The 55,585-nt window shown below is 58.2% G+C and carries 59 protein-coding genes (2 of these 59 running past the window's edge); 34 read left to right on the forward strand and 25 right to left on the reverse strand.

The window, feature by feature from the left end:
* Both EY643_RS19100 and EY643_RS19105 read right to left on the reverse strand, forming a co-directional pair.
* Positions 1-796 carry the 5' portion of a PilT/PilU family type 4a pilus ATPase gene (locus tag EY643_RS19100; RefSeq protein WP_153240751.1) on the reverse strand. Its footprint begins 350 nt before the window's first position, so the window shows 796 of its 1,146 coding nt (coding positions 1-796); the start codon lies at positions 794-796; the stop codon falls past the left edge of the window.
* A 44-nt stretch (positions 797-840) separates the two neighbouring features.
* Entirely contained in the window at positions 841-1,875 is a 1,035-nt protein-coding gene (locus EY643_RS19105; protein ID WP_153240752.1) for a type IV pilus twitching motility protein PilT, read from the reverse strand.
* A gap of 52 nt (positions 1,876-1,927) precedes the next feature.
* Between EY643_RS19105 and EY643_RS19110 the strand changes: the two genes are divergently transcribed.
* From EY643_RS19110 to hemW, 8 genes are read left to right on the forward strand one after another with little or no spacing between them, the layout of a single operon-like run.
* Positions 1,928-2,620 carry a YggS family pyridoxal phosphate-dependent enzyme gene (locus EY643_RS19110; RefSeq protein ID WP_153240753.1) on the forward strand — a complete coding sequence of 231 codons (693 nt, stop codon included), beginning with the start codon at positions 1,928-1,930 and terminating at the stop codon, positions 2,618-2,620.
* Between the two features lie 59 nt (positions 2,621-2,679).
* Positions 2,680-3,501, forward strand: a complete 822-nt coding sequence (gene proC / locus EY643_RS19115) for a pyrroline-5-carboxylate reductase (RefSeq protein ID WP_153240754.1) — start codon at positions 2,680-2,682, stop codon at positions 3,499-3,501.
* 2 nt (positions 3,502-3,503) lie between these two features.
* Positions 3,504-4,091 (forward strand): YggT family protein, encoded by a 588-nt coding sequence (locus EY643_RS19120; protein ID WP_153240755.1) that lies wholly within the window; start codon positions 3,504-3,506, stop codon positions 4,089-4,091.
* A gap of 12 nt (positions 4,092-4,103) precedes the next feature.
* The gene (gene metX, locus EY643_RS19125; RefSeq protein WP_153240756.1) at positions 4,104-5,252 is read left to right on the forward strand and encodes a homoserine O-succinyltransferase MetX; all 1,149 of its coding nucleotides are present in this window, start codon (positions 4,104-4,106) and stop codon (positions 5,250-5,252) included.
* Complete coding sequence (metW, locus tag EY643_RS19130) at positions 5,252-5,842, forward strand: methionine biosynthesis protein MetW (RefSeq protein ID WP_153240757.1); 591 nt, start codon at positions 5,252-5,254, stop codon at positions 5,840-5,842. Before metX ends, metW begins: the two co-directional genes overlap by 1 nt.
* 7 nt (positions 5,843-5,849) lie before the next feature.
* On the forward strand, positions 5,850-6,284 hold the full coding sequence (locus tag EY643_RS19135; RefSeq protein WP_153240758.1) for a DUF4426 domain-containing protein: 435 nt from the start codon (positions 5,850-5,852) through the stop codon (positions 6,282-6,284).
* Positions 6,285-6,292: 8 nt separating this feature from the next.
* Positions 6,293-6,880, forward strand: coding sequence for an RdgB/HAM1 family non-canonical purine NTP pyrophosphatase (gene rdgB / locus EY643_RS19140; RefSeq protein WP_153240759.1), 588 nt, complete (start codon positions 6,293-6,295; stop codon positions 6,878-6,880).
* Positions 6,881-6,894: 14 nt separating this feature from the next.
* On the forward strand, positions 6,895-8,019 hold the full coding sequence (gene hemW, locus EY643_RS19145) for a radical SAM family heme chaperone HemW (protein ID WP_153240760.1): 1,125 nt from the start codon (positions 6,895-6,897) through the stop codon (positions 8,017-8,019).
* A 19-nt stretch (positions 8,020-8,038) separates the two neighbouring features.
* Here hemW and trmB read toward each other — a convergent pair whose 3' ends face one another.
* The 6 genes from trmB to ftsY form a co-directional block, all read right to left on the reverse strand.
* Positions 8,039-8,797, reverse strand: a complete 759-nt coding sequence (gene trmB / locus EY643_RS19150; protein WP_153240761.1) for a tRNA (guanosine(46)-N7)-methyltransferase TrmB — start codon at positions 8,795-8,797, stop codon at positions 8,039-8,041.
* Positions 8,794-9,168, reverse strand: coding sequence for a DUF423 domain-containing protein (locus EY643_RS19155; RefSeq protein WP_153240762.1), 375 nt, complete (start codon positions 9,166-9,168; stop codon positions 8,794-8,796). Before EY643_RS19155 ends, trmB begins: the two co-directional genes overlap by 4 nt.
* A 73-nt stretch (positions 9,169-9,241) precedes the next feature.
* Positions 9,242-10,099, reverse strand: coding sequence for an RNA polymerase sigma factor RpoH (gene rpoH, locus EY643_RS19160; protein ID WP_153240763.1), 858 nt, complete (start codon positions 10,097-10,099; stop codon positions 9,242-9,244).
* A gap of 133 nt (positions 10,100-10,232) precedes the next feature.
* The gene (ftsX, locus tag EY643_RS19165) at positions 10,233-11,189 is read right to left on the reverse strand and encodes a permease-like cell division protein FtsX (RefSeq protein ID WP_153240764.1); all 957 of its coding nucleotides are present in this window, start codon (positions 11,187-11,189) and stop codon (positions 10,233-10,235) included.
* Entirely contained in the window at positions 11,186-11,851 is a 666-nt protein-coding gene (gene ftsE / locus EY643_RS19170) for a cell division ATP-binding protein FtsE (protein WP_153240765.1), read from the reverse strand. Before ftsE ends, ftsX begins: the two co-directional genes overlap by 4 nt.
* A complete protein-coding gene (gene ftsY / locus EY643_RS19175; RefSeq protein ID WP_153240766.1) occupies positions 11,848-13,116 on the reverse strand; it encodes a signal recognition particle-docking protein FtsY in 1,269 nt (422 codons plus the stop codon). The genes ftsE and ftsY overlap by 4 nt, the downstream gene beginning before the upstream one ends.
* An 81-nt stretch (positions 13,117-13,197) precedes the next feature.
* Here ftsY and rsmD point away from each other — a divergent pair, with 81 nt between their 5' ends.
* A complete protein-coding gene (gene rsmD, locus EY643_RS19180) occupies positions 13,198-13,785 on the forward strand; it encodes a 16S rRNA (guanine(966)-N(2))-methyltransferase RsmD (RefSeq protein WP_153240767.1) in 588 nt (195 codons plus the stop codon).
* 35 nt (positions 13,786-13,820) lie between these two features.
* Positions 13,821-14,306, forward strand: a complete 486-nt coding sequence (gene coaD / locus EY643_RS19185; RefSeq protein ID WP_153240768.1) for a pantetheine-phosphate adenylyltransferase — start codon at positions 13,821-13,823, stop codon at positions 14,304-14,306.
* Positions 14,307-14,341: 35 nt separating this feature from the next.
* Here coaD and EY643_RS19190 read toward each other — a convergent pair whose 3' ends face one another.
* The 5 genes from EY643_RS19190 to radC all read right to left on the reverse strand — a co-directional run bounded on the left by EY643_RS19190 (position 14,342) and on the right by radC (position 16,898).
* A complete protein-coding gene (locus EY643_RS19190; protein ID WP_153240769.1) occupies positions 14,342-14,698 on the reverse strand; it encodes a hypothetical protein in 357 nt (118 codons plus the stop codon).
* 58 nt (positions 14,699-14,756) lie between these two features.
* Complete coding sequence (mutM, locus tag EY643_RS19195; protein ID WP_153240770.1) at positions 14,757-15,569, reverse strand: bifunctional DNA-formamidopyrimidine glycosylase/DNA-(apurinic or apyrimidinic site) lyase; 813 nt, start codon at positions 15,567-15,569, stop codon at positions 14,757-14,759.
* 76 nt (positions 15,570-15,645) lie between these two features.
* A complete protein-coding gene (gene rpmG / locus EY643_RS19200; protein WP_153240771.1) occupies positions 15,646-15,801 on the reverse strand; it encodes a 50S ribosomal protein L33 in 156 nt (51 codons plus the stop codon).
* A gap of 12 nt (positions 15,802-15,813) precedes the next feature.
* Positions 15,814-16,050, reverse strand: coding sequence for a 50S ribosomal protein L28 (rpmB, locus tag EY643_RS19205; RefSeq protein ID WP_153240772.1), 237 nt, complete (start codon positions 16,048-16,050; stop codon positions 15,814-15,816).
* A gap of 173 nt (positions 16,051-16,223) precedes the next feature.
* Positions 16,224-16,898 carry a RadC family protein gene (gene radC / locus EY643_RS19210; RefSeq protein WP_153240773.1) on the reverse strand — a complete coding sequence of 225 codons (675 nt, stop codon included), beginning with the start codon at positions 16,896-16,898 and terminating at the stop codon, positions 16,224-16,226.
* Between the two features lie 105 nt (positions 16,899-17,003).
* Here radC and coaBC point away from each other — a divergent pair, with 105 nt between their 5' ends.
* The 4 genes from coaBC to slmA all read left to right on the forward strand — a co-directional run bounded on the left by coaBC (position 17,004) and on the right by slmA (position 22,514).
* Positions 17,004-18,200: a bifunctional phosphopantothenoylcysteine decarboxylase/phosphopantothenate--cysteine ligase CoaBC gene (gene coaBC / locus EY643_RS19215; RefSeq protein WP_153240774.1), complete on the forward strand. Its 1,197-nt coding sequence runs from the start codon at positions 17,004-17,006 to the stop codon at positions 18,198-18,200.
* A gap of 74 nt (positions 18,201-18,274) precedes the next feature.
* A complete protein-coding gene (locus EY643_RS19220; RefSeq protein WP_153240775.1) occupies positions 18,275-20,818 on the forward strand; it encodes a phosphomannomutase/phosphoglucomutase in 2,544 nt (847 codons plus the stop codon).
* A gap of 36 nt (positions 20,819-20,854) precedes the next feature.
* The gene (gene argB / locus EY643_RS19225; protein ID WP_153240776.1) at positions 20,855-21,757 is read left to right on the forward strand and encodes an acetylglutamate kinase; all 903 of its coding nucleotides are present in this window, start codon (positions 20,855-20,857) and stop codon (positions 21,755-21,757) included.
* A 118-nt stretch (positions 21,758-21,875) separates the two neighbouring features.
* Positions 21,876-22,514: a nucleoid occlusion factor SlmA gene (gene slmA, locus EY643_RS19230; protein WP_153240777.1), complete on the forward strand. Its 639-nt coding sequence runs from the start codon at positions 21,876-21,878 to the stop codon at positions 22,512-22,514.
* 9 nt (positions 22,515-22,523) lie between these two features.
* On the opposite strand, the gene EY643_RS19235 is transcribed toward slmA, so the two are convergent.
* Both EY643_RS19235 and pyrE read right to left on the reverse strand, forming a co-directional pair.
* Positions 22,524-23,204 (reverse strand): hypothetical protein, encoded by a 681-nt coding sequence (locus tag EY643_RS19235; protein ID WP_240732769.1) that lies wholly within the window; start codon positions 23,202-23,204, stop codon positions 22,524-22,526.
* Between the two features lie 23 nt (positions 23,205-23,227).
* Positions 23,228-23,884 carry an orotate phosphoribosyltransferase gene (gene pyrE / locus EY643_RS19240; protein ID WP_153240778.1) on the reverse strand — a complete coding sequence of 219 codons (657 nt, stop codon included), beginning with the start codon at positions 23,882-23,884 and terminating at the stop codon, positions 23,228-23,230.
* Between the two features lie 274 nt (positions 23,885-24,158).
* On the opposite strand from pyrE, the gene EY643_RS19245 reads away from it, so the two are divergent.
* On the forward strand, positions 24,159-24,923 hold the full coding sequence (locus tag EY643_RS19245; RefSeq protein WP_153240779.1) for an exodeoxyribonuclease III: 765 nt from the start codon (positions 24,159-24,161) through the stop codon (positions 24,921-24,923).
* A 32-nt stretch (positions 24,924-24,955) separates the two neighbouring features.
* Here the strand turns inward: EY643_RS19245 and rph are convergent, their stop codons facing one another.
* Entirely contained in the window at positions 24,956-25,675 is a 720-nt protein-coding gene (gene rph / locus EY643_RS19250; protein ID WP_153240780.1) for a ribonuclease PH, read from the reverse strand.
* 125 nt (positions 25,676-25,800) lie between these two features.
* Here rph and EY643_RS19255 point away from each other — a divergent pair, with 125 nt between their 5' ends.
* The 7 genes from EY643_RS19255 to recG all read left to right on the forward strand — a co-directional run bounded on the left by EY643_RS19255 (position 25,801) and on the right by recG (position 33,228).
* Positions 25,801-26,670: a YicC/YloC family endoribonuclease gene (locus tag EY643_RS19255; protein ID WP_240732770.1), complete on the forward strand. Its 870-nt coding sequence runs from the start codon at positions 25,801-25,803 to the stop codon at positions 26,668-26,670.
* A 22-nt stretch (positions 26,671-26,692) separates the two neighbouring features.
* On the forward strand, positions 26,693-27,310 hold the full coding sequence (gmk, locus tag EY643_RS19260; RefSeq protein ID WP_153240781.1) for a guanylate kinase: 618 nt from the start codon (positions 26,693-26,695) through the stop codon (positions 27,308-27,310).
* Positions 27,311-27,402: 92 nt separating this feature from the next.
* Complete coding sequence (rpoZ, locus tag EY643_RS19265; protein WP_153240782.1) at positions 27,403-27,669, forward strand: DNA-directed RNA polymerase subunit omega; 267 nt, start codon at positions 27,403-27,405, stop codon at positions 27,667-27,669.
* Between the two features lie 36 nt (positions 27,670-27,705).
* On the forward strand, positions 27,706-29,826 hold the full coding sequence (spoT, locus tag EY643_RS19270) for a bifunctional GTP diphosphokinase/guanosine-3',5'-bis pyrophosphate 3'-pyrophosphohydrolase (protein WP_153240783.1): 2,121 nt from the start codon (positions 27,706-27,708) through the stop codon (positions 29,824-29,826).
* A gap of 49 nt (positions 29,827-29,875) precedes the next feature.
* Positions 29,876-30,259 (forward strand): RidA family protein, encoded by a 384-nt coding sequence (locus EY643_RS19275; RefSeq protein WP_153240784.1) that lies wholly within the window; start codon positions 29,876-29,878, stop codon positions 30,257-30,259.
* Between the two features lie 3 nt (positions 30,260-30,262).
* On the forward strand, positions 30,263-31,165 hold the full coding sequence (locus EY643_RS19280) for a hydrogen peroxide-inducible genes activator (protein WP_153240785.1): 903 nt from the start codon (positions 30,263-30,265) through the stop codon (positions 31,163-31,165).
* Positions 31,162-33,228: an ATP-dependent DNA helicase RecG gene (gene recG, locus EY643_RS19285; protein WP_153240786.1), complete on the forward strand. Its 2,067-nt coding sequence runs from the start codon at positions 31,162-31,164 to the stop codon at positions 33,226-33,228. Before EY643_RS19280 ends, recG begins: the two co-directional genes overlap by 4 nt.
* On the opposite strand, the gene EY643_RS19290 is transcribed toward recG, so the two are convergent.
* Both EY643_RS19290 and EY643_RS19295 read right to left on the reverse strand, forming a co-directional pair.
* Positions 33,203-33,760, reverse strand: coding sequence for a DUF1415 domain-containing protein (locus EY643_RS19290; protein WP_153240787.1), 558 nt, complete (start codon positions 33,758-33,760; stop codon positions 33,203-33,205). The genes recG and EY643_RS19290 overlap by 26 nt on opposite strands.
* Positions 33,761-33,763: 3 nt before the next feature.
* Positions 33,764-35,134, reverse strand: a complete 1,371-nt coding sequence (locus EY643_RS19295) for an FAD-dependent oxidoreductase (RefSeq protein ID WP_153240788.1) — start codon at positions 35,132-35,134, stop codon at positions 33,764-33,766.
* Positions 35,135-35,278: 144 nt separating this feature from the next.
* On the opposite strand from EY643_RS19295, the gene EY643_RS19300 reads away from it, so the two are divergent.
* Genes EY643_RS19300 through EY643_RS19310 form a run of 3 tightly spaced genes read left to right on the forward strand, consistent with a single transcriptional unit; the run spans position 35,279 to position 37,957 of the window.
* Entirely contained in the window at positions 35,279-35,911 is a 633-nt protein-coding gene (locus tag EY643_RS19300; RefSeq protein ID WP_153240789.1) for a chorismate--pyruvate lyase family protein, read from the forward strand.
* A gap of 30 nt (positions 35,912-35,941) precedes the next feature.
* Entirely contained in the window at positions 35,942-36,802 is an 861-nt protein-coding gene (ubiA, locus tag EY643_RS19305; protein ID WP_153240790.1) for a 4-hydroxybenzoate octaprenyltransferase, read from the forward strand.
* A 12-nt stretch (positions 36,803-36,814) separates the two neighbouring features.
* The gene (locus tag EY643_RS19310; RefSeq protein WP_153240791.1) at positions 36,815-37,957 is read left to right on the forward strand and encodes a GNAT family N-acetyltransferase; all 1,143 of its coding nucleotides are present in this window, start codon (positions 36,815-36,817) and stop codon (positions 37,955-37,957) included.
* Between the two features lie 4 nt (positions 37,958-37,961).
* Here EY643_RS19310 and EY643_RS19315 read toward each other — a convergent pair whose 3' ends face one another.
* Both EY643_RS19315 and yaaA read right to left on the reverse strand, forming a co-directional pair.
* Positions 37,962-38,558, reverse strand: a complete 597-nt coding sequence (locus EY643_RS19315) for a DUF938 domain-containing protein (RefSeq protein WP_338035557.1) — start codon at positions 38,556-38,558, stop codon at positions 37,962-37,964.
* 2 nt (positions 38,559-38,560) lie between these two features.
* Positions 38,561-39,343, reverse strand: a complete 783-nt coding sequence (yaaA, locus tag EY643_RS19320; RefSeq protein WP_153240793.1) for a peroxide stress protein YaaA — start codon at positions 39,341-39,343, stop codon at positions 38,561-38,563.
* Between yaaA and EY643_RS19325 the strand changes: the two genes are divergently transcribed.
* From EY643_RS19325 to EY643_RS19335, 3 genes are read left to right on the forward strand one after another with little or no spacing between them, the layout of a single operon-like run.
* Positions 39,342-39,962 (forward strand): TRAP transporter small permease subunit, encoded by a 621-nt coding sequence (locus EY643_RS19325; protein ID WP_153241142.1) that lies wholly within the window; start codon positions 39,342-39,344, stop codon positions 39,960-39,962. The genes yaaA and EY643_RS19325 overlap by 2 nt on opposite strands.
* A 1-nt stretch (position 39,963) precedes the next feature.
* Positions 39,964-41,325: a TRAP transporter large permease gene (locus tag EY643_RS19330; protein WP_153240794.1), complete on the forward strand. Its 1,362-nt coding sequence runs from the start codon at positions 39,964-39,966 to the stop codon at positions 41,323-41,325.
* A 25-nt stretch (positions 41,326-41,350) separates the two neighbouring features.
* Entirely contained in the window at positions 41,351-41,746 is a 396-nt protein-coding gene (locus tag EY643_RS19335) for an acyl-CoA thioesterase (RefSeq protein WP_153240795.1), read from the forward strand.
* A 1-nt stretch (position 41,747) separates the two neighbouring features.
* Here EY643_RS19335 and EY643_RS19340 read toward each other — a convergent pair whose 3' ends face one another.
* Both EY643_RS19340 and uvrD read right to left on the reverse strand, forming a co-directional pair.
* A complete protein-coding gene (locus tag EY643_RS19340; protein ID WP_153240796.1) occupies positions 41,748-42,908 on the reverse strand; it encodes a TRAP transporter substrate-binding protein in 1,161 nt (386 codons plus the stop codon).
* Between the two features lie 32 nt (positions 42,909-42,940).
* A complete protein-coding gene (uvrD, locus tag EY643_RS19345; RefSeq protein WP_153240797.1) occupies positions 42,941-45,094 on the reverse strand; it encodes a DNA helicase II in 2,154 nt (717 codons plus the stop codon).
* Between the two features lie 312 nt (positions 45,095-45,406).
* Here uvrD and EY643_RS19350 point away from each other — a divergent pair, with 312 nt between their 5' ends.
* Positions 45,407-46,537 (forward strand): SPOR domain-containing protein, encoded by a 1,131-nt coding sequence (locus tag EY643_RS19350; protein ID WP_170287474.1) that lies wholly within the window; start codon positions 45,407-45,409, stop codon positions 46,535-46,537.
* Between the two features lie 58 nt (positions 46,538-46,595).
* Positions 46,596-46,955 carry a hypothetical protein gene (locus EY643_RS19355; protein ID WP_170287475.1) on the forward strand — a complete coding sequence of 120 codons (360 nt, stop codon included), beginning with the start codon at positions 46,596-46,598 and terminating at the stop codon, positions 46,953-46,955.
* Positions 46,956-46,959: 4 nt separating this feature from the next.
* On the opposite strand, the gene EY643_RS19360 is transcribed toward EY643_RS19355, so the two are convergent.
* Positions 46,960-47,370, reverse strand: coding sequence for a SirB2 family protein (locus EY643_RS19360; RefSeq protein ID WP_153240799.1), 411 nt, complete (start codon positions 47,368-47,370; stop codon positions 46,960-46,962).
* 161 nt (positions 47,371-47,531) lie between these two features.
* Here EY643_RS19360 and EY643_RS19365 point away from each other — a divergent pair, with 161 nt between their 5' ends.
* Positions 47,532-49,445 (forward strand): hypothetical protein, encoded by a 1,914-nt coding sequence (locus tag EY643_RS19365; protein WP_153240800.1) that lies wholly within the window; start codon positions 47,532-47,534, stop codon positions 49,443-49,445.
* 40 nt (positions 49,446-49,485) lie between these two features.
* On the opposite strand, the gene glmS is transcribed toward EY643_RS19365, so the two are convergent.
* Positions 49,486-51,315, reverse strand: coding sequence for a glutamine--fructose-6-phosphate transaminase (isomerizing) (glmS, locus tag EY643_RS19370; RefSeq protein WP_153240801.1), 1,830 nt, complete (start codon positions 51,313-51,315; stop codon positions 49,486-49,488).
* A 1-nt stretch (position 51,316) separates the two neighbouring features.
* Positions 51,317-52,687 (reverse strand): bifunctional UDP-N-acetylglucosamine diphosphorylase/glucosamine-1-phosphate N-acetyltransferase GlmU, encoded by a 1,371-nt coding sequence (gene glmU / locus EY643_RS19375; RefSeq protein ID WP_153240802.1) that lies wholly within the window; start codon positions 52,685-52,687, stop codon positions 51,317-51,319.
* A 132-nt stretch (positions 52,688-52,819) separates the two neighbouring features.
* Here glmU and EY643_RS19380 point away from each other — a divergent pair, with 132 nt between their 5' ends.
* From EY643_RS19380 to aguA, 3 genes are all read left to right on the forward strand, one after another.
* Complete coding sequence (locus EY643_RS19380; RefSeq protein ID WP_153240803.1) at positions 52,820-53,560, forward strand: TrmB family transcriptional regulator; 741 nt, start codon at positions 52,820-52,822, stop codon at positions 53,558-53,560.
* A 91-nt stretch (positions 53,561-53,651) separates the two neighbouring features.
* Positions 53,652-54,530, forward strand: a complete 879-nt coding sequence (gene aguB, locus EY643_RS19385) for an N-carbamoylputrescine amidase (protein WP_153240804.1) — start codon at positions 53,652-53,654, stop codon at positions 54,528-54,530.
* Positions 54,527-55,585: the 5' portion of an agmatine deiminase gene (gene aguA, locus EY643_RS19390; RefSeq protein WP_153240805.1), read on the forward strand. 30 nt of this gene lie beyond the right edge of the window; 1,059 of the gene's 1,089 nt are visible here — the first part of the coding sequence; its start codon is at positions 54,527-54,529; its stop codon lies beyond the right edge, outside the window. Before aguB ends, aguA begins: the two co-directional genes overlap by 4 nt.

Below are 55,585 nucleotides of genomic sequence, written 5' to 3' on the forward strand. Positions count from 1 at the left end.
GGGCAACCATGGACTTCAGGTTGAGTGACAGATCCATCCATATCTGGCGGTGCTGCTCGGGCGGGAAGAAACTCTGGATTCGATCCAGAGCCTGGTTGGCGTTGTTGGCGTGCAGGGTACACAGACAAAGGTGGCCTGTCTCGGCAAAGGTCAGGGCCTGCATCATGGTTTCAGCGGTACGCACCTCACCAATGAGAATAACGTCAGGCGCCTGGCGCAACGTGTTTTTCAGAGCGACCTGAAAGGACTCGGTGTCTACACCCACTTCGCGCTGGGTGACAATGCAACCCGAGTGCTGATGCATGAATTCAATCGGATCCTCGATGGTAATGATATGGCCGCGGCTGTTCTTGTTCCGATAGCCCACCATGGAAGCGAGCGAAGTCGATTTACCGGTGCCGGTCGCGCCCACAAAGATCACCAGGCCGCGCTTGGTCATCGCCAGTTCCTTGATGATCGGTGGCAGGCCAAGTTCATCGACTGACGGGATCTCGGAAACAATACGACGCAGAACCAGACCGGCTTCGCCGCGCTGCTGGAAACAGCTTACCCGGAAACGGCCCAGGCCCTCGGCGCCGATAGCAAAATTGTATTCGTGATGTTTAAAGAACACGTCCTGCTGATCTTCGTCCATCGTGGACAGCACCAGTTCGCGAGCCTCACCTGGGCTGAGAGGTTCGTCGCGCATGGGATAGATCGTGCCATCCACCTTGATGCTGGGCGGAGCGCCGGCCGAGATAAAGCCATCAGAGGCTCCCTCGTCGACAATCCGCTGCAGCATATCCAAAATTTCCATAACGAGATCTCCCTGATATTCGCCCTACGGCGCTCGCCTGAGACTTAGAAGTTTTCCGGCATCCGTGCTTTTTCTCGAGCCACATCCCTGGTGATGATGCGCTTGTCCACCATTTCGTGCAGACACTGGTCCATGGTCTGCATGCCGATAGCCTGGCCAGTCTGTATAGCCGAGTACATCTGTGCAACCTTGTCCTCGCGAATGAGGTTTCGTATCGCAGAGGTGCCGCGCATGATTTCATGTGCTGCCACTCGGCCGCCTGTCGCCCGCTTAAGCAGGGTCTGGGATATCACGGCCTGTAGCGACTCTGACAACATCGAGCGAACCATGTCTTTCTCAGCAGCGGGGAATACATCGATCACGCGGTCGATGGTTTTGGCTGCGGAGGTGGTGTGCAGTGTTCCGAATACCAGGTGGCCGGTTTCGGCCGCTGTCAGGGCAAGTCGGATTGTCTCGAGGTCGCGCATCTCACCTACCAGAACAATGTCCGGGTCTTCACGCAGTGCGCTGCGCAATGCCTCGGAAAAGCCCAGGGTGTCCTTATGGACTTCCCGCTGGTTCACCAGACACTTTTTGGACTCGTGCACAAATTCAATAGGGTCCTCGATAGTGAGGATATGCTCATATTTATTGTCGTTAATAAAATCGACCATCGCCGCGAGCGTGGTCGACTTACCGGAGCCGGTAGGCCCGGTGACCAACACCAACCCGCGGGGCATCATGCTGATATCGCGGAAAACCTGACCCATCCCCAAGTCTTCCATGGTGAGGACCTTGGAGGGAATGGTCCGAAAAACAGCGCCAGAACCGCGGTTCTGGTTGAAGGCGTTAACACGGAAACGGGCAACGCCGGGAACTTCGAAGGAGAAATCCGTCTCGAGGAATTCCTCATAGTCCTTCCGCTGCTTATCGTTCATGATGTCGTAGATCAACTCATGAACCTGTTTGTGTTCCATTGGCGGGAGGTTAATGCGGCGAATATCACCGTCCACCCGAATCATAGGCGGCAAGCCCGCCGAGAGGTGTAAGTCAGATGCGCCTTGCTTGGCACTGAAGGCGAGTAGCTCTGTGATGTCCATATACGTCATTCCCCTGTGGCTCAACTAGTAGGCTTGGGCTACCATTTGCACCATGAATCCGTCTTCTATTAAAGACAATATAGCAAAGGTACGGCAGAGAGTAGAACTCAGTGCCAAAAAGTGCCAACGTCCCGCAGCGAACATTCTCCTACTAGCCGTCAGTAAAACACGTCCAGCCGGCGACATTCGTGAGGCACATCACTGTGGCCTCAGTGAGTTCGGTGAATCCTATCTGCAGGAAGCCGTCGACAAGATCGATCAGCTGCAAGATCTGTCGCTATGCTGGCATTTTATCGGCCCGATCCAATCGAATAAAACCCGGCCCGTCGCCGAGCACTTTCACTGGGTACACAGCGTAGAGCGCGTCAAGATCGCGCGCCGGCTCAACGAGCAGCGGCCACACGAGCTCGGGCCGCTGAATGTCTGCATTCAAGTGAACACTTCCGGCGAAGCCAGCAAGTCGGGAGCACCTCTGGAGGAGGTACCGGAACTCGCAGCCCAAATAGCGCAGATGCCCAACTTGAAACTGCGTGGCCTGATGAGCATCCCCGCCTCCAGTGACGACCCCGCTGCGCAGCGGCGCGCCTTCAGCCAACTGCGCGAATGCTTCGAACAATTGCAGCTGGAACACACCGGGCTGGATACCCTCTCCATGGGCATGTCCGGTGACATGGAAGCCGCTGTCGCAGAGGGCTCCACCATTCTGCGGATAGGCACGGCAATATTCGGCCCCCGCAACGGGTGATAACCAAGCGACACAGGCGTTATACTTGGCTTTTCACAAGGCCTTCATAAGGACAAACCTTGGACCATCCCCGCATTACATTTATCGGTGCTGGAAATATGGCAGCCAGCATCGTCGGCGGCCTTGTAGAGAGCGGCCAGCCTGCAACGGCGATTAACGCCTCTGATCCATACCCGCAAAGTCTCGAGAAGCTGCGCGAGATCGCCCCCGTTATCACCCACGCCGACAACAACAGCGCGGTAGACGGTGCCGACGTGATCATTCTCGCCGTCAAGCCACAGGTTATGGCCGATGTCTGTACCGGCATTGCCAGTGCTGTCCAGGCAAGCGGCGCACTGGTGATTTCTATCGCGGCCGGCATCACGATCGACAGCATGCGCAACTGGCTGGGCGATCAGACCGCGATTGTGCGCTGTATGCCCAACACCCCCGCCCTGCTGGGCGTCGGTGCCACCGGCCTGTACGCCAATGAACAGGTCTCTGAACAGCAGCGCAGTTTCGCCGAGAACATTCTTCGCGCCGTTGGCATCATTCGCTGGGTAGACGAAGAACGCGCCCTCGATGCAGTCACAGCACTTTCAGGCAGTGGCCCCGCCTACTTCTTTCTGTTTATGGAATCGATGATCGACGCCGGCATCAGCCAGGGCCTGGACCGGGAAACCGCCACTGAACTCGCCCTGCAGACCGGCCTGGGCGCCGCCCGCATGGCCATGGAAAACAATGTAGATCTGGTCGAGCTGCGCCGCCGGGTAACCAGCCCCGGGGGAACCACCCAGGCCGCAGTAGAAAACTTTGAAGCCCAGGGGCTGCGTACACTGGTATCGGATGCGATGCAGGCAGCAGCAGCTCGGGCTGAGACAATGGCAAAGGAGATGGGCTAGCTGTGGGCACCCTGAATTCAATACTTTTGTATCTGACGCAGACCGCGATCAGCCTGTACTTGCTCCTGGTGTTTCTGCGCTTCTTGCTGCAGGCGACGAAAGCGGACTTCTACAATCCCATCAGCCAGTTCATCGTCAAGGCAACCAATCCGGCAGTCATCCCACTGCGCAAAGTTATTCCAGGGTTCGGCGGTCTCGACATCGCTTCGCTCGTTCTGGCCTTCGCATTGCAGGTGCTCGCCATAGCATCCATGGTGCTCATCAAATATCAGGTGTTTCCCAGCGCGCAGTTACTCCTGATGGGCGGTGTTTTCGGCCTGCTTGGCCTCGCGCTGAATACGCTCTACATCGCACTGATCATTATGGTGATCGTCAGTTGGATAGCACCTGGAAGCAACCAGCCAGCGATCCATCTGGTCTACCAAATCACTGAGCCTGTTATCGCACCCATCCGCAAGGTCATCCCGCCCATGGGCGGCCTGGATTTCTCTGTGCTGGTGCTGCTGATTGGTATGCATGTTGTGCGCATCGCCCTTTACGACAGCGCTGCGGCGCTCGGCGTGCTGGGCGTGGCGCCCTGGTTGAGCTGATAGATTCACCTCATGCCTGACGCCATCCCCGCAGACTCCGTCGGTATTGTTGAAACGCAAAAAGTGCGCTTCGACGAACCGTTGATGCTCGCCTGTGGCCGAGAACTACCCGGCTTTGATCTGGTCTATGAAAGCTACGGTGAGCTGAACGCCACGGGCTCCAACGCGGTACTTATCTGCCACGCCCTCAGTGGCCACCACCACGCCGCCGGCTACCACAGCATGGACGAGCGCAAACCCGGTTGGTGGGACGAATGTATTGGCCCGGGCAAACCGATCGACACCGATCGATTTTTTGTCGTCAGCCTGAACAATATTGGCGGCTGCCACGGCTCTACCGGCCCCACCAGCATCAACCCGGAAACCGGCAAACCCTGGGGCCCGGATTTTCCTCCGCTACGCGCGCGCGACTGGGTACATAGCCAGGTGCGTCTCGCCGACCACCTCGGTATTGACTGCTGGGCCGCGATCATCGGCGGCAGCCTCGGTGGTATGCAGGCTATGCGCTGGTCGTTGGAATACCCCGACCGACTCAAGCACTGCGTGGTCATCGCAGCTGCCATGAAACTGAGTGCGCAAAACCTGGCTTTCAATGAACTTGCCCGGCAAGCGATCGTCTCTGACCCCGCCTTCGCCGACGGCCGCTATATGGACAACGACGCCATCCCTGCCCAAGGCCTGGCGCTGGCCCGCATGGTCGGACATATCACCTATCTCTCAGACGAGGCCATGGCCAACAAATTCGGCCGCGACCTGCGCTCCGGCAGTTTTGAGCTTGGCGAAGCTGACAGTGTGGAGTTTCAGGTACAGAGTTACCTACGCTACCAGGGCAGCCAGTTCTCAGGCAGTTTCGACGCCAATACCTATATCCTGATGACTCGCGCACTCGATTACTTCGATCTTGCCCGCGAGTACGACAACGACCCGGTAAAGGCTTTCGCGCACGCCAGGTGCAGTTTCTTCGTCGCCTCGTTTTCCACCGACTGGCGCTTTTCACCGGCCCGTTCGCGAGAAATCGTCGACGCCCTGATCGAGGCAGATCGCCCTGTGACATACGTTGAGATTGAAGCTGATGAAGGCCACGATGCTTTCCTGATGCCCATACCCCGTTACCTCGACGTGTTCAGTGCCTATATGCGGCGAGTGGGAGAGGGCTGCTGATGCGCCACGATCTCACCCATATTCAACGCTGGATAGCACCTGGCTCACGGGTACTCGACCTGGGCTGCGGTGACGGTCAATTTCTCAAAACGCTGCAGGAGCAACGTCAGGTTCGCGGCACTGGCCTGGAGATTGATGAGGCCAACATCACCGAGTGTGTAGCCAAGGGCCTCAACATCATCGAGCAGAACGTCGATCTGGGTCTGGGCAACTTTCCCGACCAGAGCTTCGATACGGTGGTCATGGCCCATGCCATCCAGGCGGTACACTACCCCGATCGCGTATTGGAAGAGATGCTGCGCATCGGCCGTGAAGGGATTGTGACCTTTCCCAACTTTGCCCACTGGCGTTGCCGCCTGCATCTGGGCACCCGGGGGCGCATGCCCGTGTCCCGATTCATGCCCTATACCTGGTACGACACGCCGAATATTCATTTCTGCACCGTGCACGATTTCGAAGCACTGTGTGAAGAGCGCAATATTCGTATCCTGAATCGCTATATGGTGGGCAATACCGACAACAAACCTCGCCTGGCCCGAGCCTGGCCGAATCTGTTTGCCGCCACGGCGATTTACCACATCAGCCACTGAGGTGCACATGCGCTCATTTTTCTTGTCTTCCGCGCTTCTATTGCTGGCACTGCCAGCGATGGCCCAGCAATCGGAAATGTTTGGGCCATACGAACTGCACTACAGTGTGGTCAATACGACCTTCCTGGCGCCAAAGGTCGCCGCCACCTACAACATCACTCGCGGCAAGGAACGCGCCATTCTCAATCTGGCGGTGCGCGAGCATATGGAAGATGGGACAAGCATCCCGCGCACCATGGAGCTCAAGGGCAAGACCTGGGACCTGCTGCAATCCACCCACCATTTCGAATTCCAGGAAGTGCGCGAGAACCCGGCCATCTACTACATCGCTGAGTTCAAGTACCTGAACGAAGAATGGCGGCACTTCGAAGTATATTTCAGGCCCGAGGGCGCGACCCAAACCTACACCTTCAAGCTTCGGCAGCAACTCTATACCGACTGAGGATCCCCATGAACACGCAAAAAGTCGTTTTAGCCAGCGGCAACAGCGGCAAATTGCGCGAGCTCGGCCGTATTCTCGAACCACTCGGTGTGGAGCTTGTTTCCCAGAGCGAATTCGATATGCCCGATGTGCCGGAAGACGGGCTCAGCTTCGTCGAGAATGCCATTATCAAAGCGCGAGCGGCATCAGTGCATTGCGGCCTCCCAGCCATCGCCGACGACTCTGGCCTGGAAGTGGACTACCTGAAGGGTGCCCCCGGCATACACTCCGCTCGCTACTCTGGAGAAGGCGACCTCGGCAACAATACCAAGCTACTCAGCGCCCTGGAGGGTGTACCGGATCCGCAACGCACCGCACGTTTCCAGTGCGTGCTGGTATACATGCGCCACGGCAATGACCCTACCCCGGTCGTATGCCAGGGCAGCTGGGAGGGCACTATCCTGCATGAGCCGCGTGGCGAACGCGGCTTCGGCTACGACCCCCTTTTCTTTGTCGCCGAACACAACTGCAGCTCCGCAGAACTCCCCCGCGATCTCAAAAACGCGATCAGTCACCGCGCCAAAGCCAGCGCCCGATTGCTGGACGCCCTGGCTTAATCAATGAGCGCGCCATGAGCCAACCGCCCCTGGGGCTCTACATCCACCTGCCCTGGTGTGAGCGCAAGTGCCCCTACTGCGATTTCAATTCCCACGAAACGAATGAAATCCCTGAGCAAGCCTATATCGAGGCGCTTCTGCAAGATCTGCGTCAGGACAGCGATCGGGTGCAGGGCCGCACTATCGAAACGTTGTTTATTGGCGGCGGCACCCCCAGTCTCTTCAGCGCCAGTGCCGTGACCGAATTGATGGCAGGTATTGCCGGAATAGTGTCGCTCGCGCCGAACCTCGAAGCGACCATGGAAGCCAACCCCGGCAGCGCCGAAGCGGAAAAATTTGCCGGCTTTCGCGCTGCTGGCATCAACCGGCTGTCACTGGGCGTGCAATCATTCAACAATGAACAGCTGGGCGCGCTGGGGCGAGTCCACGACCGGGAGCAGGCGCTCACGGCGATCGCAAGTATTCGCGAGGCCGGTTTCGACAATTTCAATCTCGACCTGATGCACGGCCTACCCCGTCAGCAACCCGAGGCTGCAGCCGCGGACCTGGAAACCGCTCTGGGCTTCGCACCGCCACACTTGTCCTGGTACCAACTCACCATCGAACCCAATACGGCCTTCAACAAACGACCGCCACTCCTGCCTGTTGAGGATGAGCTGGCAGATATTCAGGACCGAGGCGAGGAACTGCTGGCCAGCGCGGGGATGGATCAATACGAGGTGTCGGCTTACGCCAGGCCCGGCAGGGAGTGCCGCCACAACCTGAACTACTGGCAGTTCGGCGACTACCTGGGAATCGGCGCCGGAGCCCATGGCAAGGTCACCAGTACCGATGGCACCATCCGGCGGTATGCCAAAACCCGGGGTCCGCAGGACTACCTGAGTGCAAGCAGCCACCGCGGTGAACGGATACTCAGCCCGGCAGAGGCAGTCTCTGAGTTTATGCTTTACGCCCTGCGGCTGAATGAGGGTTTTACCATCGAGGCATTCGAGCAACGCTGCGGCAATCCATTCAGCACCGTTGCAGAGCAGGTCGCGGGACTGATTGACCGCGGGCTGTTGCAGCGAGAGGAAAACAGAGTACTGCCTACGGAGTTGGGGCGACGATTCCTGGATTCAGTCATCGCCGAGTTTCTATAGGACAAGGACGCAGAGCTCGCTATACGCGTCGAAACAGCAGGTCCCAGACACCGTGGCCCAGGCGTTCACCACGCGCCTCAAATTTAGTTAGCGGCCGGTGCTCAGGCCGGGCCGCGTACTCACCCTCACCAACACAGTTCTCCAAATCCTGGGCAGCACTGAGCACTTCCATCATCTGCTCGGCGTAATTCTCCCAGTCGGTAGCCAGGTGGAGCACCCCGCCCGGCTTCAATTTCGGAATGAGATCGGCGACAAAGCCCGGCTGGATCAGGCGCCGCTTGTGGTGACGCTTTTTGTGCCAGGGGTCGGGAAAGAAAATCTGAACCGTATCGAGTGAGCCGTCGGCGATACAGTCGCGGAGCACCTCCACTGCGTCGTGGCAGTAGACCCGTATGTTATCGACGCCCGCGTCAGCCATGCTGTGCAAAAGACGGCCGACACCGGGCTTGTGCACCTCGATGCCAACAAAATTCTTTTCCGGTGCCGCAGCCGCCATTTCAACCAGGGATGCACCCATGCCGAAGCCGATTTCCAGAACCCGCGGCGCATCCACTCCGGGAGCATCCACTCCGGGAGCATCCACTCCGGGAGCATCCACTCCGGAAGCTTCCGCTCGGGAAGCGCTCTGATTAAATTCACGGCCAAAATCCAGCGCACCCGCACTGTGCTCAAGACCCCAGCGCTCCCAGTGTTCCTCGTAAGCACGCTCCTGTCCCGGTGTCATGCGCCCCGTACGAAGCACAAAACTGCGAATTGGGCGGTGCTTCTCTGTACTCATACCAGCTTCCAGGACACCGCAGCCAGGCAGGCCCAGCCGCCGACTAGGGCAAGGCCGCCCAGCGGCGTCACCGCACCGAGCCACTTAACGCCGGTAAACGCGAGCATGTAGAGACTTCCGGAAAATATCAGGGTGCCCAGCAGGAACAGCCAGCCGCTGCTCTTGAGTAGGGCGGTGTGAGGTTGGCTCAGGGCGAGGATGCCCACTGCCAACAGCGCGAGGGCGTGATAGAAATGATACTGCACCGCCGTTTCCCAGATGCCCATAGCGTAATCGTCAAAACGTGCTTTGAGGGCGTGGGCACCAAAGGCGCCGAGAATAACGGCCGTCATGCCGCTGAGGGATGCGAGGGTGATAAACAGTTTGGCCATTGAGGTGCTCAATCAAAAAAGGGATCAGTCCCCGTATTATGGGCTCTGATCCCTTTAGAAAAAAGCGGGTAAATCAGGCGGCGATAGCAACCTTCAGCTTCTTCATGGCGTTTGCTTCCAGCTGGCGAATACGTTCAGCGGAAACACCGTAGCGATCTGCGAGTTCGTGCAGGGTCGCTTTTTCCTCTGCCAGCCAACGGCTCGCGAGAATGTCGCGGCTGCGCTCGTCCAGATCGGCCAGGGCACCGTGCAACTGAGCCTCAGAATTGGCCTTCCAGTCGCCCTCTTCCACGGCAACCGCAGGGTCGGTGCTGTGGTCTTCCAGGTAGTACTGGGGAGCCTGCCAGGCATCGTCGTCATCGCTGCTGTCTGAGGGCAGGTCAAATGCCACATCACGACTGGTCAATCTGCCTTCCATGCGGTGGACTTCTTTCACATCCACACCGAGGTCATCGGCTACCGCCTGGGCCTCGTCAGCGCTGAGCCAGGAGAGGCTCTTCTTCTGGCTGCGCAAATTGAAGAACAGCTTGCGCTGGGCCTTGGTGGTGGCGACTTTAACAATGCGCCAGTTGCGCAGGATAAACTCGTGCATCTCCGCCTTGATCCAGTGCACCGCGAAAGACACCAGACGCACTCCCTTCTCGGGATTGAAGCGTTTGACGGCCTTCATCAAGCCTACATTACCTTCCTGAATCAGGTCGGCCTCTGCCAGGCCGTAGCCGGAATAACTGCGGGCGATATGCACTACGAAGCGCAGGTGAGACATCACCAATTCGCGCGCGGCGTCGACGTTGTCGTTGTAGTAGAGATCTTCCGCCAGCTCCCGCTCATGCTCTGGGCTGAGTACGGGGATAGCACCGACGGCCTGTACGTAGGCCCCGAGATTCGCTCCCGGTACCATTTGCATCACAGGTTGCAGGCTGTTACTCATGCGTGGTTCTCCAAAAATTGGTCGGCAATATTAGCACTCTTTGTATTAGAGTGCTAACGGCCGAAAAGTTCCACACAAGAACAAATAATTATTAGTTTATTTCTTTTAATAACAATAACTTGCCGAGGCAGCTTCAGCGTGGCTCGATTTTCGACAGGTGCCGGCTCACCGCCAGCCAGGCCCCCGCCAGGCCCAGTAGCCCGCCGAGCACCAGCAAATTAAGGAAGCCCATAAAACCGAGCCCGGCGAGTTCAAATTCGCTCTGGTAGAGCGCTGCCAGGCTAGATACGGGCTGCTGTAAAAACCACAGCGAGCTGCTCACCAGCAGGCCGGCAAAAAAGCCGCCGCCTACGCCATACCAAAGACCGGTATAGAGGAAGGGGCGACGGACAAAAGGATTGCTCCCGCCCACCAGCTTGACGATGACAATCTCATCGCGCCGGGCTTCAATTGCGAGGCGGATGGTATTACCGAGGATCAAGACAACACCCAGCACAAGCAGCGCCCCAATCGCCAGCACCATACGCCGGCTGAGCTCCATCAGGCTGTTGAGTCGCTGGAGCCATTCCATGTCCAGCACGGCTTCTGCCACGCCGGGCAGTTCAGCCAATTGCGAGCGCAAGCCACCGGTAGCCGCACCACCGAGATCATCGGCAGGCCCCACCAGCAGCAAATTCGGCAGGGGATTTTCCTCCAGGCTTGCCAGCACATCCGCAAAGCCAGACAACTCACTGAATTCGGCCAGCGCGTCCTCGCGGGAAACAAACTGAACCGAGACAACATCGTCACGAGCCTCCAGTTCGGCTGCCAGTGCCCGGGCCGCATCAGCACCGATGTCGTCCGCTAGAAACAGCGAGATCTGGCTGGGGCTGTCCCAACCGGCACTCAATTCATTGGCATTGTCGAGCGCAACATCCAGAGCAACCGGCAGCGCCAGCGCAATGCCAATGACCAACCAGGTGAGGACACTCGACACAAAGTTATCCAGCACCCGGAACAAGCTGTCAGCTGCAGAAAGGCGATGGTGGCGCAGCCAGGCGTTGTACTGATCGCCAAATTTGACCCGGCTCTGGCTCGCTCCCTGACTCACAATGCACCCCCTGTCACCAGGCGGCCATCCTTCAGGGTGAGAATACGATGACGCAGCCGCGAGATCAGGGCCAGGTCATGACTGGCAATCAGGATAGTCACCCCCACCCGATTGAACTCCTCAAACAACTGCATGATTTCCGCGGAAAGATCCGGGTCCAGGTTGCCCGTGGGCTCGTCCGCGAGCAGAATTTTGGGCTTGCACACCACCGCCCGGGCAATGCCCACACGCTGCTGCTCACCACCGGAGAGGGTCAGAGGCATGGCGCGTTCTTTACTAAGCAGACCCACCTTATCCAGCGACGCCCTCACCCGCCGGCCTACTTCACGGTAGTCATAGCCGCGAATCACCAGTGGCAAAGCCACGTTGTCAAACACTGGGCGGTCAAACAAAAGCTGATGGTTCTGGAATACCACACCAATATCACGACGATGGGCAGGTACCCCTCGGCTCGGCACAGTTGCAAGGTCTCGGCCATCGATGAGTACCTTGCCACGCGTGGCCCGGTCCATGAGCATAATCAGCCGCATCAGCGTGCTTTTGCCCGCGCCCGAGTGGCCGGTGAGAAAGACCAGGTCGTCCCGCTCGATCTGGAAGCTCACTTCCTTGAGCGCATCGTGGCCCTCTTCATAGCGTTTGCTAACACGCTCAAAAGTGATCATGCAGCGCCGTCATCCCTCGAGAAAAGTGCCTCAATAAATTCTTCTGCAGCGAACGGACGAAGGTCGTCCACGGCCTCTCCCACCCCGATATAACGGATTGGAAGGCCCAGTTTCTTGGCAATGGCGAAAATAACCCCGCCTTTAGCTGTCCCATCCAGCTTGGTCAGGCTGATACCAGACACGCCCACCCACTGGCGAAAGTTTTCCGCTTGAGCCAGCGCGTTTTGGCCAGTGCCCGCGTCGAGCACCAGCATCACCTCGTGAGGCGCGCTGGGATCGAGCTTGCCCATCACCCTGACAACTTTCTCCAACTCCTCCATCAGGTTGTCCTTGTTGTGCAAGCGGCCGGCGGTATCCGCTATCAACACATCGATCTGCCGTGCCTGCGCCGCCTGCAGGGCGTCGAACACCACAGAGGCGCTGTCTGCGCCCGTGTGCTGCGCGATCACCGGCACCTGATTGCGCTCGCCCCAAACCTGGAGCTGTTCAACAGCCGCAGCTCGGAAAGTATCGCCAGCCGCAAGCATGACCGAGTGTCCGTCGGCCTGAAAGCGCTTGGCGAGCTTGCCAATGGTCGTGGTTTTACCGACGCCGTTAACGCCCACCATCAAAATCACATAAGGCTTGTGACCTGTCACCTGAAGCGCTTGTTCACAGGGTTTGAGCAAGTCCAACAATTCTTCCTTGAGCGCCTTATGCAGCGCCGCAGGGTCGGTCAGCTCCTTGCGAGATACCCGCTGGGTCAGACGGCCAACAATGTCCACTGTCGCATCCACGCCCACATCGGCCATTAACAGCTGGGACTCAAGTTCTTCCAGCAGGTCGGCATCAATCTCTTTGCGGCCCAGAAACAGCGCACCCAGGCCCTGTGCGAGATTGTCGCTGGTACGGCCCAAACCAGATTTGAGCCGAGCGAAAAAGCCCGGCTTGGCGGGCGCGGAAGGTTCCGCTGGGGCTTCTACAGCAGGTTCAGGCGCGGGAGCCGCGGGCTTTGGTTCAGGTTCAGGTTCAGGTTCTGGTTCCGGCTCTGGCTCTGGCTCGCGCTCTGCTTGAGGCTCAACTACTGGCTCAGGCTCCGCCGGAGAGGTTTCAGCTTCTGGCTGCGTGGTTGCTGGTGGCGCGGTAGACGGTGGCGGAGCCTCTTCAGGTACCGGCGCAGGAGCAGCGCTCTCGCCGCTCTCGGAAGCCGTTTCCTGCGGCTGGACAGGCGCATCCGTGGCGGGGCCGGCCTCTTCCACCTTCTTTTTACGTTTGAAAAACTTCATATATGTCGTGTTAGAGTCTGCAAGCGCCGGAGAGGCGCTCGGAAAAACGCCTATCCTATCATTGCAGGATGTACTGGAGAAATGTCGAGAACACCTAAAGGGGCAACAAACCAACTGCGCGTCATCGGCGGCCAGTGGCGCGGCCGCAAGCTGAACTTCACGCCAGCCCAGGGCCTAAGGCCCACCGGCGATCGGGTGCGCGAAACCCTGTTTAACTGGCTTGCCCCCGACATTCACAGTGCGCGCTGCCTGGACCTGTTCGCCGGCAGCGGCGCACTGGGCCTCGAAGCTCTATCGCGCGGCGCCAGCCACTGTGACTTCGTTGACACCTCCGCTGCAGGGCTTGCGGACATCTCCCGCCACCTGCAAACGCTGGATGCCAGCGGTGGCCATTGCCATCGCATTTCGGCAGCCGATTTCCTCGACCGCAACGCCGGGCTGTGGGATATCGTATTCATCGACCCGCCCTTTGGCCTGGATCTCGTCACACCCGCGGCCGAAAAACTGTCAAAGCCCGGCCTGCTGGCGCCAAATGCCCTGGTGTACATTGAGACGGGCCGCGACGAATCACTGCCTCCGCTTCCGACTAACTGGAACCAGTACCGGGAGAAAAGCACTGGCCAGGTGAGCTACCGCCTGTTCGTTGTCGCCCCTGTGGAAAACGTATAACATCCGCGGGCAGTCCCATATCACAGGCCAGCTTTATGCCAGAGAACACTGTTATCTACCCGGGTACTTTTGACCCGATCACTAACGGTCACGTCGACCTGACCGAGCGCGCCGCCCGGCTTTTCGACAGAGTGGTGGTCGCCATTGCTTACAGTGAAAAGAAAGGCCCTCTGTTCAACGTGGACGAACGAGTAGCGCTGTCGCGCGAATGTCTTTCGCACTTGCCGAATGTCGAGGTAATGGGATTTAACTATCTGCTCACCCAGTTCGTTCAGGACCAGGGAGCACGCTGCGTATTGCGCGGCCTGCGGGCCGTGGCAGATTTTGAATACGAATTTCAGCTGGCCAATATGAACCGCGCCATCTATCCGGAGTTCGAGAGTATTTTCCTCACTCCTTCAGAGCACTTATCGTTTATCTCGTCTTCACTGGTGCGCGAGATAGCCAGCTTAGATGGCGATATAACCCCGTTTGTGCCCGTACCGGTGGCACAGGCTCTCAGGGACAAATTCGCCAAGTAATTGAAGCCCGCCGCGATCGCAACGGGCTTGATAGATCAGTCTTCCGCTTCGCGCGCTTCGCGAATGGCATCGACGTCCTTACCGGTGTAACCGGTCACCCGGCAACCGAGGCAACGCATGAAGGTCGCTTCACCCGGGCCAAGCACCAGGGTTTCTGCAGCTTCACCCGCGTGACCTGCCAGCAACGTGAACGGCAGGCTGACCAGCCACACCGCAGCACCACCGGCAGTCAGCACCAGGCCAATTGGTCGAGCAACCAGCAGGTCACCCACCATCGCCCATTCGTTCGGGCTCTCATCAATTGCCGATTGTGCCCATAGCGCCTGTGGCAGCATCATGCACGCAATCAGCAGGGCTGTGACGGCGCGTCGTGCGCCAATAGTTTTTTTCATTGTTTTTCTCCCACGGGTTCCCTTCCCCGTCCCCTATAGTCCAGTAAGTGTAGCCGTTTCACCGCTGACAGGCCACGCAGTAGACCGTGGTTCGCTGCCCCAATGTGGACTTTTTTAACATTCGTCCACATTGCTTACAGGGCTCTCCTTCGCGGCCATACACATACAGTTGCTGGGCAAAATAACCCGGCTTGCCATCCCCACCGACAAAGTCTCTGAGCGTAGTACCACCCTGCTCTATAGCCGAAGTAAGCACTTGCTTTATGTGCATTGCCAGACGCTCGTAGCGAGCCAGTGAAATGCGCCCAGCGGCGCGGTCGGGCCGGATACCTGCCAGATACAGGGCCTCGTTAGCGTAAATATTACCAACACCGACCACAATCTTGCCGTCCATGATGAACTGTTTCACCGGGCCTTTGCGCCGGCGCGATTTGCGGAACAACAGGGCGCCATCGAATGATGGGCCCAGCGGCTCGGGCCCCAGGCCCTCGAGCAGAGCGTGGCTTTCGCCATCAGGGAGCCAAAGGCAGCAGCCGAATCGACGAGGGTCGTTGTAACGGAGGCAACGGCCGCTCTCCAATACGATATCGATATGGTCGTGCTTGGCTGGCGGGTCATCCGCCGCTAACACTCGCAGCGACCCCGACATCCCGAGGTGAATAATGACAGTGCCGGTAGGGGTCCGGAACAACAGGTATTTGGCGCGGCGCTCTACCGCCTCTATCTTCTGGCCTCGCAGAAGGCGCGGCAGCGCTGCCGGCACAGGCCAGCGCAGACTGGCGTTGCGCACGACGAGTTTCTGCACGGTCTGGCCTGCGGCGTAGGGCTCTACACCCCGGCGGGTTGTTTCTACTTCGGGTAACTCTGGCATCGGGGCATCATAACCTGACCCCGGAAACAAAAAACCCCGGCAAGGCCGGGGTTTTTAACGAAGCTCACAAGGTCAATTACTTGATCTTGGCTTCCTTGTAGATAACGTGCTTGCGGGCGACGGGATCATACTTTTTCATTTCCAGCTTGTCTGGAGTGGTGCGCTTGTTCTTGTCAGTGGTATAGAAATGACCTGTACCAGCTGAGGAGTTCATGCGGATCTTGTCTCTCATGGTCTCTCTCCTTTATACCTTTTCGCCGCGACCGCGGAGCTCTTCAAGAACGGCTTCGATGCCCTTCTTGTCGATGATCCGCATGCCTTTGCTGGAAACGCGCAGGCTGACGAAACGCTTTTCGGATTCCACCCAGAAGCGGTGCTGGTGGAGGTTAGGCAAAAAACGACGACGGGTGCGGTTCTTTGCGTGCGATACATTGTTACCGGTTACCGGGCGCTTGCCGGTGACCTGACATACTCTGGCCATGATCCTGTCTCTCCCAAATAGCGGGGAAGTTAGTGAAATAAGAGGCTATGGGGACCCAAAAAAAAGGGACCCAGCCGCGCGGAGCGCGACTTTATACCAGAACGACTACGCCATAGCAAGAGAAACCAATACCGCCGATGAAGCCCCAACCCCCTTTTTCCGGCGCACCCTTTTTACAACAAACCCGCTTCGGCAAAAGAATACTCCCGGCCACGACCGACAATAATGTGATCCAGCACCCGCACGTCCAGTAACCCCAGCGCGGAAACCAACCGTTCAGTGATGCGCCGGTCGGCAGAGCTGGGCTCAGCAACACCGCTGGGGTGATTGTGCGCAAAAATAACTGCCGCCGCCCGATAACGCAGGGCGCGCACCGCCACCTCGCGCGGATAGACCGCCGCCCCGTCGAGGGTGCCCTGGAAAAGATCCTCGCAGCGCAGCAGGCGGTGCTGGTTATCAAGGAACATACAACTGAAGACTTCTCGCTCGCGGTGCCCCAGATGATGCTGCAGGAAGCGGCGGGTGCTGGCAGGGCTCGACAGTACATCGCCCCGTTCAAGCTCCTGCAGGGCCTGGCGCCGTGCAAGCTCCAGCGAAGCGCGCACCACGGCATATTTGGCCCGGCCGATACCCGGGCAGGCCAACAGCTCCTGCTCTCCTGCTCGCAACAGCCCACCGAGGCCACCAAACCGGCTCAGCATCGCCCTCGCCAGCTCCAGCGCGCTGCAATCGCGGTAGCCGGTGGCGAGCAGCACTGCCAGCAGCTCAGCATCCGACACGCTGGACTCACCCCTCCCCAGTAGTTTGTCGCGAGGGCCCTCGCCTGGCTCCCAGTATGATGTTGCCACGTCGCTCCTCCCTGAGCTTCTGACCCGCAGTGTCAAATACAGCGCGGCGGTGGTATCTTTTCAGTCCTCTTACCGCAGGAAGATTGTCGCAATTTGAGTCAGCCAATGGGACATCTATTCAATCGCAATATTTTACTCGGCGTCTCAGGTGGCATTGCTGCCTATAAATCCGCCGAACTCATCCGCCAGTTGCAGGAACTGGGGGCGAACGTCCGCGTTGTTATGACCCGGGGTGCCCAGGAGTTCATCACTCCGCTGACCCTGCAGGCGCTGTCTGGCAACCCGGTGCACACTGAATTGCTCGACGCGGAAGCTGAACAGGGCATGGGCCACATCGAACTAGCGCGCTGGGCCGACCTTCTACTTATTGCGCCCGCCACCGCCGACCTGATCGCGCGCCTCGCTGCCGGACGTGCAGATGACCTGCTGACAACCGCAGCACTAGCGACCGCTGCGCCACTATTGTTAGCCCCGGCCATGAACCAGCAGATGTGGCGCGACCCCGCTACCGATGCCAATATCTCCCAACTGGAGCAGCGGGGCGTCAGCCTGATCGGGCCAGCCTCAGGCGAGCAGGCCTGTGGCGACATCGGCCCAGGCCGCATGGAACAGCCCGACATCATCGCCCGCGCGGCTGCGGATATGTTTGAAACAGGTGCATTGCAGGGCAAACGAGTCGTTATTACCGCAGGCCCGACGCGCGAGGCGCTGGACCCTGTTCGTTACATTTCAAATCACAGTTCCGGCAAGATGGGTTACGCCCTGGCCGAAGCTGCAGCTGCCGCTGGTGCTCGCACCACGCTGGTAAGTGGCCCAGTCAATATCACCCCTCCCGAACGTGTTGAAGTAGTCAATGTCACCAGTGCCAGAGACATGCTGGACGCCTGCGAATCACGGCTCGAGGAGTGCGACATCTTCATCGCCTGCGCCGCAGTGGCTGACTACCGCCCTGCTGACGTGCAGGAACAGAAAATAAAGAAGGGCCCAGACGACATGAGCCTGACACTGGTCAAAAATCCGGACATCGTGGCCAGCATCGCCGCGAGTGAACACGCCGTTTTCACGGTGGGTTTTGCGGCTGAGACCCAGCAGGTACTCGAATACGCCCGCGGCAAACTGGAGCGGAAGGGGCTCGACATGATCGTAGCCAACGATGTCTCCAGTCAGGGGATTGGCTTCAATAGCGACGAAAACGAGGTGACGGTTCTATGGCCCGGCGGAGAAGTAGCTATGCCTCGGGCACGCAAATCGACCGTTGCAGCAGGCATCATCGCCCAGATTGCCATGCGCCAGGACCCGTAAAAAGTGCCGATGCCAATTCACTGCGAGGCCTCGCCGTACTATGATTGGCAGCTCAGCAAGGACTGTCTCAGGCAATGCTAAAACTAACAAAAAAGAACAAGGACGCTAGCGGCGGGAAATCTCGCCCGAAAACGGCAGGTAAATCTCAGGGGATTTCCTCCCCCGGGAATGCATTGTATAAAATTCTGATCACAGCTCTGGGCGCACTCGCCCTGGTTCTGGTCGTGGCCTTCACCTATCTTCTGCTGCTGCGCGAACCCGCTCTCAGCCACAATCAGATCGAGCGCGCAGCGGACTCCTACGCCAGCCAGCAGGCGACTAACTTGCACCGCATGATTACACTGTTGCGCTCACGTATGGTCGCAGCGGCCAACACTCCACTGGCTCAGACCGCCATCGCCAGTCAATCAAGAGAAGAGCTCCAGGCCGTGGAAACGGCGCTGCTGGAGCACTTTCCGGAACTCATCAGCCTGCGCATCCTGCCCGTCGGTGAAATGGGAACTGCCGCTTTTAAAGGCGGCAACCAGGGTCTGCGCAACCATATCGAAGTGAACATGGTGGGGCGGACCAGCGACGGCGAGGCCACGCGCCCTGAGTCCTATCAGATCGAGGGGCAGTGGTTAACCTCCCTGGCCCAACTCGTGAAAAATCCAGACATCGAAAATCGCAATGCCGTGATTCTTGCCACGCTCGCTAACGATAGTATCAATCGACTGCTGGAAGGCCTGGACGGCAGCGTGGGGAACTTCGCCGTCGAACAGGCATATACCAGCCCCACTGGACTTGCCAAGACCAATATAATTGCCAGCACCGGAAACGGCGGCGATGAGGCCTATACCCGTTACGCCGCGATCCCTGATACCACATGGACAATTGCGTTCACGCCTTCCGAGGCGCTACTGCAAGCCTTAACGCCCTCCAGTATGCCGACCCTGGCAGTGTTCATATTATGTATGTTGGGCGCCGTCGGAGCGTTCGCCCTGGTCGCCATACGCATGTCTCGTGTACTTGAAAACGATGTCAATCAGATGATATCCGCTGCCGACCGCAAATCAGAGCTTCAGCTAGCCACACCACAGCTGGTGCCCGCTGCCCGCCAACTCAGGCGCGCAACACTGCGGGCCATCCGCGCAGGCAACGCGGCAGCGGAGTCGGTTCCGGAAGAAGATACACAGACCCTGGACCTCGAATCCGAAACAGGATCGCTGGAGCTCGACCTCGCCTCAGATGCACCTGATGTGCCCGATGATTTTCCCGCGCACATTTTCCGCGCTTACGATATTCGCGGTGATGCCCGCAGCGAACTCAACGAAGAGCTCATCGCCCAGATAGGTCTGGCCATCGGCACAATTGCAGGTGAGATGAACGAGCAATCGCTACTCGTTGGCTGTGATGGACGCAAATCATCGCCGGCGCTCAAGGCGGTACTGATTCGGGCTCTGATGGAGTCTGGCCGCGATGTCATTGATATCGGCCTCGTACCGACGCCAGTGCTCTACTTCGCGACTCACCATCTCGAATGCCGCTCCGGGATCATGGTCACAGGCAGCCACAATCCTAAAACTGACAACGGTCTGAAAATCGTCCTCAACCGGCAGACAATCGCCGCGGGAGGCATTGAGCAGATTCGCGATCGGGTCCTCGCCGGCGATTTCAGTCACGGCAGCGGGCGAATGATCAAAGAAGATGTCGTCCCGGCATACGTTGAGGAAATAGCGCACGATGTCGCCGTAGCGGTCCCGCTCAAAATTGTGCTGGATGCAGGTAACGGTGCGACCAGCGCGATTGCCCCGGAACTCTTCGAGGAACTCGGCTGTGAGGTGGTTCCGCTCTACTGTTCGGTTGACGGCGATTTCCCCAACCACGCTCCCGACACCAGTGACGAGGCGAATCTCACCGACCTGATCGAAGCGGTAAAAGAAGAAAATGCCGACTTTGGCGTCGCTTTCGACGGAGATGGCGACCGTTTGGCGGTTGTTACCAGCAGCGGCCGCATCGTGCGCTCAGACATACTGCTCATGGTATTTGCCGAAGATGTCGTCTCCCGCAACCCCGGCGCCGACGTGGTCTTCGACGTGAAATGCAGCCGCAATCTCACCCAGCTGATCACCCAGCACGGTGGCCGGCCGGTGTTGTGGAAAACCGGCCACGCCTTTATGAAAGAGAAAATGGCCGAAACCGGTGCCCTCCTTGGCGGCGAGTTCTCAGGCCATATGTTCTTCGGCGAGCGCTGGTTTGGGTTCGACGACGGCATGTACGCAGCCGGACGACTAGCGGAAATACTGGGCACCCATGGCAGCACCCTCGACGAATTGATCGACCGCTTCCCGGCTACGGTCAATACGCCGGAAATCCTGATCCCTGTTGACGACAGGGGCAAACACGCTATCGTCGAGCGCATCGTCGCCGGCGCAGAATTCAGCGGCGGCCGGGTCAACACCATGGACGGATTGCGCGTTGATTTCGCCGAGGGCTGGGGCCTGGTGCGAGCATCGAATACCACCGCCGCGCTGACCGCGCGCTTCGAAGCAGAATCAGAAGAGGCGCTGGAGAACATCAAAAACGAGTTCCGCGAGCAAATTTCCGTCACGGCACCCTCCCTGGATTTAAATTTCTGAGGCCATACGGGTCCTCGCTCTCAACAAGGTTTAAGCATGTCCCTCAATCGCGACGCGGCCCTAAACATCGCTCAGGTACTGACCGAAGCGCTACCCTATATCCAGCGCTTTACCGGCAAGACTATCGTCGTCAAGTTTGGCGGCAATGCCATGGTAGATCCGGCACTGCACGAAAGTTTTGCCCGGGACATTGTGCTCATGAAACTGGTCGGCATGAACCCTGTCGTTGTGCATGGGGGCGGCCCACAGATCGGGTCACTGCTGGAAAAACTCAATATCAAGAGTGAGTTCATCGACGGCATGCGCGTCACCGATGCCGAGACCATGGACGTCGTAGAGATGGTGCTCGGTGGCAGCGTCAATAAAGAAATTGTCTCATCCCTCAATCGCAACGGGGGCAAGGCCATTGGCGTTACCGGCAAGGATGGCCAGTTGATCCGCGCCCGGAAAATGCAGGTCAGCCGCCACAGCCCGGAGCTGAACGCGTCCGAGATTATCGACATCGGCCACGTTGGCGAAGTAGACCAGATCGACACCGAGGTTCTGAACGTCATTCTCGACAGTAATTTCATTCCCGTCATCGCACCCATTGGCGTGGACGGCGAAGGGAACAGCTACAACATCAATGCCGACCTTGTGGCGGGTAAGCTCGCCGAGGTCATGCAGGCGGAGAAGCTGATGCTGCTCACCAACGTCGCCGGGCTGCTGGACAAAGAGGGCGACATACTTACCGGCCTCAGCACAACCGAAGTCGATGAGCTGATTGAAGACGGCACCATTTCCGGCGGCATGCTACCAAAAATAGGCTGCGCCCTGGACGCGGTGAAGTCGGGTGTCGCTAGCTCCCACATCATCGACGGCAGAGTGCCTCATGCGGTGCTGCTCGAAATCTTCACCAATGAGGGCATCGGCACGCTCATTACCAATCGACGAGATTGAGCCCAGTACAATTTGACGCTGTAAATAGCGCTATTTTAGACCTAATTCACGCCGTGCTTATTGCAGGTCGCTCGGGTAGCAGCTAGCATGGTTAAGTACCTGATAGATAGTAGCGTCCATGCCCCCTAAAAAATCTCAACGGCGTCAGCAAATTCTGGAAGCACTGGCCCAGATGCTGGAAGCCAATCCGGGCAACCGGATAACCACCGCGGGCCTGGCCAAAGAAGTCGGTGTGTCCGAGGCCGCTCTCTATAGACACTTCCCCAGCAAATCAAAAATGTTCGAGGGACTGATAGAGTTCATCGAAGACACCTTGTTCAGCAGGATCAACCTGATCCTCAACGAAGAGGCCACTGCAGCGGTTCGATGTGAAAAAATGATCGTTCTGCTGCTCGCGTTCACAGAGCGCAACCCAGGCATTACCCGAATCCTGACCGGCGACGCGCTCGCCGGTGAAACCGAGCGCCTGCATATCCGCGTCGCTCAATTATTCGATCGGTTTGAAACACAGCTGCGCCAGGTAATCCGCGAAGCTGAGATGCGCGAGGGTTTGCGGCCGAGTATCCCTCTCACTGCAGCGGCCAACTTGATGATGGCCACAGCCGAAGGCCGGATCTCCCAGTACGTTCGTTCAGGCTTCAAGCGTGCGCCAACAGAGGGCTGGAAAGCCCAATGGGATTTATTGATAGAGGGGTTTTTCCGCGAGGCTGTGAGCCAGCCCATTCCAGGGCAAAGCAGCAACCTGGCCCATTCCTGATACGGTCAGCTAGCTGCCCAGGTCGCCGTATTTGTCTTCTTTCTTGACTGATTGCTGGCGACGAAACTCCACGAGATCAAGCAACATGGTGAAACGGTCCACATCCGCGGTATAGGACGCGTTCACGGCATCAATTTCCTTCTCCCGGTCCACGATGGCACGCTCTGTTACCGCAATTTCGCTCTGCAAGTCCTCGATTGCGCGCAGCCGCTGGTCATCCACCTGGTGGCCCAACCGCTCCATCTCTGCGGCCTGAGTCTGGTAGTTTTCTATCTGTTGCTTTAGCGAGCGCTTGTTGCCCTTGAGAATGCTTACCCTGATGCGCAGGTCCATCAGGGCCCTTTCGCGCGCAGCCTCGATATCCTCGATCGTAGAGTAACGCAGCATCAGCGACTGATCCCACTCGCGCAAGCGCTGCTCTTCCTTCTTGGCCCGGGCAGCTTGCCACTCCTCGGCATCCGCCCGTTTTTGCTCTTCCGGCGTCAATTCCCGCGGCACGACCCCGATGACAACGCCCTTGCGACTGAGGATTTCATAGCCTTTCTTGACGTGCTCCGGTGGCACATGATCGTCCACCACCGTATTGCCCTGATCGTTTTTATAGCGATAGAGTTTCGATGCCTGCGCCGATGGCGCAAGCACTAATGCGGACAACAATGTCCCGATAGTAAGATATTCCGTTATCTTCATGGGGCCAATATAAGGCTTTAGGATCATGCGCTACAAGCTGATACGCCATATTGGCTGCGATATTTCTTCATCGCCTCCAGCGCCTCAGCACGGTCTCCGCGCGCTTCGAGATAGTCGATAATATGCCCCATCTGGACAATACCCATAACTGGGATGCCGTACGCCTGCTCCAGCTCCTGAATCGCCGACTGTTCACCCTTGCCCCGCTCCTGACGGTCGAGACCGATCGCAACACCGGCCAGCGACGCTCCCGCTGACTCAATCATGGCAATGACCTCTCGCACTGCCGTACCGGCAGTAATAACATCGTCGATCACCAGCACGCGGCCCTCGAGCGGAGCCCCTACAAGTACGCCACCCTCACCGTGATTCTTGGCTTCCTTGCGATTGTAGGCAAAAGGCACATCCATACCATGTTCATCAGCCAACGCGACTGCCGTTACTGCCGCCAGCGGAATGCCCTTATAGGCGGGCCCTAGCAGAACATCAAACTCGATACCCGAAGCGACGATCCGACGGGCGTAGCAGCGCCCCAGTGCGGCGAGCGCCCGGCCACTGGCAAAAGCCCCGGCATTAAAGAAATAGGGGCTAATGCGCCCTGATTTGAGGGTAAATTCGCCGAACTTAAGGACTTCATAGTCCTGGGCGAGCTCGATGAACTCTTTCTGGTAAGCCTCCATGGGGCTGAAAACTCCTCTGGTGATGTCGGGCGCACCGCTGTTTCCGCGGGCGATTCCCTCTTTGTATTCGCCTGATTCCCGGCTAGAATGCTGCCATTAGTTAATGACCGCGAGTCCGGCGCTAGAACCGGTATAGTAATAAGCAATGGCGGTCATAACGATAGTCTGTTGCAATCGAATATTGCATAGTGAATAGTTCTCGTTCATCACATCTCTCTGTGATGGCAAGGGCTAGGTATCATACACCCTCATAATTAAAGGGACCAAGCAAGCAATGAGGATCATCAGTTTCAGCGCCGACGGCATCAAGAATGCCGCCGACAAGGGTTTCTACGACTGGCTGAAAGAGCAGGACGCCGACTTTGTCTGCATCCAGGACCTGCAGTGCTCCGAATACGACCTGCAAGACAACCTCTACTTCCCTGAAGAGTACAACCCGTACTTCTTCGATGATATCGATGGCAAGGCCAACGGTGTCGCCCTGTATTGTCGCCAACTACCCAAGGCCATCATGACCGGCCTTGGCTTCGCTGACTTTGATATGGAAGGACGCTACATCCAGGCGGACTACGAGAACATCAGCGTGGGTTGTATCCTGGCCCCACAGGCAGAACCCGGCAACGAAGAGCAGCTGGCTCGCAAGAATGAGTTTTTCTCGTTGCTGGGCAACCATCTGCAGAAAGTGCGCAACAAGCGCCGCGAATTCATCATCTGCGGCAACTGGAATATCGCCCACACCCCCGGTGATGTCCAGGACACGGAGAGCAACAGCACCGTCCCCGGCTTCCTGGCCGAAGAGCGCCAGTGGATCAATAACCTGCTGGATGAAGGCTACGTGGACGCTTTTCGCGAGATCAACTCGGACCTCGACGAATTCAGCTGGTGGCCGGGCGGCGACCGCTCAAACAACGGCTGGCGCACCGACTTTCACATCATCTCCAAGGGGCTGCAGTTCTCGGTCGACTACGGCGCCATCTACAAGAGCAAGGAATTTTCCAGCCATGCTCCGGTAATCATGGATTACGACATCGAGCTGTAAAACCGGCAACTAGCCCCAACCAAACCTGGGATTTACCCGGCGAGAGCAGCCTTCTGCAGGCTTATCAGCTCCTGAATGCCGGAACTGGCAAGATCCAGCATCGCATTGAGCTCATCGCGAGCAAAAGGAGCCCCCTCGGCGGTGCCCTGTACCTCGATAAAGCCGCCGTCCTCACCCATGATGACATTCATGTCAGTATCGGCCGCCGAGTCTTCCGGGTAATCCAGGTCCAGGACTGGCACGCCCTGATAGACCCCCACCGAGACCGAACCGATCATCTGCTTCAGCGGGTCCGTGGTGATGATTTTCTCACGCTGCAGGTAGTTGATCGCATCGACCAGAGCAACACAGGCACCGGTAATAGAGGCGGTGCGGGTGCCACCATCAGCCTGAATCACATCACAATCGATATTAATGGTGTTTTCACCCAGCTTTTTCATGTCGACCGCCGCGCGCAGGGAGCGACCTATCAGCCGCTGGATCTCGACGGTGCGTCCGCCCTGCTTGCCACGGGCTGCTTCGCGGCCCATGCGGCTGCCGGTAGAGCGCGGAAGCATGCCGTATTCGGCGGTGACCCAACCCTGGCCCTGGCCGCGGAGAAAGCGGGGGACGCCCTGCTCCACCGACGCGGTGCAGATGACGCGGGTTTTGCCAAAGCTCACCAACACCGAACCCTCGGCATGGCAGGTGAAGTTGCGCGTAATTTCGATATCGCGAAGTTGGTTAGGCTGGCGGCCGCTGGGACGTTGCATGGAGTAACTCCTTAAAATTGAGGCGCCAAGTATACGCCTGCCGGCACCCCGTAAGCACTCTTTGGTGAACAGGGATTGGCAAGCTGCTACAATTTCTGGCCACCGCAGATAGCGAGGAAAACCCTTTGGCCAAGATTCACAGCATGACGGCCTTCGCCCGGGAAAGCAGCAACGCCGACCACAGCATCGTGACGGTCGAATTGCGCTCCGTGAACCACCGATACCTGGACTGCAGCTTCAAGTTGCCAGACGCGCTTCGCGCGCTGGAACCCAGGTTCCGCGAACTGGCCGGCAAGAAACTCGCCCGGGGTAAACTGGACTGTCTGATGCGGATACAGGCGGGAGCGGAGCGCAATAGCACTCTGGACATCAATCAAGAGCAACTCAGCGCACTGATGGATGCCACCAGTCTCGTCACCGGCAAATTGGAGACTCGCGCACCAACCGCGCTGGAGATCCTCCAGTTTCCGGGCATTTGCTCCGCTGAGGAGCAATCCGAGGAAGCCCTGCACAAGGCCGCCCTGGACATTTTCGGTGCTGCCCTTGGCACGCTCGCAGAGAGTCGCCAGCGTGAGGGCGAGAAACTGGCCGCCATGATCCAGGAACGAATCACTGCAGTAGAAGGCGAGGTGACCGTCACTCGCTCTCTGGTCCCGGAGTTACAAAAGGCCCAACGTGACCGCATTCTCACCCGCATCGACGACCTCGGCGTAGAGGTGGAACAGGGCAGGCTGGAACAGGAACTGGTCTACCTGGCGCAGAAGTCGGATGTCGACGAGGAATTGGACCGACTCGACGCACACGTTGAAGAAGTGCGTCGCACGCTCAAGAAAGGCGGCCCCTGTGGCCGGCGCCTCGACTTCCTGATGCAGGAGCTCAATCGCGAGGCAAACACGCTTTCATCCAAGTCTACGTCCAGCTCTACCACCCAGAACGCCGTGGAACTCAAGGTTCTGATCGAGCAAATGCGTGAGCAGATCCAGAATATTGAATAGGCCCAACCATGAGAGAGCAGAAATGAGCCACAAAGGTACCCTCTACACCGTATCGGCGCCCTCCGGCGCCGGTAAAACGAGCCTTGTCTCGGCTCTAATCAAAAATACCGACAAGCTGTGCGTCTCAGTCTCACATACCACTCGCGAGCAGCGTCAGGGCGAAACCGATGGTGTGAACTATCACTTTGTCAGCGAGCAGGATTTTCTCGACATGCTGGAACGCACCGAATTCCTGGAGCACGCCAGGGTCTTCGGCAATCTGTACGGCACCTCACAGCTATGGGTAGAAGAGCAGCTGGAGAAAGGTATCGACGTGATTCTGGAGATCGACTGGCAAGGCGCACAACAGGTCAAGCGCCAGTTGCCGGCCACCCTGTCGATTTTTATCCTGCCACCTTCGCGGCTGGCACTGCTGCAGCGCCTGACCGCCAGGGGCCAGGACGACGCAGCAGTGATCGACGGCCGCATGGCCGAAGCCGTGGAGGAAATGTCGCACTATATCGAGAGCGATTATCTGGTGATCAACGACAACTTTGACCAGGCTCTGGAAGAGTTGCGCTCGGTAATCACCTGCCAGCGCATGTCTACAGACCGCCAGCGTCAGATCCACATGGCATTACTGGACGAACTGCTGTCCTGAACCTGCAAAATTCCCGCTTGGGTGAACGGCCTTAGCAAGGTATAATTTCTGGTTCCTTTTTAATCAATCTCTTAACACAGGAAATCCCAGTAATGGCACGCGTTACCGTTGAAGACTGCCTGGAAAATGTAGCCAACCGCTTTGAGCTGGTCATGGTTGCCAGCAAGCGATCCCGCCAGATCGCCACGGGCGGCAAAGACCCCCTGGTAGAAGAAGAATCTGACAAGCCCACCGTTATCGCCCTGCGCGAAATCGCTGAAGGCCTGGTCACCCCGGACATCCTCACTCGTGAAGACGAGCTGGAAGCCGAGGAAGAGTTGGCTGAAGTGATGATGGAAGCCGCTGCTGCTCCCCAGTAAACCCAGCTCCAATCGAGGGCATTCCTGCAAAAACCCATGGCCACGCAGACCCTGAATGCCCTCGAAACCACGCTCCACAGTTACCTCACCCCGGAGCAAACCAATAGCGTAATCCGCGCATACTACTTCGCCGAGCAGGCCCATTTCGGGCAGATGCGGCGCAGTGGCGACCCCTACATCACCCACCCTCTCGCTGTCGCCCGCATCCTGGCGGACATGCACATGGACCATCAAAGCCTGATGGCCGCCATGTTGCACGACGTGATCGAGGACACGGGCATACCCAAATCTGCCATCGGCGACCAGTTCGGCACCGATGTTGCGGAACTGGTGGACGGGGTGAGCAAGCTCACCCAGATGGAATTCGAATCGCTGGAAGAAAAGCAGGCGGAGAACTTCCAGAAGATGGCCCTCGCCATGGCTCGGGATATCCGCGTCATCCTGGTAAAACTGGCCGACCGGCTTCACAACATGCGTACCCTGGGTGTACTGCAACCCGCCAAAGCGCGGCGCATCTCGCGTGAGACCCTGGATATCTATGCCCCAATCGCCATGCGATTGGGAATGAACAACGTCCGCATGGAATTTGAGGACCTGGGGTTCTCGGCCATGTACCCCATGCGCGCCACCCGCATTGACGCCGCCCTGCGCAACGCTCGCGGAAACCGCACTGAACTAGTAGATAAAATTCGCCACCAGATCGAGACCACGCTGGACCAGGAGAGTCACGAAGCGGAGGTCATCGGCCGCGAGAAACACCTGTACAGCATTTACAAGAAGATGAAATCGAAGCGGAAGTCCTTCGCTGAAATTATGGACGTGTACGCCTTTCGAATCATCGTTGATTCGGTAGACACCTGCTACCGGGTGCTGGGCTGCGTGCACAGCCTGTACAAACCGGTACCTGGCGAATTCAAAGACTATATCGCGATACCCAAGGCCAATGGCTACCAGTCCTTGCATACCGTACTCATTGGCATGCACGGTGTGCCTATCGAAATCCAGATCCGCACCCGTGATATGGAAGACATGGCCAACAACGGCATCGCCGCACACTGGCTCTACAAGAGCGACGCACAATCTGCCAATGGCAGCCACGCCCGGGCCCGCGAGTGGGTGCAGGGCCTGCTGGAAATGCAGCAGCGTGCCGGTAACTCACTGGAATTTATCGAAAGCGTCAAGATCGATCTTTTCCCGGACGAAATCTACGTGTTCACCCCCAAGGGCCGGATCATGGAAATGCCCCGCGGGGCGACCGCTGTGGACTTCGCCTATGCGGTACACACCGACGTGGGCAACAGCTGTGTCGCCTGCCGCATCAACCGGCGCCTCGCGCCTCTGTCAGAACCACTGGCAAGTGGCCAAACCGTGGAAATTCTGACCGCACCAGGCGCAAGCCCGAACCCATCGTGGTTCAACTACGCCGTCACCGCCAAAGCGCGTACCAATATTCGACACTACCTCAAACACCAGACGCGCGAAGACTCCGTCTCTCTGGGCCAGCGCCTCCTCGAGCGCGCCATGTCCACCCTGGACAGCAGCCTGGAATCCGTACCTGAGGACGAACTACAGGAATTCCTCACCGCCAATAACTACCCGGCTCTTGCGGACTTGTTGGAGGATATTGCGCGGGGCCAGCGCCTGCCGGCCATCACGGCACAGCAGATACTCGGGGTGGCAGCGCCCGAGCACGAGCCAAGCAGAGAAGATGCCCAACCCGTCGCCATTCGCGGCACCGAAGGTTTCATGTTGTCTTACGCCAAGTGCTGCCATCCGATTCCAGGCGATCCCATCGAGGGCTATCTCAGCTCTGAAAAAGGGGTAGTGGTTCACCGCGAGCGCTGTAATAATCTGGCAGAAATGCGCGAAACGACGGACCGTCTGGTCGCACTGCGCTGGGACGAGCAAGTTGAGGGCGAATTCGCCGTCGAGTTGCGAATCGAAGTAGAGAACCGCCGCGGTATGATTGCGGTGATCGCTACTCGTATCAACGCCATGGGCGTCAACATCGAAAAAATCGCCACCGAGGACAAAGATTACCAGTTCACCTACGTGGATCTGGAAGTCATGGTAGAAAACCGCGTCCACCTGGCACGTATTATGAAACGCCTGCGCGCCGTCAGCTCGGTGCGCAAAGTGACCCGGGTCAAAAACTGACCCGGGCAGAGTCCCAGAAGGACCCGGCAATACCCCAAAGGAGAAAGCATTGACCAATCGCGCCGTCATCTCAACCCCCGATGCCCCAGAGGCAATAGGCCCCTACTCACAGGCCATCAAGGTGGGAAACACCGTGTGGATTTCCGGCCAGATTCCCCTGGTACCCGGTTCAATGGAACTGGTTGATGGCGACATTACCGCCCAGGCCAGACAGGTGTTCGAGAACCTGAAAGCTATCGCCGATGCCGCCGGCGGCACGCTCAATAACGCCGTTAAGATAAACATCTCACTGACCGATCTCGGCGACTTTGCAGCGGTCAACGAGGTCATGGCCAGCTATTTTGACGCGCCCTACCCCGCTCGCGCCTGTGTTCAGGTCGCCGCGTTACCCAAGGCGGTCAGTATCGAAGTCGAGGCCATTCTCTCGGTCTAAGCCATGACCCTGACCGAACTTCGCTACCTCGTCGCCCTTGCCGAATGCGGCCATTTTCGCAAAGCCGCAGACACCTGCAACGTAAGCCAACCCACGCTCAGTATCGCCATCAAGAAACTGGAAGAAGAGTTGGGTGTCGACCTGTTTGAACGGGCGCGGCATAAGGTAAGCCCCACTCCCATCGGCGTGCAGGTGGTCAGCCAGGCCCGCACTGTTTTACAGGAAGCCAGCAATCTGGTTGCCCTGGCAGAGCAAGGCAAAGACCCTCTGGGCAGCGTGCTGTCGGTGGGCGCCATCTATACCGTCGGACCTTACCTCTTCCCCCGACTACTTTCCGGCCTGCGCAGAATCGCGCCAGACATGCCGCTCTATATAGAAGAGAGCTACACCGCTGCGCTGCGCGGGAAACTCAGTAGTGGCGCCCTGGATGCGATTTTTGTAGCGCTTCCGTTCACCGAGCCGGATGTTGTTACCCGTGCCCTGTTTGACGAGCCCTTTGTGGTACTCATGCCCGACGACCATCCCCTGGTCAAGGAAACGACTATCGACCCGGCCGCACTAGCCGACCACAAAGTCCTGTTGATGGGCGAAGGCCATTGCTTCCGCGACCAGGTGCTCGAGGCATGCCCCGGCCTGCAGGAATCCATTATTGAACACAACGCTCGAGACCACGCCACTGTCGAAGGCAGCTCACTTGAGACCCTCAAGCATATGGTGGCAGGCGGGCTCGGAATCACGGTGTTGCCGGAATCTGCAGCCAGCCTCGCTCTCTACGGCGATACCCACCTCACAGTACGGCCTTTTAGCGACCCGCCGCCAGCGCGCACCATCGCCCTGGCCTGGCGAGTCAGCTACCCCCGTCACCAGGCCATCGACATACTGACTGACGCCCTCCGAGACGAATGAGCGGTATAGCCGGAGCACCGGTGCAGGAACTGCGCGGCGTGGGCCCAAGTCTCGCCAGGAAACTTGCTGACTACGGGGTACACCGGGTGGAAGATCTGCTGTTTCACCTGCCCCTGCGCTACCAGGATCGCACCCGAGTCACACCGATCGGCGCCCTCCAGGCGGGAGCAGACGTAGTCGTGGAAGGTGAAGTGCGGGTAGCCGATATCGCTTTCGGCAAACGCCGCTCCTTGGTGGTTCGCATCCAGGACGGCAGCGGCACCCTGACCCTGCGTTTCTTCCACTTTTCCGCAGCACAGAAAAACAACCTGCTGCCAGGGACCCGTATCCGCTGTTTCGGCCAGGCGCGACGGGGTGCCAGCGGCCTGGAAATGTACCACCCAGAGTATCGCCAGATCGTTGATGGCGAGACGCATAACGAAGAGGCATTAACTCCGGTCTACCCAACCACCAACGGCATCGGCCAGAATCAGTGGCGCAAGCTCTGTGAGCAAGCCGTGTTGCGCCTGCACCGCGATCCACCGACGGATCTGCTGCCTACAGGCCACCGTTTCCCCTACGATCTGGGTGCTGCGCTGAGCTACCTGCACTCACCTCCACCCGAAGCACCACAGCAGCAATTAGTGGCGGGCGAGCACCCGGCCCAGTTGCGCCTGGCACTGGAAGAACTTGTAGCGCACAACCTGACCCTGCAGGGCTTGCGGCAACAGCAACAGGCCGAGGGGTCGCCCTGTCTTAAGGGCGGCGACGAATTGATGCAGAAATTTCTGGCCGGACTGCCCTTCACCCCCACCGGCGCACAGCAGCGCGTCATCGCCGAGATCGAGGCAGACATCGCGAGCCCCCACCCCATGTTGCGGCTAGTGCAGGGGGACGTAGGGTCCGGAAAAACACTGGTGGCCGCCGCCGCCGCATTGCGGGCCATCGCCAGCGGCTACCAGGTGGCCATTATGGCGCCCACGGAAATCCTCGCTGAACAACATCGCAGCAACTTCGCCAGCTGGTTCGCCGATCTCGATATCGAAATCGCCTGGCTGAGCGGTCGCAGCAAGGGCAAAATCCGGGCCGCGTCCCTGGCGCAGATCGAATCGGGAACCGCAGGGCTGATTGTGGGTACCCACGCCCTGTTTCAAGACGACGTGATGTTCCACCGCCTCGGCCTGGTCGTGGTAGACGAGCAGCATCGCTTCGGCGTCCACCAACGGCTTTCGCTAACAGAAAAATCGGGGCCCGATGTGGGTCGCCCGCACCAGCTGGTAATGACCGCGACCCCCATTCCGCGCACCCTGTCCATGGTCGCCTACGCTGACCTCGACTGCTCCATCATCGACGAATTGCCGCCCGGACGAACACCGGTTGAAACAGTGCTAATCGACAACCAACGCCGCGAGCGTATTGTCGAGCGCGTCGCCGCCGCCTGTGCCGGTGGCCGTCAAGCGTACTGGGTTTGTACCCTAGTAGAGGAGAGCGATGTCTTGCAGGCACAGGCCGCCGAGGCCACCGCCGAGGAATTGCGCATGGCCCTGCCACAGCTGCGGGTTGGGCTCGTGCACGGGCGATTGAAACCCGCCGAAAAAGACACGGTGATGGCGGCGTTCAAAGCTGGCGAACTGGACTTACTGGTCGCCACGACGGTTATTGAGGTGGGTGTCGATGTCCCCAATGCCAGCCTTATGATTATCGAGAACCCCGAGCGTCTGGGCCTGGCCCAACTCCACCAGCTGCGCGGCAGGGTCGGCCGCGGCGAAGCAGCAAGCCACTGTGTTTTGCTTTACCAGTCGCCGTTATCCGCCAATGGCAAACAGCGTCTGACAGCCATGCGTGAAAGCAGCGACGGCTTCTATATTGCCGAGAAGGATCTGGAATTGCGCGGCCCGGGAGAAGTACTCGGCACCCGGCAAACAGGCCTGATGGAGTTCCGCGTAGCCCAACTACCGGCGCACAATCATCTTCTCGACGAGGTGCAGCAGATTGCCGCGAATCTCCAGAAGAACCATCCACAACTGGTGGAACCGCTGGTTCAGCGCTGGACCGGAACTACGCGCCAGTTCGCAAAAGTCTGACCCTGCGCCGCAGCTCATCCACGCCTATGTCAGCCAGCGTCTGCATATTGCGAGCGGGTATCGCCTCGGGATCCGGAAACTCTCCCAATACCCGGGACAACATATCCTCGCGGATAAAATGAATCGTCGGCCACGGTGAGCGATTACTGTAGTGACTGCTAGAGGCAGGATCCTCCCCCTCAAACAGGTAATCCGGGTGAAAACTGGCCAGTTGCACCAACCCCTCCAGGCCCGCCTGCTCGAGCAGGTCTTGACCCTCGGCGAGAAAATCCAGGTAGTCGTCGAAGGATGCCAGAGCACGGGAAAAGACCAACAGGGTGGTCGCAACCTCCTCCTCCGGCTGCGATTGCAGTAGATCCAACTCCATTAAAAAAGCCCGGACCAGGTCCGGGCTCTCGCGGGAATCACAGACAGCCACGCGCAATGCCGGGCTCTCAAACACTGGGCGGGCGAAAGGGCAGAGATTGAGGCCGACGACAAAATCCGCCAGCCACGCTCTTGTTTGCCGCTCTACTGCAGCCCCGTCAGGCATCGCTCAGGGCATGATAGGCGGCAGCTCTTTCTGCAGCGCCATCTTCTGCTTGGTCGCATCACCAGTCAGGGCAAAACCCAGTAGCTCTCCCGCACCGTTGCGGAATTCACCTTTGACATTGTTGCCGTCAATTTCAAACGACCACTCGCCCTCTGCACCCTGCGCCGGGGGCGCAACAGTAACGGGACAGGCAGGTACCTTGATGGTGACAGGCATAGCCGGATAGCTCACTTCGGTGGGTTCGCCCGTCAGGGTTTTCGCAAGGGCACGCGCCTGTGCCATCAGCGGCGCAACATAAACCAGCACATGGCCGTTTACCTCGGCACAATCTCCCATTGCGTAGACATTGGGCACGCTTGTTTCGAGCAGGCGATTGGTGACCACACCGCGATTGGTCTCAATGCCTGAAGCCTGGGCCAGGTCAACACGGGGACGAACACCTACCGCGGACAGCACAAGGTCAGCGTCGATGGTGTCGCCATTGTTAAGCGACACTTTTACGCCAGAATCTGCGGTGTTCACCGCGGTTACCAGCGGGCCAAAATGAAACTTCGCTCCCTTCTCTTCCAGAGCAGCCTGCACCGCTTTGCCCGCGGGCTCGGGCAGGAGTGTGGGCAGGCAATAGCCGAGCGGATCTACGGTTTCTGTTTCGAAGCCGCCGTTGATAAGGTCATTGGTGTATTCACAGCCGATCAGGCCGCCGCCAATCAGGCAAACCTTGCTGGCACCGTTCTTCTTCATCGCGGTGCGGAAGTCATCGAAGTCCAACAGATCATTGATCGAATACACCTTGTCCAGGCCATCCCCCTCAATAGGTGGGCGGATAACATCAGCACCCAGTGCCAGTACCAGCTTGCTGTAGTGCACTGCGGTCTCTGCGTCGCCAACCTTGATGAGCTGGTTGGCGGTGTCGATTGCGGCCACCTTGGTCATGGTCCAGACGCTGGCCTTTAGCATACGGCCCATTGATCCGGCATCCATCTGGGCCAAATCGGTAGTGCTCATGTCCTTGGTGTAGCCGGTGGACAACATCGGCTTGGAGTAGGAGCGGCCGTCGTCAGAAGTGATCAGGATCAACGGGGTCTCTGCATCGTGCTTGCGGAATTCCTTGGCCAGGCCATAACCTGCAAGGCCAGTACCGAGAATGACAACAGGCGCGTGCACCTGGTCCACGACCGGTTCCTCATGGTGGGGCGTGTCGTCTACCGGCGACTCCTCGAGCAGTTCGAAGTCTTCCTTACCCACACCACAGTCCGGGCACAGCCAATCTTCGGGCACGTCTTCCCACTTGGTGCCAGGGGCAATGCCGTCATCCGGCCAGCCTTCTTTCTCGTCGTAAACCAGGCCACAGACAATACATTCCCATCTACTCATTTTGATCTCACTAAGGGTTACTTTGGGACGAAACACTATAGGGTTGTGTGAAAAATGTGCAAGGCCATTTCGCGGCTCCAAAGTTGACATATTGAGCCACCGACAGCTTGCAAGGCCGGGTCGGATCAAGCATTCTCCCGAGCCATGACACTCACCCCCTCAAACCGTCGCAGATCCCCGCGCGAGCCCCACTGGCAGCGCAATGAGCGCTTGACGTCACGGGAACTCGCGCCGGATATCCGCCGTTGGCTGCTGGATGATGGCTCTTTGACCGGAAGGCTCATAGACCAGCAACGGGGCGTGTTCGCCGTGGACAGATTGTTCCAGGGCTGGGAGGTTCCACTGCCCTCGGAGCGGCGCCTTTTGGACCTGGGTCAGCGCCAGCTCGCCATCGTGCGCGAGGTTGTGCTGAACCAGGGCAGTCACAACGTCGTGTTTGCCCGCAGTGTCATGCCCCTCTCAAGCCTGACCGGCGATCTTGGCCACCTGCGCCGCCTCCAGACTCGCCCGCTGGGGGCCATCCTGTTCAGCCATCCCAATATGCGCCGCAGCCCCTTCGAACTGGCCCGGATCGCCGGCGACAGTGACTATCTGCCGCGCGAGTATCAACAATCGCAAGCGGTCTGGGCACGCCGTTCGCGCTTTGATATGAACGGCCGCAGCGTGATGGTGAGCGAGGTGTTCCTTGAGGACTTCCGCCCCTGGCCTACGGTGCTACCCGTTCATCGCACCCAACGAGGCAAAGTGAGCGCTGCAATTGTTCGTCCGAAGCAGTAAGCTGACGACTTTCTGGCCCACTTTTTATTGATGCCCCCACCCTCCAAATTCCAGGCTCTGCTACAACTGATCCGCTTCGATAAGCCGATTGGCACCACCCTGCTGCTATGGCCAACGCTCTGGGCTCTATGGATAGCCGCGGGTGGCGTTCCTGATGTCGACCTGTTGATTATTTTTGTGCTCGGGACGTTCCTCATGCGTTCGGCCGGGTGCGTGGTCAACGATCTAGCGGACCGCCACTGGGATGGCGAAGTAAACCGCACCAGTGGCCGCCCGCTGGTCACCGGTACGGTCACCCCCAATGAGGCGCGAGCGCTGTTCCTGGGGCTGCTCCTCGCTGCATTTGTGCTGGTGTTGTTCACCAACCCACTCACGGTGAAACTGTCCTTCGCCGCAGTTGCGTTGGCCTCCACCTACCCATTTATGAAGCGCTACACCCACCTCCCTCAGCTGGTCCTGGGGGCAGCCTTCTCATGGGGCATCCCAATGGCCTTTGCGGCCCAGACCAACGAGCTCCCCAACGCACTGTGGTTGATCTACCTGGGCAACCTCGCCTGGACCGTGGCCTACGACACCAAATACGCGATGGTCGATCGCGAGGATGATCTGGTAGTGGGCATCAAATCTACCGCCATTCTGTTTGGCCGGCACGACCGACTGATCGTCGCCTTGCTGCAGCTTGGTTTCCTCGGACTGATGGTCGCTGCGGGCCAGAGTTTCCATCTGGGAGCGGCCTACTATCTAGGCCTGGTGATCGCAGCGGCATTGTGCGGCTATCACCAGTACCTGATCCGGGAACGCGATCCCGACGCATGCTTCAAAGCATTTCTGCACAACAACTGGGTGGGCGCGGTTATTTTTGCGGGCATCGCACTCGATTACGCAATTTGATAGCGCGCTGAGATGGAAGCAGAGTTCATAACCAGCCTTGAGCAAGTCGACGCCAGCGAATGGGAGCAGCTGTTCGGACGGGACTACCCTTTTACCCGACACGATTTCTTGCTGGGGCTGGAGCGAACCGGCTGCACTACTGCAGAATCGGGCTGGCAGCCCTGTCACCTGCTGCTGCGGCAAGAAGGATCGCTGCTTGCTGCCATGCCGATGTACCTCAAGTCACATTCCTACGGAGAGTACGTGTTCGACTGGTCGTGGGCCCGGGCCTGGCAGCAAAGTGGCCTGGAGTACTACCCGAAGCTTGTCACCGCTATTCCGTTCACCCCGGCTACCGGTTCGCGTCTCGCCCATACCCCTGAGTTAGACCCGGCCACCGCCAGGGATACAGTGCTGCAAGCGATAAAACAATTCGCGGCCGCTCAAGAAGTTTCGAGCTGGCATCTGCTGTTCCCGGAAAAAGAGGTGTCCGACGCGTTTCTGGAACGTGACTGCCCCCAGCGCGTAGCGGTGCAGTTTCACTGGTTCAACCGCAACTACCATCACTTTGACGACTTTCTCGCAGATTTTTCCAGCCGCAAGCGCAAAAACCTCCGGCGAGAGCGCCGGCGTATCGAAGAGCAGGGCCTTGAACTCCAGACCCTCGAGGGAGCGCAGATTACCGCGGCAGACTGGGAGCGATTTCATCACTTTTACCAGACCACTTACGCCAAACGCAGTGGCCACGGCGGCTATCTCAGCCGGGAATTTTTCACCGAGCTACTTCCCACCCTGGGGGACCAGGTAGTCATGGTCGTTGCAAGACACGGCGACAACGCTGTCGCAGCGGCGCTCTACTTCAGGTCGTCCGACACACTTTACGGCCGCTACTGGGGATGCCTGGAGGAATTCGATTGCCTCCACTTTGAGGCCTGTTACTACCGCGGCATCGAGTATTGTATCGAGCAGGGCATTGCCCGATTTGACCCAGGTGCCCAGGGAGAGCACAAGATTCAGCGCGGTTTCCGCCCGGTTGAAACCTGGTCAAATCACTGGATTGCAGATCCCGGACTAGCGGCCGCTGTGGCCGACTTTACCCGCTCGGAGGTCGCTCATACTGCGGCTTACAAGCGCGAAGCGGAAACACTGCTGCCGTTCAAACAGGCAGCGGAGTGATCACTCACTTGCGCCAGACCAGCAGGCGATTATTGGCCGGCATGGCGTTATCTTCCTGCAACTTGAAACCCGCCGTCTCGGCCAGTTCATTCACCCGCTCGAAATCGCGAATAGCGCTGTAGCTGGCCTGGCTGGCAAGCCATTCATCGAAACGCGCATTGCTGGCAGAACTGTACTCCCCGCCGTAGTTAAACGGACCATATACCGCCAACAGGGTGCCCGCCGAAGCGCGCTCTCCGAGCTCCGCAAACAACTCACAGACGGATTCCCACGGCATGATGTGCAGGCTGTTGGCGGTGAACAGCGCCTGCGGAACAGTGGCTACGGGCCACGGGCGCGCGCTCACATCCAGACACAGGGGAGAAGCGAGATTGGCTCCTCGATAGGCTCCGCAACGAGGTTCCAGCGTTGCCATCTGGGCGGACATGTCAGTGGGCTGCCAGCGCAAGTGTGTCAGGTGCTGGGCAAACCAGGTGGCGTGCTGCGCCGTACCCGAGGCAATTTCCAGTACCTCAGTGGAGCCCGCAAATACGCGAGTCAGAACGTCGAGAATGGGCGCCTTGTTGTTTTCACACGCCTGAGAAAACGGCAGGCCATCCATCTTCAAGCTGCCGGGGGCGTATCGCGTGTGAATACCGGTTCGTGGGCGCTGGACTCTGCCCGATTGTACTTGTAGCCACTGCCCTTGAATTTCTTTAGTGCCGCTGGATCATTCAGCTCCTTGTCGATGATATAGCGGGCCATCTCGCCTCGGGCTTTCTTGGCGTAGAAACTGATCACCTTGTATTTCCCGTTCTTCAGGTCCTTGAACACTGGCGTGATAAGTTCCGCTTCCAGCTCGCGCACTTTTACCGCCTTGAAGTACTCATTCGAGGCCAGATTCACTAGTACCGGTGAGCCAGACTTCTTCAACTGTTTCTGCAGCAGCTCGGTAATGTCATTACCCCAGAATTCATACAGGTTCTTGCCGCCTGAATTGGCAAATTTGAGGCCCATTTCAAGCCGATAAGGCTGCATCAGATCCAGAGGACGAAGCAAACCATAGAGCCCGGAGAGAATACCCAGATGCTTCTGGGCAAAGCCTAACTGGGAGGCCGTTAGCGTGTCGGCCTCGAGACCCGTATAAACATCGCCCTTGAATGCGAGCACGGCCTGCTTGGCGTTATCGAGGGTGAACGGTGTTCCCCAGTTCATAAAGCGGGCATGATTCAGCGCCGCAATGTTCTCGCTTACCCCCATCAGGCCGCGGATATCGTCCGGACTCATCTGGCGCGCATCTTCCACCAACTGCTGAGACTGCTGCAGGAACTGGGGCTGGGTAGATTTGCGCGTGGTTGGAGGGGTGTCAAAATCGAGGGTCTTGGCTGGGGAAATTACTGTGAGCATGCTGCCTGCCTTGTTGATTGTTTGCGTGGTGGCCCACAAGGCCGCCCTTTGCTGCGGCTGCTATGATACTCTGCGCCAAAATAATCAAAAACCCCCGGGACGCGTTCTGTTCATATCCAGCCTTAAATCTGTTGTTAGCACGATCGACCGGGTGACCGACGTCACCGGCCGCCTGTTGGCCTGGCTGGCGCTGGCCATGGGCCTCACTACCGCTGTGATTGTGGTGATGCGCTACGGCTTTAATACCAACTCGATATTTGCCCAGGAGTTGGTCACCTATATGCACGGCAGCCTGTTCATGCTGGGGGCCGCCTACGCTCTGAAAGTGGGAGCCCACGTCCGCGTAGACATTTTCTACCGCGAGTTCAGCGCGCGAGGCAAGGCCTGGGTCGATACCCTCGGAGGCATTGTCTTCCTTATACCCTTCTGCCTGTTTGTGACCATGGTGAGTTGGCAATTCGTTAGCGAGTCATGGGCGATCGGGGAAATTTCTTCTGAACCCGGCGGCATTCCAGCGGTGTACCTGCTCAAGGGCCTGATCCCGGCTATGGCGCTAAATCTGCTGCTCCAGGGCATTGCTGAGACCTTGCGCAGCACACTGACGCTGGTGGAGGACTGACATGGAGTATTTGTCGCTCTACCTGTTTGCCGCGGTCTGTCTGTTGCTGATGCTCGGCTACCCGGTAGCCCTTACCCTGGCGGGCACCGCGCTGGCTTTTGCCGCGGGGGGCATACTCGCCGGTGTGTTTGACGCCGGATTCCTCAATGCTCTACCCGGTCGCATTTTCGGCACCATCAACAATTTCACCCTGGTCGCTGTACCGCTGTTCATCCTCATGGGGAACATCCTCGAAAAATCCAAGATAGCCGAGGAGCTGCTGGACAGTATGGCCAGAGCCTTCGGTGGCTTGCGCGGGGGGCTGGGTATCTCGGTTGTCGTGGTGGGCATGCTGCTGGCCGCGAGCACCGGTATTGTCGGTGCCACCGTAGTCACCATGGGCCTGCTGTCTCTGCCCACCATGCTGCGCAATAACTACAGCCCATCTCTCGCTGCTGGCACGATCTGCGCCACCGGCACCCTGGGCCAGATCATTCCGCCGTCTATTGCGTTGGTACTGCTGGGCGACGTGCTTGCCAATGCCTACCAGCAAGCCCAGCTATCGATGAACGTGTTCCAGCCAAAAACCATCTCGGTCGGCGACCTGTTTGTCGGCGCGCTAATACCTGGCCTGATTTTGGTCGCGCTCTATATCCTCTACATCCTGGTGTACTCCACCCTTAAACCCGAAGCGGCACCCCCGGCAGACGAGACCCGGCTGGACCTTGGCAAATTATTGAAGGGCCTGCTCCCGCCGTTGGTTTTGATCACCGTGGTGCTGGGTTCGATCCTCGTAGGCGCTGCAACGCCTACCGAAGCAGCGGGCATCGGGGCCATTGGTGCGCTGATTCTGGCCTACGCAAAAGGTCAGATGGACCTGGCGCGGCTGCGAGAGGCGGTGATCAATACCATGGAAGTCACCTGCATGGTCTTCCTAATACTGCTGGGCGCCGCTCTATTTTCCCTCGTCTTTCGTGGCTTCGGTGGCGAAGAGCTAATTCATGGTTTCTTCCACAGCCTGCCCGGCGGGGTTATGGGCGCCACACTGGTGGTCATGGTCGCTATTTTTCTGCTCGGGTTTATCCTCGACTTTATCGAGATCACCTATGTCGTCGTGCCCATCGTAGGCCCTATCCTGCTGGCCATGGGGCTGGATCCTATATGGCTGGGTGTGATGATCGCTATCAACCTGCAGACCTCCTTCCTGACCCCACCCTTCGGCTTTGCTCTGTTTTACTTACGAGGCGTGGCACCAGAGAGTCTGCCCACAAGTGCTATCTACCGCGGCGTGGTTCCCTTTATAATCATCCAGCTGCTGCTGATCATGGCGCTGTGGGCCTGGCCGGAGATGGCTACCTGGCTGCCGGCGCAAATGAAGCAGTAATTAACAAAATCACCCGAGATAGATCATGAACGACATCGATTCAACACCGGTCCCCCACGGGGAACTGGCCCTACAGACCGTTGCCATGCCCGCGGACACCAACCCCGCAGGCGATATTTTTGGCGGCTGGCTGATGTCGCAAATGGATATTGCTGGCATGGTCACCGCCAGCGACGTGGCCGGCGGCAGGGTGGCAACAGTAGCCATCAACGGCATGCTATTCCTAACCCCGGTGCACGTAGGGGCCGTGGTGTCCTGCTATTGCGATGTGCTTGAAATTGGCCGCAGCTCAATCACCATGGTGGTCGAGGTATGGATCAACTCACAACATGATGGCGAGCCGATCAAAGTCACCGAGGGCGAATTCGTATTTGTCGCCATCGATGAGAATGGGCGCACCCGGGCCATCCAGAACAACTGAACTAGTAGTCCTCGTCACCCATCACTTCATCACGCAGGTTGTAATACGCCTGTTCTGAAATGTGGTGGTAGTTGCGCACCCCTTTATAAAACTCGCTGTAAGAGGCATAGACTTTTGCGGCCATCGGGTCCCGTGCAACGAGATCATCCATCGCCTTGCGAGTCCCTCGCCACAGAGCCTCCAACACGTTTTCTGGCAGACGTCTCAACTGGACGTCGTGCTCGTTTACCAGGGCCTGCAGTGCCTGGTTGTTGCGCCCGGTATACTCATCGAGCATGTCCTGGCTCGCCGCGCGGGCAGCCTGACGCACGATCGCCTGCAAGTCCGCAGGCAAGGCCTCAAACGAGTCCTTGTTGACGATAAACTCTAGTATTGAGCCGGGCTCGTGCCAACCGGGGTAATAGTAGTATTTCGCCACCTCATGGAAACCCAGGATGCGATCGTTGTACGGGCCCACCCATTCGAGGGCATCGATAACCCCGGTTTGCATGGAGGTATAGAGTTCACCGCCGGGAATATTCACCGCCGTGCCGCCCGCCGCTTTGAACACCTCGCCGGCGAGGCCGGGAATGCGCATCTTGAGGCCCTTGAGGTCCTCAGCAGTGTTCAGCTCCTTGTTGAACCAGCCGGCCATCTGTACGCCGGTACTGCCTCCGGCAAAGGGAATCAGATTAAACGGCGCGTAGGCCTCTTCCCAGAGTTCCAGCCCACCTCCATAGTGCAGCCAGCCATAAGTCTCCTGCGCATTCAGGCCAAACGGTACGGAGGTAAAAAATACCGACGAAGGGACTTTGCCTTTCCAGTAATACGCTGCCCCGTGCCCGGCATCTGCAACGCCCTGTGACACCGCGTCAAAGACACCCAGCGAGGGTACGATTTCGCCTCCACCGTAAACATGTATCTTCAGCCTGCCGGCACTCATTTCCTCGACATGTCGAGCCAGGTTTACGGCCGCGGACCCGAGGCCCGGGAAATTCTTGGGCCAGGTTGTTACCAGCTTCCATTCGATAACTTCCTCGCTCGCCGCAACGCTGCCAGCATGCGCCGGACCAGCCTCGCCTGATTTATCGGTCGCCCACAGAGCGATCACCACGACAAGAGCAGACACCAGGGCCAGGATAATTATCGGGCTCAGGCGCTTTTCAGTTTCACTGATGGCCATGGCATTGGTTCCTCAATTTTTTGTTATTGCTTTTAGACAAGCTGCAGATTGGCGTATTGCAGCACCAACCACTTGCTCCCCTCGGCGTCGAAGTTCACTTCCACCCGGGCACTGCTGCCGCGGCCTTCGAAGTTTAGCACGGTGCCCTCACCGAATATCTGGTGGTACACCCGCTGGCCGAGGCTGAGCCCGGTATCGGGAATTTCAGCCTGTGAGAGTGAGCTGACCGGCCGTGCCACGGTGGTATTCAATCGCACTTCCTGCAGCAACTCTGCAGGAATTTCGCGCACAAATCGGGACGGCGCATTAAACGTTTCACTGCCATGGAGCCTCCGGGATTCGGCGTAGGTCAGCACCAATTTCTCCATCGCCCGGGTAATCCCGACATAGCAGAGCCGACGCTCCTCCTCCATCCGCCCAGGCTCTTCAGCGGACATGCGATGGGGAAAGAGGTTCTCCTCCATACCCACCAGGAATACCAATGGAAATTCCAGGCCCTTGGCTGAGTGCAGTGTCATCAACTGCACGCTGTCTTCATGTTCTTCGGCCTGGGCATCGCCGGCGTCTAACGCGGCGTTGTCAAGAAACTGCTGTAAGGGTGGGGCGTCATCACCTTCTTCGGCAATAAACTGCTTGCCAGCGCTCACCAGTTCTTCCAGGTTCTCTACCCTGGCCTGGCCCTTCTCACCCTTCTCCTTGCGATGAAATTCAATCAGGCCCGACGCGTGGACCACATGTTCCACCAGCTCCTCCAGATGCAACTCATCGGTGCCCGAGTCAAGCTCGTTGATCAGCACGGCAAAGCCATCCAGGGCACCGAGTGCTCGCGCTGGCAGCAGTTTTTCCTCTACTGCAGCGGCGATGGCCTGCCACAGCGGTACGCCCCGGCTGCGTGCCACTTCGCGCACCACATCGAGGGTTTTCGACCCTATGCCACGCGGCGGCGTGTTGATCACCCGCTCCACGGCAGCGTCATCACCCCGGCTCTGGATCAGGCGCAGGTAGGCGAGCGCATTGCGGATTTCGAGGCGCTCATAAAAACGCTGGCCGCCATAGATGCGGTAGGGAATGCCGGCCCGAATCAGCGATTCTTCCAACACCCTCGACTGGGCGTTGGAACGGTAAAGTACGGCTACCGAAGAACGGTTTTGGCCGTTGTCTATCCATTGCTGCGCCTGCTCGACAACAAAGCGCGACTCGTCATGTTCGTTAAAACCGGCGTACAGCGTGATAGGTTCCCCGGTCTCACCAGCTGTCCACAACTCCTTGCCAAGGCGACCGAAATTAAAACCGATAACGCCGTTGGCGGCCTGTAGAATGGTCTGGGTTGAGCGGTAATTCTGCTCCAGGCGCACAGTACCCGTGCCTTCAAAATCATCGGTAAAACGCTGGATGTTTTCAATTTTGGCCCCGCGCCAACCGTAAATAGACTGGTCGTCGTCGCCGACCGCCATCACCGGTATATGCTTACCTGCCAACACCCGCAGCCAGGCGTATTGAATGGTGTTGGTATCCTGGAATTCGTCCACCAGTATCTGTTTGAAGCGCCCCTGATAGTGCGCAAGAGTTTCCGGCGATTTTAGCCAGAGCTCGTGCGCCCGCAACAGCAGTTCGGCAAAATCCACCATGCCGCCGCGCTCACAGGCCTCTTCGTAAGCCCGGTATACCTGCAGCATGGTCTGGCCAAAGAGGTCACCGTGGGGAACATCTATATGCTTGGATCGCAGGCCCTCGTCCTTCTGCGAGTTGATGTACCACATCGCCTGTTTGGGCGGCCAACGGCCATCGTCGAGCTCGAGCTCGCGGCAGATCCGCTTAACCAGACGCAACTGGTCGTCGCTGTCCAGGATCTGGAAATTCTGCGGCAGGCCCGCTTCTTTCCAGTGTGCCTTCAGCAGCCGATGGGCGAGGCCGTGAAAGGTACCCACCCACATACCCTGGGAAGGCACCTGCAGCATTTCCTCGATGCGCGAGCGCATTTCTTTGGCCGCCTTATTGGTGAATGTCACCGCCAGTATTGACCAGGGCGAGAGGCCCTCTGCACGGATCAACCACGCAATACGGTGCACCAACACGCGGGTCTTGCCACTGCCGGCTCCAGCCAGCACCAGCAGATTACCGCTCTCGGCGGCTACCGCCTGGCGCTGGGCTTCATTAAGGGGGGAGAGAATTTCTGATACATCCATCGCCGCATTCTAACCGACTGCAACCACTCTGGTTCTAATTTTTTCCATCTTAAATCGGCGCTGGAAACGCCCGCCGAAAAACAGGAAATACATTCCATTGCGGCCACCGACAGCCCCACCCTCCCAAGGGCTCAGTCATGGCCGGAGAACCTGAGCTGTTGTACCGAAAACGAGGACGAGGAGGTCGGGCGTCAGCTCGGCAGATTGGATCGCAACCTACAAGCCATGCGCAACCAAAATTGGACCTGCTTGGGCAGCATTAGCCCAAAGGGTCTGATACTATCCCGGCAAAGGGGACGGGGTAAAAAGACCATGAATAACGATAAAGACCGCGAAGAAGAGCAGTTGAATCTCGAGGTCGACGACGACCAGAGCTGGGAGCCCCGCGAACGGCTGTTTGATGATTTCGACGACAGTGATGAATCAGACGACGACCGCGATACCGATCACAACGCCATGTTTTCTGACATTGATGCCGATGATGACCTCGAAGAAAGTGTCGATGAGGACGAGCCGGCCTACTTTGATGACTCTCCTGAAGATCACGCTGAACCGACCGAAACCGTCACCTGGGATGACCAGGAGCCCCAAGAAACAGACCCCTGGGGAGCTCCAGTGGACACTCCATACGAAGAGGATTCGCCCGAGGACGCTCCAGTTCCACAGACTGACCCGATGCCTGCGATGGCTGCACCGGCCGGCGACGAGACAGATTGGGACGAGGACGATCAAGAAGACGACGGTCAGGACTACTACGAAGACGAAGACCGCGAAATCACTCTGCCGCTCGGCCTGATCCTTGTCGGCCTGGTCGCGCTTCTCCTACTGGGTGCGGGAGGTTACGGTGTGATGCAACAGCGCGCCGAGATGCAGGAAGAAGTCCGCCGGCTACAGTCAAACCTCGCCACAGCGGCCAACCCTAGTGAAGTTGCAGAAACTCGCGCCAGCAATGAAGCGCTGGTAGAACTCAACGCTGACCTCGAAGCAGAACTGGAATTATTGACGGCAGAGAATCGCAGTCTGCAGGCCATTGTCAGCGGCCTGGAAAGTCAGCTTGCCGCGCAACAGGATGCGCTGGTCAAACCCAAACCCGCTCCACCCAGTCCTGCCCCTGCGGCCGCGGCAAAACCCGCGCCCAAGCCTGTGGCGCGTTCTACAGCTCCCGCTCCCAAGCCGTCGTCCGCTGCACCAGCCACTGTGGAATCCGGTAGCTGGTTCGTGAATTTCGGGTCCTACAGCCAGGAAGAGACAGCGCAAGGCTGGGCCGAACGACTCAAACCGGGTGCGGGTGAGGTTGTCGTCATCACTGGTGAAAAGTCTGGCCGTACATTCTATCGAGTGCGGGTCGTCAACCTCACCAGCCGAGAGCAGGCCGATGCCACCGCCAGGCGCCTCGAGAGCCGCTATGAGTTGCCAAAATTGTGGGTGGGTCAATCTGGCTGACTTGGCAGGTCAAGGCGGGCCTGCTAAGGTTTTGCTCCCCTGAATGGAGATATTCACAATGAAAATGATCAAGTATTCCGCCCTCGCTCTGGCCCTGGGCAGCACTTCCGCTCTTGCGGCCGATTGCGAAGCACCAGCAGCCCCTGAACTGCCTGATGGCGCTAGCGCCAGCATGGAAGAAATGCTTGCGGGTCAAAAATCAGTGAAAGCATTCCAGGCGGCAAACCTCGCGTACATGCAGTGTCTGGAACCCACTATTGCGGCGGCTCAAGCGAAGCTGGATGAAGGCGCTGAGGGAGCTGCTGATATGCTCAAAGCCGCCGAAGAAACCTACAACGCCGCGGTTTCTGCCGAAGAAGCGGTGGCTGGACAGTTCAACACTGAGGTTCGTGAGTACAAGGCTGCCAGCGCCCAATAGGGAGCTACCCGAGCACCAGGCTCACTGGCCCCAGGGGTGAGTGAGCCCTCGCCACCGCCACAATGTATAGCGCTACCATCAGGGCCGCCACATAGGAAACGCTCTGCCACATCCGGGTTCGAGCAAACCGCATCGTGACCATTCCCAGCCCGATGTACAGTAGCAAGGCGCCTATTTTCACCATCACCCAGTCCAACTGGAAGGGCGACACCTGCCAGATAACCAGCATTCCGATAGCGCTGGCCAACAACAGTGTATCCACCATGTGTGGCGCCACCCGGGTGAGCTTGTGAGCCCGCAAAGCATTGTCCGAAAGCACCCAGTAACCGCGCAGGGCAAATCCCGCGATCGACAGCACCGCGCAACTCACGTGCAGGCATTTCAACCATTCAAACATTTGGGTGCGACCGCTCAACAGTATTGGTCCGTCAGGCTATCAGGGCCACAGCGAATCTCAAGGATCGCTCCGTCCGATGGAAGTACCATTTACCGGCTGATAAACTCCCCGCTTCGCCTAATTATCTAGAACAGCCTGTGGAAGGATCCGCGGGTTTAAAAATGCTGGAGAATCATCGCATGCAATCATTTTTCGCTCTCCCTCGTCGACGCTTTCGAGGCAAGGTCAGGTTCATTACGCTGGCACTTGTCGCGTTTTTGTCTGCGTGCCGTATGCCGATAGTGATACAGGGTGAAGGGTTCATCTTTGGCGCCGAATCGAGCGCAATTTATCAGGACGGCTACGTCCTCGAGATCAATGAAGACTTCCAGCAAACCTTCTGGCCGGTGCCGGCGCCAAGCCATTATTTCGAGAGCTGGAATGCCATCTGCAAGGGCGGGGATTTCCTGGAGTGCCCACTGGAGCTGACCGAAGAGGCCTGGGGGCAAGATAGAGAAGTCCCCCTGGACGCTACTTTTCTGCCCGGTTATGCCGGCCCACTGCAACTCATCGACTATCAGTATTTCTGGAACGAACTCAGCCGTACGCTGACAATTCCGGTCGACAGTATCCAATTGATCGGTGGTGACCCCAGCGCAGCACTGCGTGCCTTTGTCGCTCCACCGGGAATGAGCCTGGTGGTTGCCGGCCGGCGAGTGGGTGACAACTTCGAATTCCAGCTACCGGTCAGCCAATACACCGCTGACGAATTCTGGTTATTCCTGTCGACTCTGGACGAGGAAGGGACCTTGGCCACCGTGGGCTCCGAGTTCGGTAACGACGATTACATGAACCCGGTTACCGATTTCAAGCCTCACAGCAAGAACTCACCGTGGACCAATGTCCTTGTTGGCTGCGCCACTGCCAACGATGTGCACAGCCTCTGTTCCATGGAAACCTTACCGTACGTCGGAGCGGTCACTGACTCTCCGACCCTTCAAGACGTAATGCACCGCGTGGTTGTTTCCCATGGCTGGATGGGCCAGCGCTTTGCCAACGTTCTCAAACAGCTCCCCCCGGAGATGTTGAAGATGTTTCGCGGAGTAACCGCCATCGTCATCGGCTCGGAGGTTCGGCCCTCTTTCTTCACACCACTGACCAGCGCCATCCATATCGACCCGCAAGACTTGTGGCTCACCCCCGCGGAGCGCAACACCATCGACTGGGAACCCGACTTTCGCTCCGGCTTCGGCGCCGCGCTAAACTTTATCCCTGCGAGCACCTACCTGGCCGGCTCCAATTACGCCTGGTACTCCAGCAGTTCGTACCCTGAGGGCTACACTCGCGGTATGAGCGATATCATCTGGCCGCTCGGATATGTCCTGATTCACGAGTTGGCCCACGCCAATGACTACATTCATCCGGCGATCACCCCTGATGCCAGTGGCACACGCACTCCTCTGGACTATTACTTCTTGCTTAACGGCCAGGACGCCTCCACATCACTGGCCAACACTTACCCGCTCAACTCAGATTTGTTATACCGGGTGGGCAATGTGTTGTTCCAGGGTGCGGAAGCCAGCGCAGACATTCTGTCTCTATCCGGAGATGCGATTGGCAATGAATTTGCCGCCGACAGTGCAAATGCCTTCTACGCTTATTCCAACATTTATGAAGACACGGCATCGCTGGTGGAAGAGGTGCTCATGCGCTACTTCTTCGGCCTGAACAAAATGCAGGCGTTTGTTGATGTCCCCATTTCCGCCGAACCGGTATGCACCGAATACACGGTGCGCTGGGGCAGCGTCAATCGAGCGGCCGTTCCGCAAATCAAAGAGCGCGCCCGATTAGTGTTAAGCACCATTCTGGGTGAGGCAGATGTCTCAAAGTATCTCGACGCAGTACCTGAACAGACAAAGCTCCAGACCGGTATCGGCCTGTGTGAGAGCCTCCCGCTGCTGTCTGCTGGTCCCCTTCAGGACACGCGCCTTGCAGGGCAATATCGCGACCTGAAGAACTTCCCCCGGCGCATGGCCAATCACGAGCGAGCGCATAAAGAGCACCGTTCACTTCAGGCCCGACGCAAGGCAGTCGAAGAGCGGCACCAACGCTGATGCCCCTCGAGAACCGCAGTGCTTGCACTGCGGTTCAGCGTCACTCGACGGTGACCGACTTCGCCAGGTTGCGCGGCTTGTCAACATCCGTGCCCTTCTGCACCGCCACGTGATAAGACAGTAATTGCAACGCAACCGTGTATACAATCGGCTTGGCAACCTCGGGGCAGTGCGGCATCGGCAGCACTTTTATCCGCGGCTCACTGATAAAACCGGCCTGACGGTCAGCGAAAACAAATAACTCTCCACCGCGCGAGCGAACTTCTTCCAGATTCGACTTGAGCTTCTCCAACAACTCGTCTCCGGGCGCCACCGCCACAACCGGCATATCATCATCCACCAGAGCCAGTGGGCCGTGTTTCAGCTCGCCGGCGGGATAGGCCTCGGCGTGGATATAGGAGATTTCCTTAAGCTTCAGTGCGCCCTCCATCGCCACCGGATAGTGGATGCCCCGTCCGAGGAAAAGCGAGTGATGCTTGGGAATAAAGGCCTCTGACAGCTGCTTGATATCTGCATCGAGTTCCAGTGTTTGCTGCACAAAATCCGGCAGCTTTTGCAAAGCGTTCACCAGCTCCTGCTGCTTCTCGGCAGCCATTCCGTTGCGTCTACCGAGCGCAACGGTGAACATCAACAAGGCAACCAACTGGGTGGTGAAGGCCTTGGTGGAGGCAACCCCGATCTCTGTACCAGCGCGTGTCAGGAACACCAGATCGCTTTCACGTACCAGAGAACTGTTGTCGACATTGGCGATGACCAGACTACCGACGAAATCATCTGCCCCCGCATCGCGCAACGCTGCAAGGGTGTCTGCCGTTTCGCCAGATTGGGATATGGTCAGTAACAGTGTCCCTGGATGTTGTACCCGTTTGCGATACCGAAACTCCGAGGCCACTTCCACTTCGCAGGGAATCCCGGCCAGCTCTTCCAGCCAATAGCGCGCTACCATTCCCGAATGAAAGCTCGTGCCACAGGCGACTATCTGAACCGCCTCGACCCGATCAAAAATGTCTGCGGCACCTTCGCCGAATGCGGAATCCGCTATCTCATGCCCAGCGGTCGCATTGAACGTCGCCGCTAACGCTCTCGGCTGCTCATAAATCTCTTTGAGCATATAGTGGTCAAAGTCGCCCAGCTCCACTGACTCCTCTGCTTCGGCAATGCGCGTTTTCTCGCGCCGCACTGGTTCGCCGGCTTCGTCAAAAATGCTGATGGCAGCAGGCGTAATACAAACCATGTCGCCCTCTTCCAGATAGATAAATCGATCTGTCACCTGGCGCAGGGCCATCTGGTCAGACGCCATAAAATTCTCACCGATACCTATACCGATCACGAGCGGGCTGCCCTGGCGCGCGCCGACAACCTGTTCAGGATGCTCTCGGTCGATAACGGCAAGTGCGTAGGCACCCTCCAAACGGTTTACCACCGAACGCATTGCCCCCATCAAGTCAGCGCCATCGGCAAGTGCCTTGTGCAGAAGATGAACTATGACTTCGGAATCTGTCCCGGAGGAGAACTCATACCCCTGCCCCTCCAGCTCTTCACGCAGGGCCGCATGGTTCTCGATAATGCCATTGTGTACCAGCGCTATCCTGTCGCCCGACACATGCGGATGCGCATTTGCCGCAGACGGCTCACCGTGGGTCGCCCAACGAGTGTGGGCAATACCGGTGCAACCATGATGCGGTTGCTGCGCCTGTGCCTTCTCCAGCTCGGCGACCTTGCCCAACTGCTTGTGCAGTAGCAGGTTGGACTCATTGTCCAGCAAGGCCATGCCCGCCGAGTCATATCCTCGATACTCGAGACGACGCAGGCCCTCGAGCAGGATTTCACTAACTTCGCGCCGCGTAGCGGCCGCCACAATACCGCACATGCTATTCGTCTCCGCCCGCTTTGGTCGGCCGCTTCCAGCCCTGAATATTGCGCTGTTTGGCCCGGCTCACCGCCAATTCGTCCGCTGCTACCGCCCTCGTGACCGTGGACCCGGCGCCGATGAATCCACCGTCTTCGATGGACAGCGGCGCCACCAGAGTACTGTTGGAACCTACGAAGACCCCGTCACCCATGCTCGTCTTGTGTTTGTTCACGCCATCGTAGTTGCAGGTAATCGTGCCCGCGCCGATGTTAACGCCCGCCCCCATCTCGCAATCGCCCACGTAGGACAAGTGGTTGATCTTGCTACCGGCACCGATTTTCGCTTTTTTGGTCTCGACAAAATTGCCAACTCTTGCCCCTGCCGCAAGCTCTGTTCCAGGGCGCAAGCGGGCATAGGGACCAACATTGGCCTCAGCACCAACAGACACATCCTCGAGGTGACTCATAGCGTGAATATGTGCTCCGGCCTCCACGGTCGTGTTTTTCACTACACAGTTAGGGCCAACTTTCACACCATCACCCAATTTGACTACACCCTCGAAGACCACGTTCACATCGATAAAAACGTCATGACCGCAAACGAGTTCTCCGCGGATATCCAGCCGCGAGACGTCGGCAACGGCCACGCCCTCAAGCAGCAAAGCTTCCCCCCGGCGGCGCTGAAACTCACGCTCAACCCGATTCAGCTGGACCCGGTCGTTCACGCCGAGCACCTCCAGTTCCGAGGAGGCAATACAGCTGGCCACGGCACGGCCATCAGCCACAGCCAATGACAGCACGTCCGGCAGGTAGTACTCACCCTGGGCATTTTCATTGCCCACCCGTGGCAGGTAGGCCTGCAAATCGACAGCCGGCACCGCCATGACGCCGGTATTAATCTCGTCGATGGCCAGCTCTGCCTGACTGGCATCCTTGTGCTCGACCACAGACAAGAGCTTGCCGGTATTGTCCCGAAGAATACGGCCCAGACCCGCGGGGCTCGCTACCCTGGCGGTGAGTACCGCAGGGGCGGTGGTCGCCGCTGAAACCAGTTCAGACAAGGTTTCGGCGCGGATCAACGGTACATCGCCGTAGAGCACCAGCACCGTGCTGTCGCTGCCGATGTGCGGCAAGGCCTGAAGGACAGCGTGGCCAGTGCCCTTCTGCTCGGTCTGAGTGACCCAGTTGATCGCAGCGTCATCAACAGCCTGCATGACATCTTCCGCACCGTGGCCAACCACCACGTGCACCGCCCTGGGTGACAGGGCCCTGGCGGTGTCCACTACACGTTGCAGCATCGGCCGCCCGGCAACCGGATGCAAAACTTTGGGCAATTGAGATTTCATACGGGAGCCCTTGCCCGCAGCGAGAATAACGATTTCGAGGTTCATTGAAAATATCCATGAGGCGGCCAGACTCAAGCCGCCTGTCAGTGTTTTTTTGACATATAACGTTGATTAAGCGCATATTACTTATAGCTTTTATCAATACAACGCCTTTTGTCATAAGAAAATTGACAACGTATGAAATACGACAGCCTCCAACAGATAGGCCTCGACAAGCGGGAAATCAAAATCTACCGGGCTCTGCTCAGGCTGGGCCCTGCATCCATTCGTGATGTCGCAACCGAGGCGGGGGTGAACCGGGGCTCAACCTACGAGACCCTCAAACAACTGGCCACCAAGGGCGTTGTCAATTACCTGCCCCGAGGCAAGCGGCGCGTCTTCCAGGCCGAAGAGCCAGAGCAATTGCTGCAGTTAGGCGAACGGCGCCAACAGGCGCTTTCCCAGGCCATGGAGCAGCTGCGCACGGAAGTCATACCCGAGCTCAAGCAATCCCAGGGCAAGTTCAGCCCCGGCAATGTTCGGTTCTATGAAGGAGACGACGGTGTCGAGCTGGTGTTGCGGGATATTCTTGACAGCACAGCCAGTGACCCCGAACGCGGCTACTCGGTCATCTCGACCAAAACCTTGCGCGAGCACCTCTATCGGCCCTTTCCAAATTTCACCCGTCAGCGCGAGGCGAGGGGCATCCGAGTGCGCGTTCTTGCCGTCGGTGAGGGTGGTGACGAGGCGGAATACGCAGAGCGCAAGTGGCTGCCGGCACCCGACACCAGTGACGCTTCCTATATTGCGATCTACCCCCCGAAAGTCGCGATGATTACACTGGCGGAAAAAAACTACCCGGTGGTTGTCATTATCGATTCAGCGGCGATTGCTTCCACCCAGCAGATCCTGTTCAACACCCTGTGGGAGCTGTTGTAACCACAGGCTCGCGATAACCCCTTGGTGGTAATCCAGAACCCGCTATTTTCTTCTATGCTTTAACCGATCCATTCAGCCGCCGGGAAAATTCATGAGCCGTACTGTTACCTTCGCCGCCACGCAACTGACCATCAGTTGGGATATAGACGCCAATCTCGCCAAAGCCGAACAGGCTGTCCGCGATGCACACGAAGCCGGAGCCCAGGTAATCCTGCTCCAGGAGCTGTTTGAGGCGCCCTATTTTTGCAAAACGCAGCAGTATCGCTACCTCGACCTGGCCAAGCCGCGCGTCGGCAATCCACTTATTGAACGCTTCGCCCGGCTGGCCGCAGAACTACAGGTGGTACTGCCCATCAGTTACTACGAGCGCGATACCAATACGTTCTTTAATTCCCTGGTGATGATCGACGCAGATGGCACGGTCCTGGATAACTACCGCAAGACCCACATCCCGGACGGCCCGGGCTATTGTGAGAAATTCTATTTCACTCCCGGGGACACCGGATTCAAGGTATGGAAAACCCGCTACGGAGTCTTTGGGGCAGGTATTTGTTGGGACCAGTGGTTTCCCGAAACTGCTCGTTGTTGTGCCCTGATGGGTGCAGAAGCGATGTTCTACCCCACCGCTATCGGCACTGAACCCCAAGATCCAACTCTCGATTCCAGCGGCCATTGGCAACGCGTCATGCAGGGCCATTCTGCCGCTAACGTGCTGCCAGTCATCGCCTCAAACCGGATCGGCGTAGAGGAAGACGACGGCATCACCACCACCTTCTATGGCTCCTCATTCATTACCGACCACACCGGCGAGAAAATTGCTGAAGCTGGACGCGATGAGGAAAAAATCCTGATCGCCGAAATCGACCTGGACGCGACGGCGGAATACCGCCAGGCGTGGGGGCTATTCCGTGACCGCCGGCCGGAGCTGTACAACCCCATCGCCAGCCTGGCCTGCGGCGACAATACATGAGCGCAACGCTGACCAGCACCCCGCGGGCTGATGGCTTCCGCATGCCCGGAGAACACGAGCCGCAACAGGCCGTGGTGATGGCCTGGCCAGAACGCAGCGACAACTGGCGCAATAATGCCGGCCCGGCCCAGCAAGCGTTCACCGCTGTCGCCTCTGCAATCGTGGCGGAAACCCCAGTAAAAATGTGCGTTTCAGCAGGCCAGGCTCATAACGCCCGGGCCATGCTACCTAATGAAGTCGAGTTGCTCGAGATCCCCTGCAACGACAGCTGGATGCGCGATATCGGCCCCAGCTACGTTGTGAACAATAAGGGAGCCGTACGCGGGGTGGACTGGCACTTCAATGCCTGGGGCGGGGAGGTAAATGGTCTCTATGAGGATTGGTCGCTGGACGAGGCGCTGGCTTCGTCCTTGCTGAGGGCACGCGGCGAAGATCGCTATCGCGCTCCGCTGGTACTCGAGGGTGGCTCGATCCACGTGGACGGCGAAGGCACCTGCATTACCACCGCTGAGTGCCTGCTGCACCCCGGTCGCAATCCGCAATTGGGGCAGGCCGACATCGAAGCTCTGCTCAGAGACTATCTCAACGTAGACACCTTTTTCTGGCTGCCGCTGGGTGTGGTCAACGACGAAACCGATGGCCACATCGATAATATCCTGCACATCGCTCGCCCTGGCGAAGTCCTGCTGACCTGGTGCGACGACCCGGCAGATCCCGTTTACAACATCTGTCGCGATGCGCTCGCTGTGCTGAGCGCGCAACCAGATGCCGCTGGGCGCGAACTGACGGTACACAAACTGCCGCTGCCCGGGCCTCTGTTCATGTCTGCAGAGGAGGCCGCTGGCATTCAGCTGTCAGACAATATGGTGCGCGAGCCAGGGGAAAGGCTGGCTGGGTCCTATGCCAATTTCCTCATCACCAACGCCAGGGTGGTATTTCCCCTGTTAGATGCCGCCACCGACGACGCAGCGCGGGCGATCTTGGAGAGGGTATTTCCTGAACATGAAGTGGTGGGCATCCCCGGGCGAGAGATACTGCTTGGCGGCGGCAATATC

Source organism: Halioglobus maricola (assembly GCF_009388985.1).
GTDB lineage: Bacteria > Pseudomonadota > Gammaproteobacteria > Pseudomonadales > Halieaceae > Halioglobus > Halioglobus maricola.

What these genes read in the sequence shown, in the direction of transcription:
- trmB (WP_153240761.1), bottom strand. Translation starts at nt 8,797, where the DNA reads ATGAGTACAGAGAAGCACCGCCCAATTCGCAGTTTTGTGCTTCGTACG.
- EY643_RS19135 (WP_153240758.1), top strand. Translation starts at nt 5,850, where the DNA reads ATGCGCTCATTTTTCTTGTCTTCCGCGCTTCTATTGCTGGCACTGCCA.
- ftsY (WP_153240766.1), bottom strand. Translation starts at nt 13,116, where the DNA reads ATGAAGTTTTTCAAACGTAAAAAGAAGGTGGAAGAGGCCGGCCCCGCC.
- EY643_RS19330 (WP_153240794.1), top strand. Translation starts at nt 39,964, where the DNA reads ATGGAGTATTTGTCGCTCTACCTGTTTGCCGCGGTCTGTCTGTTGCTG.
- EY643_RS19380 (WP_153240803.1), top strand. Translation starts at nt 52,820, where the DNA reads ATGAAATACGACAGCCTCCAACAGATAGGCCTCGACAAGCGGGAAATC.
- EY643_RS19340 (WP_153240796.1), bottom strand. Translation starts at nt 42,908, where the DNA reads ATGGCCATCAGTGAAACTGAAAAGCGCCTGAGCCCGATAATTATCCTG.
- argB (WP_153240776.1), top strand. Translation starts at nt 20,855, where the DNA reads ATGTCCCTCAATCGCGACGCGGCCCTAAACATCGCTCAGGTACTGACC.
- coaD (WP_153240768.1), top strand. Translation starts at nt 13,821, where the DNA reads ATGCCAGAGAACACTGTTATCTACCCGGGTACTTTTGACCCGATCACT.
- recG (WP_153240786.1), top strand. Translation starts at nt 31,162, where the DNA reads ATGAGCGGTATAGCCGGAGCACCGGTGCAGGAACTGCGCGGCGTGGGC.
- EY643_RS19300 (WP_153240789.1), top strand. Translation starts at nt 35,279, where the DNA reads ATGACACTCACCCCCTCAAACCGTCGCAGATCCCCGCGCGAGCCCCAC.
- gmk (WP_153240781.1), top strand. Translation starts at nt 26,693, where the DNA reads ATGAGCCACAAAGGTACCCTCTACACCGTATCGGCGCCCTCCGGCGCC.
- metW (WP_153240757.1), top strand. Translation starts at nt 5,252, where the DNA reads ATGCGCCACGATCTCACCCATATTCAACGCTGGATAGCACCTGGCTCA.
- metX (WP_153240756.1), top strand. Translation starts at nt 4,104, where the DNA reads ATGCCTGACGCCATCCCCGCAGACTCCGTCGGTATTGTTGAAACGCAA.
- glmS (WP_153240801.1), bottom strand. Translation starts at nt 51,315, where the DNA reads ATGTGCGGTATTGTGGCGGCCGCTACGCGGCGCGAAGTTAGTGAAATC.
- rph (WP_153240780.1), bottom strand. Translation starts at nt 25,675, where the DNA reads ATGCAACGTCCCAGCGGCCGCCAGCCTAACCAACTTCGCGATATCGAA.
- hemW (WP_153240760.1), top strand. Translation starts at nt 6,895, where the DNA reads ATGAGCCAACCGCCCCTGGGGCTCTACATCCACCTGCCCTGGTGTGAG.
- EY643_RS19315 (WP_338035557.1), bottom strand. Translation starts at nt 38,558, where the DNA reads ATGGATGGCCTGCCGTTTTCTCAGGCGTGTGAAAACAACAAGGCGCCC.
- rpmB (WP_153240772.1), bottom strand. Translation starts at nt 16,050, where the DNA reads ATGGCCAGAGTATGTCAGGTCACCGGCAAGCGCCCGGTAACCGGTAAC.
- ubiA (WP_153240790.1), top strand. Translation starts at nt 35,942, where the DNA reads ATGCCCCCACCCTCCAAATTCCAGGCTCTGCTACAACTGATCCGCTTC.
- rpoZ (WP_153240782.1), top strand. Translation starts at nt 27,403, where the DNA reads ATGGCACGCGTTACCGTTGAAGACTGCCTGGAAAATGTAGCCAACCGC.
- coaBC (WP_153240774.1), top strand. Translation starts at nt 17,004, where the DNA reads ATGGGACATCTATTCAATCGCAATATTTTACTCGGCGTCTCAGGTGGC.
- EY643_RS19325 (WP_153241142.1), top strand. Translation starts at nt 39,342, where the DNA reads ATGCTGCCTGCCTTGTTGATTGTTTGCGTGGTGGCCCACAAGGCCGCC.
- EY643_RS19245 (WP_153240779.1), top strand. Translation starts at nt 24,159, where the DNA reads ATGAGGATCATCAGTTTCAGCGCCGACGGCATCAAGAATGCCGCCGAC.
- uvrD (WP_153240797.1), bottom strand. Translation starts at nt 45,094, where the DNA reads ATGGATGTATCAGAAATTCTCTCCCCCCTTAATGAAGCCCAGCGCCAG.
- ftsE (WP_153240765.1), bottom strand. Translation starts at nt 11,851, where the DNA reads ATGATCACTTTTGAGCGTGTTAGCAAACGCTATGAAGAGGGCCACGAT.
- glmU (WP_153240802.1), bottom strand. Translation starts at nt 52,687, where the DNA reads ATGAACCTCGAAATCGTTATTCTCGCTGCGGGCAAGGGCTCCCGTATG.
- rdgB (WP_153240759.1), top strand. Translation starts at nt 6,293, where the DNA reads ATGAACACGCAAAAAGTCGTTTTAGCCAGCGGCAACAGCGGCAAATTG.
- EY643_RS19295 (WP_153240788.1), bottom strand. Translation starts at nt 35,134, where the DNA reads ATGAGTAGATGGGAATGTATTGTCTGTGGCCTGGTTTACGACGAGAAA.
- EY643_RS19290 (WP_153240787.1), bottom strand. Translation starts at nt 33,760, where the DNA reads ATGCCTGACGGGGCTGCAGTAGAGCGGCAAACAAGAGCGTGGCTGGCG.
- yaaA (WP_153240793.1), bottom strand. Translation starts at nt 39,343, where the DNA reads ATGCTCACAGTAATTTCCCCAGCCAAGACCCTCGATTTTGACACCCCT.
- EY643_RS19155 (WP_153240762.1), bottom strand. Translation starts at nt 9,168, where the DNA reads ATGGCCAAACTGTTTATCACCCTCGCATCCCTCAGCGGCATGACGGCC.
- EY643_RS19350 (WP_170287474.1), top strand. Translation starts at nt 45,407, where the DNA reads ATGAATAACGATAAAGACCGCGAAGAAGAGCAGTTGAATCTCGAGGTC.
- EY643_RS19355 (WP_170287475.1), top strand. Translation starts at nt 46,596, where the DNA reads ATGAAAATGATCAAGTATTCCGCCCTCGCTCTGGCCCTGGGCAGCACT.
- mutM (WP_153240770.1), bottom strand. Translation starts at nt 15,569, where the DNA reads ATGCCAGAGTTACCCGAAGTAGAAACAACCCGCCGGGGTGTAGAGCCC.
- EY643_RS19190 (WP_153240769.1), bottom strand. Translation starts at nt 14,698, where the DNA reads ATGAAAAAAACTATTGGCGCACGACGCGCCGTCACAGCCCTGCTGATT.
- rsmD (WP_153240767.1), top strand. Translation starts at nt 13,198, where the DNA reads ATGTCGAGAACACCTAAAGGGGCAACAAACCAACTGCGCGTCATCGGC.
- slmA (WP_153240777.1), top strand. Translation starts at nt 21,876, where the DNA reads ATGCCCCCTAAAAAATCTCAACGGCGTCAGCAAATTCTGGAAGCACTG.
- EY643_RS19335 (WP_153240795.1), top strand. Translation starts at nt 41,351, where the DNA reads ATGAACGACATCGATTCAACACCGGTCCCCCACGGGGAACTGGCCCTA.
- pyrE (WP_153240778.1), bottom strand. Translation starts at nt 23,884, where the DNA reads ATGGAGGCTTACCAGAAAGAGTTCATCGAGCTCGCCCAGGACTATGAA.
- rpoH (WP_153240763.1), bottom strand. Translation starts at nt 10,099, where the DNA reads ATGAGTAACAGCCTGCAACCTGTGATGCAAATGGTACCGGGAGCGAAT.
- EY643_RS19235 (WP_240732769.1), bottom strand. Translation starts at nt 23,204, where the DNA reads ATGAAGATAACGGAATATCTTACTATCGGGACATTGTTGTCCGCATTA.
- EY643_RS19105 (WP_153240752.1), bottom strand. Translation starts at nt 1,875, where the DNA reads ATGGACATCACAGAGCTACTCGCCTTCAGTGCCAAGCAAGGCGCATCT.
- EY643_RS19310 (WP_153240791.1), top strand. Translation starts at nt 36,815, where the DNA reads ATGGAAGCAGAGTTCATAACCAGCCTTGAGCAAGTCGACGCCAGCGAA.
- rpmG (WP_153240771.1), bottom strand. Translation starts at nt 15,801, where the DNA reads ATGAGAGACAAGATCCGCATGAACTCCTCAGCTGGTACAGGTCATTTC.
- EY643_RS19220 (WP_153240775.1), top strand. Translation starts at nt 18,275, where the DNA reads ATGCTAAAACTAACAAAAAAGAACAAGGACGCTAGCGGCGGGAAATCT.
- spoT (WP_153240783.1), top strand. Translation starts at nt 27,706, where the DNA reads ATGGCCACGCAGACCCTGAATGCCCTCGAAACCACGCTCCACAGTTAC.
- EY643_RS19365 (WP_153240800.1), top strand. Translation starts at nt 47,532, where the DNA reads ATGCAATCATTTTTCGCTCTCCCTCGTCGACGCTTTCGAGGCAAGGTC.
- aguB (WP_153240804.1), top strand. Translation starts at nt 53,652, where the DNA reads ATGAGCCGTACTGTTACCTTCGCCGCCACGCAACTGACCATCAGTTGG.
- EY643_RS19110 (WP_153240753.1), top strand. Translation starts at nt 1,928, where the DNA reads ATGAATCCGTCTTCTATTAAAGACAATATAGCAAAGGTACGGCAGAGA.
- EY643_RS19280 (WP_153240785.1), top strand. Translation starts at nt 30,263, where the DNA reads ATGACCCTGACCGAACTTCGCTACCTCGTCGCCCTTGCCGAATGCGGC.